Annotated in this window: 52 protein-coding genes (1 of these 52 cut by a window edge); 24 read left to right on the forward strand and 28 right to left on the reverse strand. The window is 73.5% G+C overall.

Going from position 1 to position 55,505, the window contains the following annotated elements:
- Positions 1–209 precede the first annotated feature (209 nt).
- A complete protein-coding gene (locus tag ACZ67Q_RS13555) occupies positions 210–1,199 on the forward strand; it encodes an SDR family NAD(P)-dependent oxidoreductase (RefSeq protein ID WP_471180637.1) in 990 nt (329 codons plus the stop codon).
- Here ACZ67Q_RS13555 and ACZ67Q_RS13560 read toward each other — a convergent pair.
- Positions 1,188–2,021: an alpha/beta fold hydrolase gene (locus tag ACZ67Q_RS13560; RefSeq protein ID WP_471180640.1), complete on the reverse strand. Its 834-nt coding sequence runs from the start codon at positions 2,019–2,021 to the stop codon at positions 1,188–1,190. The genes ACZ67Q_RS13555 and ACZ67Q_RS13560 overlap by 12 nt on opposite strands.
- Before the next feature lie 163 nt (positions 2,022–2,184).
- Here ACZ67Q_RS13560 and ACZ67Q_RS13565 point away from each other — a divergent pair, with 163 nt between their 5' ends.
- On the forward strand, positions 2,185–3,213 hold the full coding sequence (locus tag ACZ67Q_RS13565) for an SDR family oxidoreductase (RefSeq protein ID WP_471180642.1): 1,029 nt from the start codon (positions 2,185–2,187) through the stop codon (positions 3,211–3,213).
- A 129-nt stretch (positions 3,214–3,342) separates the two neighbouring features.
- On the opposite strand, the gene ACZ67Q_RS13570 is transcribed toward ACZ67Q_RS13565, so the two are convergent.
- From ACZ67Q_RS13570 to ACZ67Q_RS13580, 3 genes are all read right to left on the reverse strand, one after another.
- Positions 3,343–3,603 carry a hypothetical protein gene (locus ACZ67Q_RS13570; protein ID WP_471180645.1) on the reverse strand — a complete coding sequence of 87 codons (261 nt, stop codon included), beginning with the start codon at positions 3,601–3,603 and terminating at the stop codon, positions 3,343–3,345.
- 104 nt (positions 3,604–3,707) lie between these two features.
- Entirely contained in the window at positions 3,708–4,997 is a 1,290-nt protein-coding gene (locus ACZ67Q_RS13575; RefSeq protein ID WP_471180647.1) for an ROK family protein, read from the reverse strand.
- 117 nt (positions 4,998–5,114) lie between these two features.
- Positions 5,115–8,303, reverse strand: coding sequence for a cytochrome P450 (locus ACZ67Q_RS13580; RefSeq protein ID WP_471180649.1), 3,189 nt, complete (start codon positions 8,301–8,303; stop codon positions 5,115–5,117).
- Between the two features lie 141 nt (positions 8,304–8,444).
- Between ACZ67Q_RS13580 and ACZ67Q_RS13585 the strand changes: the two genes are divergently transcribed.
- Positions 8,445–9,086, forward strand: a complete 642-nt coding sequence (locus ACZ67Q_RS13585) for a PAS domain S-box protein (RefSeq protein WP_471180652.1) — start codon at positions 8,445–8,447, stop codon at positions 9,084–9,086.
- On the opposite strand, the gene ACZ67Q_RS13590 is transcribed toward ACZ67Q_RS13585, so the two are convergent.
- Positions 9,020–10,033 (reverse strand): DUF3626 domain-containing protein, encoded by a 1,014-nt coding sequence (locus ACZ67Q_RS13590; RefSeq protein ID WP_471180654.1) that lies wholly within the window; start codon positions 10,031–10,033, stop codon positions 9,020–9,022. The two genes, ACZ67Q_RS13585 and ACZ67Q_RS13590, sit on opposite strands and share 67 nt — an antisense overlap.
- A gap of 75 nt (positions 10,034–10,108) precedes the next feature.
- On the opposite strand from ACZ67Q_RS13590, the gene ACZ67Q_RS13595 reads away from it, so the two are divergent.
- From ACZ67Q_RS13595 to ACZ67Q_RS13610, 4 genes are all read left to right on the forward strand, one after another.
- Complete coding sequence (locus ACZ67Q_RS13595) at positions 10,109–10,603, forward strand: FBP domain-containing protein (protein ID WP_471180656.1); 495 nt, start codon at positions 10,109–10,111, stop codon at positions 10,601–10,603.
- Positions 10,604–10,834: 231 nt separating this feature from the next.
- Positions 10,835–12,154, forward strand: coding sequence for an FUSC family protein (locus tag ACZ67Q_RS13600; RefSeq protein ID WP_471180658.1), 1,320 nt, complete (start codon positions 10,835–10,837; stop codon positions 12,152–12,154).
- Between the two features lie 50 nt (positions 12,155–12,204).
- Positions 12,205–13,257, forward strand: coding sequence for a hypothetical protein (locus ACZ67Q_RS13605; RefSeq protein WP_471180661.1), 1,053 nt, complete (start codon positions 12,205–12,207; stop codon positions 13,255–13,257).
- A gap of 161 nt (positions 13,258–13,418) precedes the next feature.
- Positions 13,419–14,630 (forward strand): lactonase family protein, encoded by a 1,212-nt coding sequence (locus ACZ67Q_RS13610; protein ID WP_471180664.1) that lies wholly within the window; start codon positions 13,419–13,421, stop codon positions 14,628–14,630.
- Here ACZ67Q_RS13610 and ACZ67Q_RS13615 read toward each other — a convergent pair.
- Positions 14,598–15,323: a DUF2470 domain-containing protein gene (locus ACZ67Q_RS13615; RefSeq protein WP_471180667.1), complete on the reverse strand. Its 726-nt coding sequence runs from the start codon at positions 15,321–15,323 to the stop codon at positions 14,598–14,600. The two genes, ACZ67Q_RS13610 and ACZ67Q_RS13615, sit on opposite strands and share 33 nt — an antisense overlap.
- A gap of 84 nt (positions 15,324–15,407) precedes the next feature.
- Complete coding sequence (locus ACZ67Q_RS13620) at positions 15,408–16,016, reverse strand: TetR/AcrR family transcriptional regulator (RefSeq protein WP_471180669.1); 609 nt, start codon at positions 16,014–16,016, stop codon at positions 15,408–15,410.
- Between the two features lie 108 nt (positions 16,017–16,124).
- On the opposite strand from ACZ67Q_RS13620, the gene ACZ67Q_RS13625 reads away from it, so the two are divergent.
- A complete protein-coding gene (locus ACZ67Q_RS13625; protein ID WP_471180672.1) occupies positions 16,125–17,660 on the forward strand; it encodes a cytochrome P450 in 1,536 nt (511 codons plus the stop codon).
- 6 nt (positions 17,661–17,666) lie between these two features.
- On the opposite strand, the gene ACZ67Q_RS13630 is transcribed toward ACZ67Q_RS13625, so the two are convergent.
- From ACZ67Q_RS13630 to ACZ67Q_RS13670, 9 genes are all read right to left on the reverse strand, one after another.
- On the reverse strand, positions 17,667–18,569 hold the full coding sequence (locus ACZ67Q_RS13630; RefSeq protein WP_471180675.1) for a sigma-70 family RNA polymerase sigma factor: 903 nt from the start codon (positions 18,567–18,569) through the stop codon (positions 17,667–17,669).
- A 35-nt stretch (positions 18,570–18,604) separates the two neighbouring features.
- Positions 18,605–19,345 carry a PIG-L deacetylase family protein gene (locus ACZ67Q_RS13635; RefSeq protein WP_471180677.1) on the reverse strand — a complete coding sequence of 247 codons (741 nt, stop codon included), beginning with the start codon at positions 19,343–19,345 and terminating at the stop codon, positions 18,605–18,607.
- 68 nt (positions 19,346–19,413) lie between these two features.
- Complete coding sequence (locus ACZ67Q_RS13640; RefSeq protein WP_471180680.1) at positions 19,414–20,715, reverse strand: alpha/beta fold hydrolase; 1,302 nt, start codon at positions 20,713–20,715, stop codon at positions 19,414–19,416.
- A gap of 109 nt (positions 20,716–20,824) precedes the next feature.
- A complete protein-coding gene (locus ACZ67Q_RS13645) occupies positions 20,825–21,847 on the reverse strand; it encodes a LacI family DNA-binding transcriptional regulator (protein WP_471180682.1) in 1,023 nt (340 codons plus the stop codon).
- Positions 21,848–21,899: 52 nt separating this feature from the next.
- On the reverse strand, positions 21,900–22,220 hold the full coding sequence (locus ACZ67Q_RS13650) for an L-rhamnose mutarotase (RefSeq protein ID WP_471180685.1): 321 nt from the start codon (positions 22,218–22,220) through the stop codon (positions 21,900–21,902).
- Between the two features lie 23 nt (positions 22,221–22,243).
- The gene (rhaS, locus tag ACZ67Q_RS13655; RefSeq protein ID WP_471180688.1) at positions 22,244–23,326 is read right to left on the reverse strand and encodes a rhamnose ABC transporter substrate-binding protein; all 1,083 of its coding nucleotides are present in this window, start codon (positions 23,324–23,326) and stop codon (positions 22,244–22,246) included.
- A 124-nt stretch (positions 23,327–23,450) separates the two neighbouring features.
- Positions 23,451–24,440 carry an ABC transporter permease gene (locus ACZ67Q_RS13660; RefSeq protein ID WP_471180691.1) on the reverse strand — a complete coding sequence of 330 codons (990 nt, stop codon included), beginning with the start codon at positions 24,438–24,440 and terminating at the stop codon, positions 23,451–23,453.
- Positions 24,433–25,506: an ABC transporter permease gene (locus ACZ67Q_RS13665; RefSeq protein WP_471180694.1), complete on the reverse strand. Its 1,074-nt coding sequence runs from the start codon at positions 25,504–25,506 to the stop codon at positions 24,433–24,435. The genes ACZ67Q_RS13660 and ACZ67Q_RS13665 overlap by 8 nt, the downstream gene beginning before the upstream one ends.
- Before the next feature lie 99 nt (positions 25,507–25,605).
- The gene (locus ACZ67Q_RS13670) at positions 25,606–27,123 is read right to left on the reverse strand and encodes a sugar ABC transporter ATP-binding protein (protein ID WP_471180696.1); all 1,518 of its coding nucleotides are present in this window, start codon (positions 27,121–27,123) and stop codon (positions 25,606–25,608) included.
- A 289-nt stretch (positions 27,124–27,412) separates the two neighbouring features.
- Here ACZ67Q_RS13670 and rhaI point away from each other — a divergent pair, with 289 nt between their 5' ends.
- The 8 genes from rhaI (at position 27,413) to ACZ67Q_RS13710 (ending at position 37,516) form a co-directional block, all read left to right on the forward strand.
- On the forward strand, positions 27,413–28,573 hold the full coding sequence (gene rhaI, locus ACZ67Q_RS13675) for an L-rhamnose isomerase (protein ID WP_471180699.1): 1,161 nt from the start codon (positions 27,413–27,415) through the stop codon (positions 28,571–28,573).
- Positions 28,574–28,689: 116 nt separating this feature from the next.
- Positions 28,690–30,729 (forward strand): bifunctional aldolase/short-chain dehydrogenase, encoded by a 2,040-nt coding sequence (locus ACZ67Q_RS13680; protein WP_471180702.1) that lies wholly within the window; start codon positions 28,690–28,692, stop codon positions 30,727–30,729.
- Positions 30,726–32,174, forward strand: a complete 1,449-nt coding sequence (locus ACZ67Q_RS13685; RefSeq protein WP_471180704.1) for a rhamnulokinase — start codon at positions 30,726–30,728, stop codon at positions 32,172–32,174. The genes ACZ67Q_RS13680 and ACZ67Q_RS13685 overlap by 4 nt, the downstream gene beginning before the upstream one ends.
- Before the next feature lie 73 nt (positions 32,175–32,247).
- On the forward strand, positions 32,248–33,003 hold the full coding sequence (locus ACZ67Q_RS13690) for a (Fe-S)-binding protein (protein WP_471180707.1): 756 nt from the start codon (positions 32,248–32,250) through the stop codon (positions 33,001–33,003).
- Positions 33,000–34,502, forward strand: a complete 1,503-nt coding sequence (locus tag ACZ67Q_RS13695; protein ID WP_471180710.1) for a lactate utilization protein B — start codon at positions 33,000–33,002, stop codon at positions 34,500–34,502. The genes ACZ67Q_RS13690 and ACZ67Q_RS13695 overlap by 4 nt, the downstream gene beginning before the upstream one ends.
- Before the next feature lie 5 nt (positions 34,503–34,507).
- The gene (locus tag ACZ67Q_RS13700; RefSeq protein ID WP_471181095.1) at positions 34,508–35,149 is read left to right on the forward strand and encodes a LutC/YkgG family protein; all 642 of its coding nucleotides are present in this window, start codon (positions 34,508–34,510) and stop codon (positions 35,147–35,149) included.
- Positions 35,150–35,294: 145 nt separating this feature from the next.
- The gene (locus ACZ67Q_RS13705; RefSeq protein WP_471180713.1) at positions 35,295–36,152 is read left to right on the forward strand and encodes an AAA family ATPase; all 858 of its coding nucleotides are present in this window, start codon (positions 35,295–35,297) and stop codon (positions 36,150–36,152) included.
- Entirely contained in the window at positions 36,149–37,516 is a 1,368-nt protein-coding gene (locus ACZ67Q_RS13710) for a vWA domain-containing protein (protein WP_471180715.1), read from the forward strand. The genes ACZ67Q_RS13705 and ACZ67Q_RS13710 overlap by 4 nt, the downstream gene beginning before the upstream one ends.
- A 22-nt stretch (positions 37,517–37,538) precedes the next feature.
- On the opposite strand, the gene ACZ67Q_RS13715 is transcribed toward ACZ67Q_RS13710, so the two are convergent.
- From ACZ67Q_RS13715 to ACZ67Q_RS13735, 5 genes are all read right to left on the reverse strand, one after another.
- Complete coding sequence (locus ACZ67Q_RS13715) at positions 37,539–37,895, reverse strand: cupin domain-containing protein (RefSeq protein ID WP_471180717.1); 357 nt, start codon at positions 37,893–37,895, stop codon at positions 37,539–37,541.
- A 157-nt stretch (positions 37,896–38,052) separates the two neighbouring features.
- Positions 38,053–39,024, reverse strand: coding sequence for a threo-3-hydroxy-L-aspartate ammonia-lyase (locus tag ACZ67Q_RS13720; protein ID WP_471180719.1), 972 nt, complete (start codon positions 39,022–39,024; stop codon positions 38,053–38,055).
- 100 nt (positions 39,025–39,124) lie between these two features.
- Positions 39,125–39,799: a helix-turn-helix transcriptional regulator gene (locus ACZ67Q_RS13725; protein ID WP_471180722.1), complete on the reverse strand. Its 675-nt coding sequence runs from the start codon at positions 39,797–39,799 to the stop codon at positions 39,125–39,127.
- 88 nt (positions 39,800–39,887) lie between these two features.
- Entirely contained in the window at positions 39,888–40,313 is a 426-nt protein-coding gene (locus ACZ67Q_RS13730; protein WP_471180724.1) for a CBS domain-containing protein, read from the reverse strand.
- Positions 40,314–40,461: 148 nt separating this feature from the next.
- Positions 40,462–40,914 (reverse strand): flavodoxin family protein, encoded by a 453-nt coding sequence (locus ACZ67Q_RS13735; protein WP_471180727.1) that lies wholly within the window; start codon positions 40,912–40,914, stop codon positions 40,462–40,464.
- Between the two features lie 92 nt (positions 40,915–41,006).
- On the opposite strand from ACZ67Q_RS13735, the gene ACZ67Q_RS13740 reads away from it, so the two are divergent.
- Both ACZ67Q_RS13740 and ACZ67Q_RS13745 read left to right on the forward strand, forming a co-directional pair.
- Positions 41,007–41,459, forward strand: a complete 453-nt coding sequence (locus tag ACZ67Q_RS13740) for a YbhB/YbcL family Raf kinase inhibitor-like protein (protein ID WP_471180730.1) — start codon at positions 41,007–41,009, stop codon at positions 41,457–41,459.
- A 31-nt stretch (positions 41,460–41,490) separates the two neighbouring features.
- Positions 41,491–42,369 carry an SDR family oxidoreductase gene (locus tag ACZ67Q_RS13745; RefSeq protein ID WP_471180732.1) on the forward strand — a complete coding sequence of 293 codons (879 nt, stop codon included), beginning with the start codon at positions 41,491–41,493 and terminating at the stop codon, positions 42,367–42,369.
- Between the two features lie 69 nt (positions 42,370–42,438).
- Here the strand turns inward: ACZ67Q_RS13745 and ACZ67Q_RS13750 are convergent, their stop codons facing one another.
- Together ACZ67Q_RS13750 and ACZ67Q_RS13755 are read right to left on the reverse strand one after the other, a co-directional pair.
- The gene (locus ACZ67Q_RS13750) at positions 42,439–43,107 is read right to left on the reverse strand and encodes a dienelactone hydrolase family protein (RefSeq protein WP_471180735.1); all 669 of its coding nucleotides are present in this window, start codon (positions 43,105–43,107) and stop codon (positions 42,439–42,441) included.
- A 117-nt stretch (positions 43,108–43,224) separates the two neighbouring features.
- Complete coding sequence (locus tag ACZ67Q_RS13755; protein WP_471180738.1) at positions 43,225–44,127, reverse strand: LysR family transcriptional regulator; 903 nt, start codon at positions 44,125–44,127, stop codon at positions 43,225–43,227.
- A gap of 143 nt (positions 44,128–44,270) precedes the next feature.
- Between ACZ67Q_RS13755 and ACZ67Q_RS13760 the strand changes: the two genes are divergently transcribed.
- Complete coding sequence (locus ACZ67Q_RS13760) at positions 44,271–44,966, forward strand: type 1 glutamine amidotransferase domain-containing protein (RefSeq protein WP_471180741.1); 696 nt, start codon at positions 44,271–44,273, stop codon at positions 44,964–44,966.
- A 295-nt stretch (positions 44,967–45,261) separates the two neighbouring features.
- The gene (locus ACZ67Q_RS13765) at positions 45,262–45,840 is read left to right on the forward strand and encodes a DUF6069 family protein (protein WP_471180744.1); all 579 of its coding nucleotides are present in this window, start codon (positions 45,262–45,264) and stop codon (positions 45,838–45,840) included.
- An 84-nt stretch (positions 45,841–45,924) separates the two neighbouring features.
- Here ACZ67Q_RS13765 and ACZ67Q_RS13770 read toward each other — a convergent pair whose 3' ends face one another.
- Positions 45,925–46,767: an alpha/beta fold hydrolase gene (locus tag ACZ67Q_RS13770; RefSeq protein ID WP_471180746.1), complete on the reverse strand. Its 843-nt coding sequence runs from the start codon at positions 46,765–46,767 to the stop codon at positions 45,925–45,927.
- A 176-nt stretch (positions 46,768–46,943) separates the two neighbouring features.
- Between ACZ67Q_RS13770 and paaK the strand changes: the two genes are divergently transcribed.
- A complete protein-coding gene (paaK, locus tag ACZ67Q_RS13775; RefSeq protein WP_471180749.1) occupies positions 46,944–48,242 on the forward strand; it encodes a phenylacetate--CoA ligase PaaK in 1,299 nt (432 codons plus the stop codon).
- A 9-nt stretch (positions 48,243–48,251) separates the two neighbouring features.
- Here the strand turns inward: paaK and ACZ67Q_RS13780 are convergent, their stop codons facing one another.
- Positions 48,252–49,409: an FAD-dependent monooxygenase gene (locus ACZ67Q_RS13780; RefSeq protein WP_471180751.1), complete on the reverse strand. Its 1,158-nt coding sequence runs from the start codon at positions 49,407–49,409 to the stop codon at positions 48,252–48,254.
- A 111-nt stretch (positions 49,410–49,520) separates the two neighbouring features.
- Between ACZ67Q_RS13780 and ACZ67Q_RS13785 the strand changes: the two genes are divergently transcribed.
- The gene (locus ACZ67Q_RS13785) at positions 49,521–50,078 is read left to right on the forward strand and encodes a TetR/AcrR family transcriptional regulator (protein WP_471180754.1); all 558 of its coding nucleotides are present in this window, start codon (positions 49,521–49,523) and stop codon (positions 50,076–50,078) included.
- 6 nt (positions 50,079–50,084) lie between these two features.
- Here the strand turns inward: ACZ67Q_RS13785 and ACZ67Q_RS13790 are convergent, their stop codons facing one another.
- Positions 50,085–51,584 (reverse strand): acyl-CoA synthetase, encoded by a 1,500-nt coding sequence (locus ACZ67Q_RS13790; protein ID WP_471180756.1) that lies wholly within the window; start codon positions 51,582–51,584, stop codon positions 50,085–50,087.
- A gap of 192 nt (positions 51,585–51,776) precedes the next feature.
- Here ACZ67Q_RS13790 and ACZ67Q_RS13795 point away from each other — a divergent pair, with 192 nt between their 5' ends.
- Entirely contained in the window at positions 51,777–54,179 is a 2,403-nt protein-coding gene (locus tag ACZ67Q_RS13795; RefSeq protein WP_471180759.1) for a penicillin acylase family protein, read from the forward strand.
- A gap of 54 nt (positions 54,180–54,233) precedes the next feature.
- Here the strand turns inward: ACZ67Q_RS13795 and ACZ67Q_RS13800 are convergent, their stop codons facing one another.
- Together ACZ67Q_RS13800 and ACZ67Q_RS13805 are read right to left on the reverse strand one after the other, a co-directional pair.
- Positions 54,234–54,653 carry a hypothetical protein gene (locus ACZ67Q_RS13800; RefSeq protein ID WP_471180761.1) on the reverse strand — a complete coding sequence of 140 codons (420 nt, stop codon included), beginning with the start codon at positions 54,651–54,653 and terminating at the stop codon, positions 54,234–54,236.
- A gap of 19 nt (positions 54,654–54,672) precedes the next feature.
- Positions 54,673–55,206 carry a DUF2231 domain-containing protein gene (locus ACZ67Q_RS13805; protein WP_471180764.1) on the reverse strand — a complete coding sequence of 178 codons (534 nt, stop codon included), beginning with the start codon at positions 55,204–55,206 and terminating at the stop codon, positions 54,673–54,675.
- A gap of 105 nt (positions 55,207–55,311) precedes the next feature.
- On the opposite strand from ACZ67Q_RS13805, the gene ACZ67Q_RS13810 reads away from it, so the two are divergent.
- Positions 55,312–55,505: the start of a helix-turn-helix transcriptional regulator gene (locus ACZ67Q_RS13810; RefSeq protein WP_471180767.1), read on the forward strand. It continues 553 nt past the right edge of the window; 194 of the gene's 747 nt are visible here — the first part of the coding sequence; it begins with the start codon at positions 55,312–55,314; its stop codon lies beyond the right edge, outside the window.

Consider the following 55,505-nt stretch of genomic DNA (forward strand, 5'->3'; position numbering starts at 1 on the left):
CCAGGAGCGGCGCCGGGCGTGTAGCCACCCCGGCCCCCGGTCTCGGAGTGCGCGCCAGGCATTCTTCTGGCCCCCGGCCTCGGGAGTCGCGCCGGGCATTTTCCCGGCCCCCCGGCCGCCGAAATCCCGCCGGGCATTTTCCCGCCCAACCCCCGGCCTCGGGAGTGGCGCTTGACTTCGAGTGCGCTCCAATTCATAGCGTGCCGGGCATGAGCGACAGCGTCATCACCGCACAGCACAAGATCGGGTCCGGTTTCGGCGCCCGGTCCACCGCCGACGACGTCCTGGCCGGCCTCGACCTGACCGGCAGGCTCGCCCTCGTCACCGGGGGCTACTCGGGCCTCGGGCTGGAGACCACCCGCGCCCTCGCCAAGGCCGGCGCCCGGGTCGTGGTGCCCGCCCGGCGCCCCGCCGCGGCGCAGGAGAACCTGGCCGGCATCGACGGCGTCGAGGTCGACGACCTGGACCTCGGCGATCTGGACAGCGTGCGCGCCTTCGCCGAGCGTTTCCTCGCCTCGGGCCGCCGCATCGACTACGTCATCGACAACGCGGGCATCATGGCCTGCCCCGAGACCCGGGTCGGGCCGGGCTGGGAGGCGCAGTTCGCCACCAACCACCTCGGGCACTTCGCGCTGGTCAACCGGCTGTGGCCGGCGATCGAGCCGGGCGGCGCCCGCGTCGTGTCGGTCTCCTCGCGGGCCCATCACTTCTCCGGTGTCCGCTGGGACGACCCGCACTGGCAGCAGGGTTACGACAAGTGGCAGGCCTACGGCCAGGCCAAGACGGCCAACGTGCTGTTCGCCGTCCACCTCGACCGGCTCGGCCGGGACCGGGGCGTGCGGGCCTTCTCCCTGCACCCCGGCGGCATCCTCACCCCGCTACAGCGGCACCTCCCCAAGGAGGAGATGATCGAGCGCGGCTGGATGGACGAGAACGGCACCGTGCTCAACCCGGAGGGCTTCAAGACCCCCGAGCAGGGCGCGGCCACCCAGGTGTGGGCGGCCACCTCACCGCAGCTCGACGGCATGGGCGGCGTCTACCTGGAGGACTGCGACATCGCCGAGCCGGCCGTCGAGGGCGGCACCACCGGCGTCAAGGCCTGGGCCACCGACCCGGAGCAGGCGGCCCGCCTGTGGGAGTTCTCGGCCGGACTGACGGGCGTGAACGCCTTCGCGGGCCGGCCCGGCTCAGCGGGCTGAAGCGAAGTCCCGCAGGTCCGAGGTGAGTTGCCCTGCATGGGTGGCGAACAGGCCGTGCCCGCCGTTGTCGTACACCTTCAGCGTGGCGTCGGGCGCCAGCTCGGCCGTCCGGCGGCCGGTGAGCTCCAGGGGCGCCGAGGTGTCGTGCGTGCCGTGGATCACCAGGACCGGCAGGTCCAGCTTGGTGATCTCCGGCGCCACGTTCAGCCCGGCGATCAGCTCGCGCAGCGCGGTCCCGGCGCGGGGTGTGGAGACGTGGCAGGCGCGGACCATGGACTGCACGTACGCGTCGGACAGCTCGTTGCCCGGCAGGTCGCGGGCGAAGAAGGAGTCCGCGCCGTCCGCGAAGAACGCCGAGCGGTCCCGTCGCACGGTGTCGTTGAACGCCCGCATCGCCTCGGGTTCCAGGCCCTCGGGGAGGTCGGCGCACCGCACGAGGCCGGGGGCCACACCGGACACCAGGGCGAGCCGGTCCACCCGCGCCGTGCCGTGCCGGGTCAGGCAGCGCACGGCCTCCACGGTCCCGACGGAGTGGGCGACGAGGGTGACGCCGCGCAGGTCGAGGTGGTCGAGCAGGCCCTGTACATCGTCGGCGAGGCTGTCCAGGTCGAAGCCGCCCCACACGTCGTCCGAGCGGCCGTGCCCGCGCCGGTCCAGACCGACGCACCGGAACCCCTCCTCCGCGAGCGGGATCGTCTGCGCCTCCCACATCTGCGTACCGAAGTAGGCGCTGTTGACGAAGACGAGCACGGGTCCGTCGGCCGGTCCGTGGTCGACGAAGTGCAGCCGGGTGCCGTCGACGGGGCTGGCGAAGTACGGCATGGGACGTCCTCCTGCGATCCGGTGGGCGGGTACGTCCCTCATCGTCGCGGCAGCCCGGGGCGTGGGTCGATTACCCGGGAGGTCATGGCCGTCGCCCGGTTGCGTGTGCGGCCGGGCGGCGGGTACCCGGGCCGTCCAGCCGCCGCGCAGAAGGGAGCCGAAGGTGAGCAGCACCTCGGGCAGCAGGATCGTCGTCACGGGCGCCACCGGCAATGTCGGCACCAGCGTGGTGCGGCTGTTGTCGGAGGATCCCCAGGTCGGATCGGTACTGGGCCTGGCCCGCCGGGTGCCGGACTGGTCCCCGCCGAAGACCGAGTGGTCGGCCGTCGACCTGGCTTCGGAGCGGGCAGGGCTCGCGGAGCGCTTCGCGGACGCGGACGCGGTGATCCATCTGGCGTGGGCGTTCCAGCCGACGCACGATCCGGCGACCACCTGGCGGACGAACGTGCTCGGCAGCATCCGGGTGTTCGACGCGGTGGCGGCCGCCGGGGTGCCCGCGCTGGTGCACGCCTCCTCCGTCGGCGCCTATTCGCCAGGACCGAAGGACCACGCGGTCGACGAGTCCTGGCCCACGCACGGCTGGCCCGACGCCGCGTACTGCCGGGAGAAGGCGTATCTGGAGCGGGCGCTGGACATCTTCGAGCGGGAGCATCCCGAGACGCGGGTGGTGCGGATGCGCCCAGCGTTCCTGTTCAAGCGGGAGTCGGCGAGCGAGCAGCGCCGGATCTTCGGCGGCCGCTTCCTGCCCGGACCGCTGGCCCGCCCCGAGCTGCTGCCCTTCCTGCCGGACATCCCGGGGCTGAGGGTCCAGGCCCTGCACACCGACGACGCGGCCCGCGCCTACCAGCTCGCGGTCGCCTCGGACGCACGCGGCGCCTTCAACCTGGCCGCCGAGCCCCCGCTCGACGCGCGGGTGCTGGGCGAACTGCTGGGCGCGCGTCCGGTGCGGCTGCCGCGCACGGCGGCACGCTCGGCGATCGCCGCCGCGTGGGGCCTGCATCTGCTGCCGGCCTCCCCGCACCTCTTCGACGCGGTGCTCCGGCTGCCCCTCATGGACTGCACCCGCGCCCGCGTCGAACTGGGCTGGCTGCCGGAACGCTCGGCGACGGATGTGATCCAGGAGTTCCTGGAGGGCCTGCAGCAGGGCGCGGGCGCCAAGACGGCCCCGATGGCGGGCCGGAAGGTGGGCTGAGGCCGGAAGGCGGGGCGGGGGGCCGGGCGCAGGCAGCGTCACCTGTGGGGACACGCCACGGGCCCGGGCCCGGCCCCCCTTGGCCGGGTTCGGCCCGCCCTCGGCCCGGCGGCTCGTCCGGGAGCGCTGTCAGCCCGACGGCTCGTCCGGGAGCGGCTCGTCCTGGTGGACGCCCCGAGGCTGCGATGCGCCCTCGCGGCCCGTGCCCGCCTCGTCGGTGTCGGGCACGTCGTCGGCTCCGCCGTCGTCCTCGGCGCCTCGGCCGGAGGGCCTGGCGGCAGGGGTGGGAACCTCCCAGGGGTCCTCCCCGGCGTCGGCCTGCTGGTCGGGCAGGTCACGCGGGACCGGGTCGCCGTTCTCTCCGGGCGCCTCGGCACGATGTTCGGCCACGACATGCTCCTTTCCGCTCGTCCGGCCCCCGCGAGTACCGTGCCGGGGGCCCGCGAAACCCGCTTGACGATCAAGGAAGCCGCAGCCCTGCCGGACGCGCCGGGTCAGCGCGGCACCCGGTCCTCCAGCGCCGTGCGCCAGGCCGGCTCCGGGCTCTGCGCGGCCGGCTCGGGGCGGCGGCCGCCGCGGCCGAAGAAGTCGGCCAGCGGGAGGATCGCCGCGCCGACCGTCACCGCGTCGGGGCCGAGCCGGCCCAGTTCGATCGCGACCTTCTCGGCCGGGTGCCGCAGTGAGTACGCGGTGGCGTGGCGGCGCACCGCGGGCAGGAAACGGGCCCCGAGCTGGAGGCCGGCCCAGCCGCCGATGAGGATCCGCTCCGGCTGGAAGAGGTTGATCAGGTCGGACAGGCCTGCGCCGAGGTACTCGGCGGTCTCCTCCAGCACGGCCAGCGCGACGGGGTCGGGCGCGGTGCCCTCGGGCGGATAGGCCGCGGCGAGCATGGCGGTCAGGTCCGCCTCCTCGTCGCCGCCCAGCGGGGGCCTGCCGCCCTCCTCCGCCCAGCGGGCGAGCAGCGACTCGGCCCCGGCGTACGCCTCGAGGCAGCCGAGGGCACCGCACCGGCAGCGCCGTCCCCGCACCCGTACGGTCAGGTGTCCCCACTCCACGGCGCGCCCGTGTTCCACGTCCGGGGTGACCAGGCAGGCGCCGACACCCGAGCCGAAGAGCACGACGACGGCGTTGCGGGCGCCGCGCCCGCCGCCGAACCACATCTCGGCCTGGCCGAGCGTCTTCGCACCGTTGTCGATGAAGTACGGCACGGTGTCCGGCAGCGGGGAGCCCGCGCGCAGCAACGCCTCCAGCGGGGCGGCGTCCCAGCCGATGGTCTGGCCGTGCACGACGGCCCCCCGCTCGGGGGTGTGCTCCACGATGCCGGGTACGCCGATGCCGACGCCGAGCAGCGCGTGCGCGCCGGTGCCGGAGGCGGTGAGCACCTCGGCGATGCCGTCGCGGATGTGGCCGACGATCGCCTCGACCGCGTATCCCCGCCGCTCCAGTGGTCGTTCGGCGCGGGCCAGTTCGGTGAGGGTGAGGTCGAACAGCTCCACCCGCACCCGGGTCTCGCCGACGTCGACGCCGATCATGTGACCGCTGCCGGGGGCGACGCGCAGCAGGGTGCGCGGGCGCCCGCCGTCGGAGTCGACGCTGCCGGCCTCCTCCAGCAGGCCGTCGGCGATCAGATCGGCGACGACGTTGCTGATCGAGCCGGAGCTCAGCCCGGTGGCCGGGCCGAGCTCGAAGCGGCTGAGCGGCCCGTCGAAGTACAGGCGCTGGAGTACGGCCGTACGGTTGGCCCGCCTCAGATCGCGCACTGTGCGCCCGTTCCGCCCCGCCATGTGGCTCCTTCCGCCCCTGCCGACCTGCACCCTATCGCCGTTCGGGGCGGGATGACACTTTCCCCACCCCTTAGTTCATGAAGAAAGGTAAGCCGGTCGCCAGGACGGAGCGCCATGTCACCCGGCCGCGTACACGTCCTCGACGTACCGCCCGGCGGAGACCAGGCCGTCGAGCCACCGCTGCGCCGCGGCCTCGTCGGCGCCCGGAGTGCGGCCCCGGTACAGGGTACGGAACGCCTCGCGCACGCCCGGAGCCATGCGCGCCCCGTCGCCGCAGACGTGGACGCGGGCACCGGCGGCCAGCAGCCGGCCGACCTCCTCGGCCTCGGCAGCGATGCGGTGCTGGACGAACAGCTGTCCGTCGACCGGGGCCGCGCTGAAGGCGGGGCGCAAGGACACCGCGCCGGCGGCCTCGGCGGCGCGCAGCTCCTCTGCGTGCAGGAAGTCGGCGTCGGGCGCGTCGCAACCGAAGTAGAGGAGTGCGGGCGGCAGTTCGGCGCCCGCGGCCAGGGCCGCCGCGCGGTCGGCGATCACGCCGCGGAAGGGGGCGAGGCCGGTGCCGGCGGCGACCAGGACGACCGGGTCGGCGTGGTCCACCCGGAAGGCCTCCCGGCACCGCTGCACGCGCGCGTACACCGTGTCCCCGGGTCGTACGGCGGCGAGATGCCCGGAGCCGGTGCCGGTGTAGTCGCCTTTGCCCGAGCGGGCCGGGGCCTGGAGCACGGAGACCATCAGGTCGGCGTGGCGCGGGTCGGCGGCGGGGGACGAGGAGATCGAGTAGTGGCGCGGACGCAGCGGGGTGAGCAGGTCGAGCAGCGCCGGCCAGTCGAGGGCCCCGCGCAGGGCCGGGTGGTCCTCGAACAGCTCGATCAGGGTGCGGGGGTCGTCGGCGGGGAGGGCAGCGAGCGCGGCACGCTCGGGCGGGCAGGGGTTGGCCGCGGCCAGGGCGGCGATCCGGTCGGGGCGGGGCCGCTCCTGCAACTCGACGTGGTGGGTGAGCAGTTCGCGCACCGTCACCGGCCGGTCGACGGCGAGCCCGTCGCGCCGGCGGCGGGCCGGGCGGATGTCCAGGACCGTCCCGAGGTCGACGCCGAGGGCCGCGGCGGCGCGCTCGACGAGACGGGGCGGGTGGGCGGGCAGCACCGTGAGGTGGTCGGCGGTGCGGTAGGTGACACCGTCGGGCAGCGCGAGGCGGACGAACCGCTTGCGGCGCGGGTGCCCGGGTGCGGTCAGGTCGTACGCCTCGGTCACGGTCATCGGCACCAGTGCGTGCCGCTCGGCGAGCGCGTCGAGGGGGCCGCCGCCGAGGGTCCGCACCTCGTACGCCGTGGCCGGTTCGTCGCCCTGCGCGGGGGCCGCGTCGGGGTCGCCGTACCGCTCCAGCAGGGCGGCGCGCAGCCGTACGGTGAAGTCACGGACGGTGCCGGTGAGGTCGCCGGAGGCGTCGGCGGCGGCGCGGTCGGTGAGCCGGGCGGCGCCGAGGGCGGCGAGGCGTTCGTCGATGCGGGTGGGCACGTGCTGGTAGGTGGCGGCCCAGGTGCGGTCGCCGACGCCGAGGACGGCGTAGGTGACGCCGGTCAGGTCGGGTTCGCCGTCCAGCCAGGCGGTGAAGGCCGTGGCGTCGTCGGTGGGGCGCCCGTTGTAGGAGGCGGCGGTGATGATCACGGGCCGGTCCGTGGGCAGTCCGTTCGGGTACGCGTCCAGCGCCGCGACCTCCGTCGCGCAGCCCAGCTCCGCGGCCTCGTCGGCGAGTTGGGCGGCGAAGGCGCGGCAGGTGCCGTAGTTGCTGCCGTGCAGCAGCAGGGCGCCGGTGCCTGGGCGGACCCGGGCGGGGAGGGTGTCGGGGGCGACCGTCTGCGCCGCCTGGGCGGTGACGGCGCCCGGCAGCGGCGGGTGGACGCGGTCGGCGGCGGTGCGCGGGGTCAGGGTGAGCGTGAAACCCTCGGGCTTGAGGGTGAGGGTCTCCTTGACGTCGAGCCGGTAGCCGGCGTGGTCGTGCAGCCGGTAGCGGTGGACCAGCATGGCGAGCAGCATGGTCGCCTCGTGCAGGGCGAACTGCCGCCCGATGCAGGCGCGTTCGCCGGTGCCGAAGGGCTTGTAGGCGTGCACGGGGCGGGCCGCCTCGGCTTCGGGCGCGAAGCGGGAGGGGTCGAAGAGGTCGGGGTTGTCGCCCCATACGGGCTGCCGGTGCAGCATAGGCGTGAGCACGGTGACGGCCTGTCCGGCGCGCAGCGGGACGCGCCCGCCGAGCAGGGTGTCCTTAAGGGCGTGCCGGCTGAAGGCGGCGGCGGTCGGCCACAGCCTGAGCGCCTCGCTGAGCACCTGCCGGGTGCAGGGCAGCCGCCCCACGTCCTCGTACGTGGGCTCCGGGTCGGCGGTGTCGCCCCACAGGGCGTCGACCTCCCGTCGTACGAGGTTGAGGGCGGTGGGGTCCTTGGCCAGGTGGTGCAGCGCGAACGACATCGCGCCGGAGGTCGTCTCGTGGCCGGCGATCAGGAAGGTGATGACCTGGTTGCGGATGTTGGCGGCGTCCAGCGTGGTGCCGTCGGCGGGGTGCTGGGCGGTGAGCATCAGCCCGAGCAGGTCGGTGGCGTCCTGGGCGCCCGCACCGCCCTGCGTGCCGGTGCGGGAGGCGATGACGTCGTCGACGACCTGGGCGAGGTAGGCGGCGTCGTCCCGGAAGGCGGCGTCGGCGGCGGAATGGTCCTCGCCCGGGGTGCGGGCCAGGCGGGTCATGCTCCAGTGCAGGCAGCGGACCATCGACTCGACGAAGGGGTGCGGCCGGTCGCCCTCGAAGGAGCCGAAGTCGTAGCCGAAACCGGCCAGTCCGATCGTGTCCAGGGTCATCCGCGTCATGTCGTCGGCGACGTCGACCGGCCGTCCCTCGGCGGCGGCGCGGTCCCAGGCGGCGACCAGCCGGCGCGCCACCTTCAGCATGACCGGGTGGTAGGTGCGCATCGACCCGAGCGCGAAGGCCGGCATGAGGATGTCGTGCGCCTTGGCCCAGTTGGGTTCGTCGTTGTACGCGGTGAACAGGCCATCGGCGGCGAACTCACGGACGTTCTCCAGCGCGGGGCTCACGTGCTTGGCGAACCGCTGCTCGTCGGCGAGGTCGGTGACGAGGTCGACGTCGGCGACGAACAGGGTGTCCCGTCCGTGCAGCCGGCGCACCAGCACCGGTCCGTGTTCCCGCATCAGGTCCATGACCTGCTGGATCGGGGTGAGGCCGGGGCCGGTGGCGGTGATGTCGACGACGGGGACGCCGGGGAGGGCGGCGGTCCTGGAATGCGCTGCGGTGGGGGGCATGGCGCGACAACTGCCTTTCGCGGTAAGGACGTGCTGCGCTCCAGCCTGGTCGACGGGCCCCGTCCGCCCGTGCGCGGCGACTACATGATTGTGTAGTGGGCGGATGCGGGTCGCCCTTGCGCCGAGTGGCTGGAGGTGCTGGTGGACTGGGGTCGGCAGGAGGCCGTGGTGTGGCGCAACCGCGCGCTGACGCTCTTCGACCGGGTGGCGGTGCCGGTCGCGGTGTGCGATGTGTACGGCGCGCTGCTGCTGGCCAATCCGGCGATGGCCGCGGAGTGCGGCACGACGCCGGGGCGGCTGCGCGGCCGGCAGGTGCTGGAGCTGTTCCGTCCGCTGGAGGAGGCGCAGGTCGAGCGGATCGCGCAGGCGCTGCGGCTGCGTCACCGCTCCCGCTACCAGGTCTCCGTGCGCTGGCCGGCGCCGGGCGGGGCCGAGCGGCTAGGGGAGCTGACGGCCGACCCCGTGAGCGACACGGCCGACGACACGCCCGCGCTGCTGGTGATGCTGCGGGTGCTCGGCGACCGCACGCCACGGGACCGGCCGGCCGCGCGGGTCACCCCGGTCGAGGCCCGTATCCTCGCGCTGCTGGCGGAGGGCGCCACCACGGCCCGTGCGGCGCGGGAGACGGGCCTGACGGCGGACGGCGTGACCTATCACCTGCGGCGGCTGTCGGCCCGCTGGGGCGCGGCGAACCGCACGGAACTGGTGGCCCGCGCCTACGCCTTAGGCGTACTGGCGGCCGGAGTGTGGCCGCCGACGCCGGCGGTGCCGTCCGCCGAGTAGGCGGTGCCCGTGGCCGGAGTGTGGCCGCCGACGCCGGCCCCGCCGTCCTCCGAGCAGACGGTGCCCGCGCCCTCGGAGGCGCCGAAGGAACAGGCGGTGCCCGCGCCCTCGGGGGCGCCGAAGCGGGCGAGGGTGTGCCAGACCATCTTCAGGTCCTGCAACGCGTAGCGCCCCGTGCGGGCCGCGTCACCGAGGACGCGCGGGTCGACCACGCCGTCCCGCGCGACACGGGCGCCGAGTTCGGCGTACTCGGCGCCCCGGTAGTCGGCGTGGCGGCGCAGCCCGTCCACGGTGAGCCGGTAGCCGGGGTGCCACTCGACGGGGCAGGGCAGCAGCCGGGCGGCCGTCTCCACGGGCGTGCCGCGGTAGCAGGCGTCCAGGACGAGGGCCTCGACGTCCCGGGCGAGGAGGACACCGCCGTGCACCTGGGCCTCGATGTAGTCGTTCAGGGGGTCCTGGTCGTCGGCCTCGGCGAGGGCGATCAGGTGCGTGCCGGCGGCGACGCCGAAGTCGGTGGGCTCGGCCGCGCTGTCGGGGTAGCAGAAGGTGGCGCGGGCGAGCGCGGCCCGGGTGAGCCGGAAGTGCGCGGAGCCGAAGCGGGGTGCGGCGCCGACGACCTGGCGGCGGAAGTCCAGCGCGCCGTACACGGGCCGCTCGTGCGGGTCGGCGTCGTCGTAGGCGCCGCCGAAGATGCGGCTCTCCCATCGGAAGCGGTCACCGCCGCGGTGCGCGGTGAGGCCGCCGTTGCTGGTGCCGGTGACGAACTGCGAGTGGTAGGCGCCGTCCCGGGCCAGCGCCCGCAGGATGGGTGCGCCGTGGACGAGCCGGTCGGGGTGGAAGTTCAGGGTGATGCGGAGGTCCGCGGGGACGGCGGGCCCGGCCGAGCGGGCCGCGACGTACCGCAGCGCCGTCCGCGCCCGCGGGGTGGTGTTCTCGGGGAAATCCATTGGCGTCTTCTCCTCGCCCCTGCCTAACCTAGGTGAAAACCTAGGGCCCCTAGGATCCGATACCAGGAAGCAGTCATGAGATCACTCACCGAGCGGGACATCCGCAACTCGTTTATCAACTGCTCGAAGGGCGAGGCGAAGCGTCTGGCGGTGCCCCGGGATCTCGACGCGCGGCCCTGGGACGACCTCGACTTCCTCGGCTGGCGTGATCCGGGCGCGCCCGACCGCGCCCATCTGGTCACCGAGCGGGACGGAGAACTGGTCGGCGTCGCGTTCCGCTTCACACCCGCCCGGCGCGCCCTCATGCAGCGCAGCCTGTGCGCCCTGTGCCTGACCTCGCATCCGCGCGGTGGTGTGTCGCTGATGACCGCGCGCAAGACCGGCGCGGCGGGGCGGGAGGGAAACTCGGTGGGGCTCTATATGTGCACCGACCTCGCCTGCTCCCTCTACGTCCGTGGCAAGAAAGTGCCGGAGAGCGGCACCCGGTTCGAGGAGAGTCTTACCGTGGAGGAGCAGATCGCCCGGACGACGGCGAACCTGTTCGCCTTCCTGGACAAGATCCGCGCCTGACCGGCCGGCCACAGGTTCGCGCAGGTCGCCGCGGATACCGCCGACCCCCTGGGCCGCTCGGGTCGCCGCCGGCAGCGCGGTGAGGCGAGCCGCCCTTCCCTTCCCTCCTTCGCGCGTGCGGCCCGCAATCACCTCCGGGGAGGTCCGGCCCGGCTGTCACGGTGGGCCGTAGGCGTTCGGTTTCGGCCATGAGGCGTTCGAGGTCGGAGGGGAACGGGAACAGGCCAAGGGATGCGAGATGTACGTGAGTGGACGCCGGACCTCGTGCGACTGAGGCAGTGGCTCGCGCGGCTGTGGCAGTGGCGGCGGGACCCCGCGGTCGTACAGGCACTGCGGTCGGCGGCCGCGGCGACGGTCGCCTACGTCGTCGCGGTCCGGCTGAGCCCCGAACCGGCCCCGCTGACCGCACCGCTGACCGCGCTGCTGGTCGTCCAGGTCACCCTGTACGCGACGCTCACCAACGGCATCCGCCGGGTCAACGCCGTGGTGGCCGGCGTGCTGGTCGCGATCGCGTTCAGCCTCCTGGTGGGCCTGACCTGGTGGAGTCTCGCGCTGGTGATCGTGGCCGCGCTGGCCGTCGGCCACCTGGTGCGCGTCGAGGAGTACGTCCAGGAGGTCGCGATCAGCGCCATGCTGATCCTCGGCGTGACCACGCACGGCGCGACCGCGTGGGCGCGGGTCCTGGAGACACTGATCGGCGCGGTGGTCGGCATGGGGTTCAACCTGCTGCTCGCCCCGCCGGTCTGGGTGGACGAGGCGGGTGAGTCCATCGACGACCTGGCGCGGCGGGTCCGGCAGATGATGCTGCGCGTCGGCGAGCAGGCCGCCGGGCGCCCGTCCTACGAGCTGGCGGCGGCCCGGCTGCACGAGGCGCGCCGGCTGGACCACGCCATCGCCGAGGTGGACGCTGCGCTGCGGCAGGCCGAGGACAGCCTGCGGTTCAACCCGCGGGTGCGCGAGGGACTGCTGCACCGGGTGGTGCTGCGCACCGGCCTGGACACCCTGGAGATCTGCACGGTCGTGCTGCGGGTGCTCGCGCGCACGCTGACCGACCTGGCCAAGGAGCGGGATCCGGAGCCGCTGTTCCCACAGGACGTGGGGGCGGCGATCGAGGAGCTGCTCTCCGAGATCGCCGACGCGGTGGTCAGTTTCGCGGTGCTGGTCACGACGCACACCAGCCTCAGCGCCGAGTCGGCCGAGGAACGGCTGACCACCCAGCTGCGGCAGGCCGCGGCCACCCGGGACAAGGTGGCCGAGCTGCTGCTCAAGGAGGTCCAGCACGAGCCACGGAACTGGCAGCTGAGCGGCGCCGTGCTGACCGAGGTCAACCGCATGCTCGACGAGCTGGACACCGAGCACCGCTCGCGCCGGCTGCTGGAGGAGCTGGACCGGCACACCCGTGAGCAGCGCGAACGGTTGCCGTGGGTGGTGTGGCTGCGGGAGCGCCTCGGGCTGCCGCGCCGGCTGCGGCGGGGCGGCCGGCGGCTCCGGGCCCGGATTCCGGAGCGGCTGCGGTGGAACCGCGGGGCGGGGATCCGGCGTTCTCCGTGACGGCACCGCGTGCGCGGTGTCCGAAAAGGCACCACTGAGGGAGCGTGCGGATGAACGGTGGCGTGCGGATCGACGGGAACACCCTTCGGTTGCCGGGCGGCGTGGCGGTGCGGTTCATCCGCACGCTGCGGCTGCCCGAGTCGGGCACCCACGCGCTGCCGCCGGGGCTCGGCGAGTTCCCGGTGCGCCGGGTCGCCGACTACCCGGACACCGTGCCCGAGGCGTGGCGGGCGCGCGGGGGCGTGATGCTGCCGGTGTATCTGCGCGAGGCGATGTGGCTGTCGTTCGCGGGCAGCAGCGAGCCGGCCGCCCTCCAGATCGGGGCGGGCAAGGTGTGCGCGGTCTCCGGCAGGGCGTGGACCGGGCGGCTGTCGCGCGACCCGCAGAACTACGTCGTCCTGCCCCGCCAGCCCTGGCTGGACGGCATCAACTCCGGCCGGGGCACCGTGCGGCAGTTCGTCGCGGTGCCGCTCGGCCTCGGCGCGACCGTCGAGGGGCAGGTCACCGGCGAGGAGGTGTGGGGCGGCGTGCAGTTGCAGTCGTTCCCGCTCGGTGCGCCGGCGCTCGAGCGGTGGCGGGAGGAGCAGCGGCGCCTCGCGCAGACGATGGCCCGGACCATGACCGGGGGCTACGGCGCGCCCCCGCCGGGCGGCGCCCTGCCCGCCATGGCGCCCGCGCCGGGTGCCGCGCCCGCCGCCCCGGGCGCCGCGCCGCGCGCCGCCGCGGCGATGGGGCTGGGCGTGGGCGGCTCCATGCGCCAGGAGGTCTACCGCGATGACCGCCCGCTGTCCGACTGGGCGGCCGAGCCCGCCGGGCGGGTCTTCGTGCACCTGGTGACCCCGCCGGAGTGGCGCCGCATCACGGGCGAGGCCCCGCCGCCCTCGCCCGTCGACCGGGCGGCGTACACCCGGGCGGGCCTGCCCTGGTACGACTACTACGACGCCGACGCCGACGATCTGGCTCCCGCGGACCCGCTGCAGTCGGTCAAGCCGGTCGGCGACTGGCTCGGCGACGACCACGACCCGTGGCAGACCCCGGCCCCGCACCAGATCCACCCGCTGAAGGACGCCCCGGGCAAGCCGGTGACGGACGGCGACTGGTAGCAGGCGCGACGGGTGTCGCCGGGGGCCTGAGCCGGGCGGATCGCAGCAGAGCGCCGGACGGCCGCGGCGCACCTCCTGCAACAGGTGTTGCACGCGTCGGGCCCGTCTTGCGAGGGTGGCTGTCACGACCGGCGAGGCGGACGACACCGTGAGGTGCGGGCATGGGCAGGGACGGGCAAGGGGCGCGCGGGGCCGGCTGGAGCCGGCGTGGCGTCGTGGGCGCACTCGGCGGCACCGCCGCCTGTGTGGCGCTCGCCGCGTGCGGCGCGGACCGGCCGTCCGGCGGTCCCACCACCTCGCGGACGGCGGCCGGGCCCTCCCGGCGGGCCGACCGGTCGGCGTCCGGGCCGCGCCCGCTCTATATCGGCACCTACACGTCCGCGCCGGGCGGCGGCGCGGGCATCGGCGTGGCCGTGTACGACCCCGGCACGGGCCGGATCACCGGGCAGGGCGCGCTGACCGGCGTGCCGGACCCGTCGTATCTGGCGGTGCATCCGGACGGCCGGACGCTGTACGCGGTGGACGAGCGGGAGGACGGCGCGGTGACCGCGATCCGGCGGGCCGACGGCACGGTGCTGGGCAGCCGGAGCACCGGGGGCGCTGCGCCCTGTCATCTGTCGGTGCATCCGAGCGGGCGATGGCTGCTGAGCGCCGCCTACGGCTCGGGGAGCGTGGCGGTGCATCCGATCGACGCCTCGGGCGCACTGGGCGAGCGGGCGGACCTCGTCACGCACACCCGCCCGGCGCCGGGCCCCGGACAGCAGGGACCGCACGCGCACCAGGTCCTCACGAGCCCCGACGGCGGTCACGTCCTCGCCGTCGACCTGGGCACGGACACCGTGTACAGCTACCGCCTCGATCCGCGCACCGGACGGCTCACCGAGGTCGCGCGGGCCTCCGCTCCTCCCGGCACCGGCCCACGCCATCTGACCTTCCATCCCGGCGGCCGCCACGCCTACCTGGCCGGCGAGGTCGGCAACACGGTGATGGTGTGCGACTACGAACCGAAGAGCGGCCGGCTCCGTATCGGCGCGCCGCAGTCCTCGGGCGCGGAGTCCGGCACCAACTACCCGGCGCAGTTCGCCGTCACCGAGGACGGCCGGTACGCCTTTCTCGCCAACCGGGGACACAACAGCGTGGCGCGGTACGCGGTGGAGGCGGCCGGCGCCCGGCTGAGGCTGCTGGGCACGACCGACGTCGGGGGCGACTTCCCGCGGCAGATCGCCCTCTCCCCCGACGGCCGGCTGCTGTTCGCGGCGAACCAGAAGTCGGGCACGGTCAGCGTCTTCCATGTGGACGGCCGCACCGGTGACCTGCGCCCGGCCGGTCAGCCGTTCCCGTCACCGGTCGCCGTCTGCGCGCTGCCGCTGTAGGGCGCGCGGGCAGCCGGAGCCGCTCGCCTGGGCGAGCAGGTGGTGCATGCGCTCGGTGAGCTGTCCGACGTCGTCGGCGGGTGCATGGAAGGGCAGGCGTACGTCGCCGTGGGTGCGGGCCCGTTCGATGCGCAGCGTCAGTCCGTGCCGGTCGACGGCGAGCGGACGGACCCGGACGGCGCCGTGCAGGCTGCCGGGGTCGACCAGACGGGTGAGGCGTTCGACGGCGTCGGGGTGGGCGTCGGCGAGGTGGGTGAGCAGCTGTTCCTCGGCGCCGGTCAGCGGGTCGGGTGCGGCGGCGGTGAAGTCGTCCACGTCGACGACGGCGGCGCCGGAGGGGCGGCGCAGGACCACGCGGGTGGGATGGAAGGCGAGCCGGTCGTCCTCGGGGGTGAGCCGGCCGGCGAGCCACAGCCGGGCGCGGATGCGGTGCCGGACGGGTACGGGGGCGACGTCGGTGAACTCCAGCACGGCGGAGGGCTCACCGCGCGGTGCGCAGATCGCGGCGGTGAGCAGCGCGCTGTCGTCGGGCAGGCGCAGCAGCACCCGCCCGTCGTCGCTCACGCCGTGCGCGCCCACGAGCTCCTCGCGGCCGCCCTCGGCGGTCACCGCGCAGGACCAGGCGGCGGCGAGCACGGACCGTGCCCGCTCGGCCGCTCCGGGCACGGCGGCCCACGTCTGGCTGTCACCCATGCCTGAACCCCTCTCTTAGGTAAGCCTCACCTAACTTATCGGAGATCGGGGCGTGCGCCAACCAAGCCCCCGCACCGATGGCGTTCAGCCCGCGAGAACTCCGAGCAGCGCCCGCGCACAAAGGTCCCGCACCTGCTCCCGGCCCAGGTCCGCGCCGCGCAGCCATTCCAGACAGACCGCCGTCGTGAACGCCAGCCAGCCCCTTACGGCGAGGCGGACGTCGGGACGCTGCCCGAAGAGGGGGCCGAACTCGGGGTCGCCCGCCAGGGCGGCGAGGATCTGCCGTTCCTGCGCGGCCAGCGCCCGCCGGTAGACGCGCCGCACGGTCTGGTCACCGGCCGCGTCGGCGCGATGGAAGGCGCGGTAGCCGTGCGCGTGCGCCCGCACGTGCTCCAGGTAGGCGTCGAGGACGACGGTGAGCTGCTCGCGCACCGGCACGCCGGGCACCGCGGCCGTCATCCGCAGCATGCGCCCGCTCTCCCGCTCCACGACCGCGGCGAAGAAGTCCCGTTTCGTCGGGAAGTAGTGGTACAGCAGGCCGCGCGAGACACCGGCGATCTCCGCGACCTGCTCGATCCACACCTCGTCGTAGGGGCTCTCCGAGAACAGCCGGGCGCCCACCGTGAGCAGTTGCTCACGGCGCTCCTCGGTGCTGAGCCGACGGCGGGTGCGCTGCCCCTGGTTCGCGGCCATGCCCGCACTTTACTTGACGTGGATTCAACAACGGGACGAGACTGAAACGCGTTATTGAACCGACGTACAACACTGCTCAACATGCCGCAGGATCAAGGGAGATCGCGCATGGCCGACGCCAGGGCGGACCACGGACGTCAGACCAGGGGGTTCCGCAGCGCCGAGCTGGGCTGGCCCGAGCTGCACCGCATTCCGCACCCACCGCACCGGCTGCCCCTGCTCGGTGACGTCCTCGGCGCGAACCGGACCACTCCCGTGCAGGACTCGGTGCGGCTCGGCCGCCGGCTCGGCCCGATCTTCCGGCGGCGGGCCTTCGGCAAGGAGTTCGTGCTCGTGTGGGGCGGCGCCCTCGTCAAGGACCTCTCCGACGAGTCCCGCTTCGCCAAGCACGTGGGCCTCGGCATCGCCAATCTGCGCCCGGTCGTCGGGGACGCGCTGTTCACGGCGTACAACGACGAGCCCAACTGGCAGCTCGCGCACGACGTGCTGGCGCCGGGCTTCAGCAGGGAGGCGATGGCGGCCTACCACCCGATGATGCTGGACGTCGCCGCGCGGCTGACCGAGCACTGGGACCGGGCCGCCGCAGCGGGCCACGGCGTCGACGTGCCCGGCGACATGACCAAGCTGACCCTGGAGACCATCTCCCGCACCGGCTTCGGCCACGACTTCGGCTCCTTCGAGCGGCCCCGGCTGCACCCCTTCGTGACCGCCATGGTCGGCACTCTCAGCTACGCCCAGCGGCTCAACACCGTGCCCGCGCCCGTGGCCCCGCTCCTGCTGCGGGGCGCGACCCGGCGCAACACTGCCGACATGGCGTATCTGAACCGGACCGTCGACGAGGTGGTGCGCGCCCGGCGCGCCACGGGCGGCGGCGACGGCGACCTGCTCGACCGGATGCTGGAGACCGCTCATCCGGAGACCGGGGAGCGGCTGTCCGCGCTGAACGTGCGGCGGCAGGTCATCACCTTCCTGGTCGCCGGGCACGAGACCACCTCCGGCGCGCTCTCCTTCGCCCTGTACTACCTCGCCCGGCACCCCGAGGTCGCCGCCCGCGCCCGTGCCGAGGTCGAGCGGGTGTGGGGTGGGGCGGAGGTGCCGGCCTACGAGCAGGTGGCCAAGCTGCGGTACGTGCGCCGGGTGCTCGACGAGTCGCTACGGCTGTGGCCGACGGCGCCCGCCTTCGCCCGGGAGGCGCGCGAGGACACCGTGCTCGCCGGGGACCACCCCATGCGGCGCGGTGCCTGGGCGCTGGTGCTGACGCCGATGCTGCACCGCGACCCCGAGGTGTGGGGTGCGAACGCAGAGCGGTTCGACCCGGACCGCTTCGACGCCGCGGCCGTACGGGCCCGGCCCGGGCACGTCTTCAAGCCGTTCGGCACCGGGGCGCGCGCCTGCATCGGCCGCCAGTTCGCGCTGCACGAGGCCACCCTGGTCCTCGGGCTTCTGCTGCGCCGCTACTCCTTCCTGCCCGACCCCGGCTACCGGCTGCGGGTGGCCGAACGGCTCACCCTGATGCCGGAGGGGCTGCGGCTGCGGCTGGAGCGCCGGGCGCCCGCCGGGGGCCCGGCCCCGCGCGCGGGCGGCGACGAGCGTGCGGACGAGCCGCAGCCACCTCGCTGTCCCGCCCACGGGGCCGGGAGCTGAGCCGGGTCAGCCGGCGAAGGCCTCGAGGTCCAGCCGCTCCAGCCGCTCGGGGTCGGAGAGGATGTACATGCCCGTGATGCGGCCGTCGGCGACGGTGAGGCCCATGACCGAAGCAGGACCCCCCTCCGGCATGTTGACGAACCCGAGCGCGCCGTTGACCAGCACCATCCGCGCGGACGGCGCGAACCGGGAGAACAGCAGCGCCTGCTCGGCCACCGACTTCGCGCCCTGGAGCACCTTGGAGGAGCCCGCGCCCCGCACCAGTGCCCCGGCGTCGACGCGCAGGACGACCTCCGGGTGGAGCACGCCGACCAGCGCCTCGAAGTCGCCGGCACGCGAGGCGGCGAGGAAGGCCTCCAGGACCTGCTTCTGCCGCCCGAGGTCCGGCTCGGCGGCCGGCTCGGCGCCGCGCACCCGGCGCCGGGCGCGGCTGGCGAGCTGCCTGGTGGCGGCCGGGGTGCGGTCCACGATCGGCGCGATGTCGTCGAAGGGCACGGCGAACATGTCGTGCAGCACGAACGCGAGCCGTTCGTCCGGCTCGAGGTTCTCCAGGACGACCAGGAGGGCGAGGCCGACCGAGTCGGCGTGCAGGATCTCCTGCTCCGGGTCGAGCCGGGCGAGCGGCCGCAGTTCGGGGTCCGGGACGTAGGTGTCGAACCGGTCGTCGATCGACTCCTCGCGGCGCGCGTTGCGCGAGCGCAGCAGATCGAGGCAGACCCGGCCGGTCACCGTGGTCAGCCAGCCGCCGAGGTTGCCGATGGCGTCGGTGTCGGTGCGGCTGAGCTTCAGCCAGGTCTCCTGCACCGCGTCCTCCGCCTCGGCCAGCGAGCCGAGCATGCGGTAGGCCACGGACCGCAGATGCCCGCGGTGTTCCTCGAAGCGGTCGGCCAGTGCCTGGCTGGTGTCCATGGGTGCCTCTCCCCCGGGTGTCGTCGGCTGCCGCGTCATCTGCTGAACAGTTCGAAGGCCACGGCCGGACGCCCACCGAAGCGCTCCGCCACCGCCTCGGCGTTCGCCATGAGGAAGCCGCGGGCGTACTTCTGCGGGTCCTCGTCGGTCAACGCCTCGATGTACGTGTGGTGTTCCAGCAGCGAGCGCACCGCGCGCTCCAGGCCCGGCGATGCGTCCACGGCGTGGGTGGGCGAGGCCGAGCCGGCGACCGCGACCCAGCGCACGCCGTTCCAGGGTTCGAGTCCCTGCTCGGTCAGTTCGGGGAAGATCCAGCGGTTGCCCGCGTCGGCGGCGGCGTCGAGCGTGGCCCGGCCGACCGCCACGTGATCGGGGGTGTTCCAGGCGACGCCGCCCCACGTGTCCCGGTGGTTGAGGGTGATGACCAGTTCGGGCCGGTGGCGGCGGATCGCGGCGGCGATGTCCCGGCGCAGCGCGGGACCGTACTCGATCACCCCGTCGTGGTGGTCGAGGAACTCCACGCTCGACACGCCGACGACCGCCGCGCTCGCCCGCTGCTCCCGTTCGCGCAGCGGGCCGCACACGGCGGGCTCCAGCGTGTCGATGCCGGCCTCGCCCCGGCTCGCCAGGACGTACGCGACCTCACGGCCGGCGTCGGTCCAGGCGGCGACGGCCGCCGAGCAGCCGTACTCGAGATCGTCCGGGTGGGCCACCACGGCCAGGGCCCGCTGCCAGTCCTCGGGCAGGGGCTGCAACGCTGTCGTCGGCTCGGTCATGGGCGCAGACTAACCCCTGCCGGTGACAGCGGTCCGGCCTTTGTGGATCTTGCGGGGGGGGTGGGACCTCACACCTCGTCGCGGGCGAGGGCCAGCAACCGGTCCAGGACGCGCGGGCCGCCCACGCGCACCCCGTCGTGCTCGAACTCGTCGGTCACCCAGGTGCGCAGACCGCGGATCGCGCGGGCGGTCGCGAGGGAGTGGTCCGCGTCGACGTACATGTCGTCGTGGTAGACGGCCGCGGCGACCGGCACCTCGTTGCCCGCCAGGCGCTCACGGTCGTACAGGGGCGTCCAGTCGGTGCGGGCGGCGAGCAGTTCGGCGGTCTCCTTCAGCGGGCGCAGCGCCGGGTCGCAGTCGAACATCCAGGGGTGGACGGTCTCGCCGGTGAACAGCAGCGGTCCGTCGCCCGCGAGCGCCTTCACCGCGTCGAACTGCGGGAACTCGGCGCGGACCCGTTCGGCGGCCCAGGCGGTGGGGCGGGCGTCCTGGCCGTAGATCGACTCGTGCACGAGGGCGTACAGCGGGTGCGGGCCGTACGACAACAGCCCGCGCACCTCTTCCTGGAAGGCGTCCGACAGCTGCCGGCCGCCCGGGGTGGGGACGAACGCGTCCTCCAGCAGGTAGTGCAGGCGGTGGCTGCCGTCGCCGGTGCCCAGGTGGATGCCGAGGGACTGGAAGGCCTCGACGGTGAGCCGGTACCCGCCGGGCAGGACCACGTCGTTGCCGAGAAGGTGCTCGGCGATACGGCGGGCCCGCTCGACGTCCTGCGGGTAGCGGGCGTAGTGCGCGGCGACCTTGCGTTCGATGCGCGGGTAGGCGGCCCGGTAGACGTCGTCGGCGTGGGCGTCGAGGGACGGCAGCCCGCCGGTGATCAGCGCGGTGGCCAGGCCCTCGGGGGCGGTGGACAGGTAGTGGACGGTGCAGAACCCGCCGAAACTCTGCCCGAGCACCGTCCAGGGGGCGCCGCCGGTGACCTGCGGGCGGATGGCCTCGCAGTCGCGGACGATGGAGTCGGCGCGGAAGTGCGTGAGGTAGTCGGCCTGCGCGGCCGGGCCGCCGCGCAGCGGCAGGGTCTGGCGGTTGGCGGGTGTGGAGGCGCCGGTGCCGCGCTGGTCCAGCAGCAGCACACGGAACTCGCGCAGCGCGCGGTCCAGCCAGCCCGTGCGGCCGGTGAAGCGCTGTGCGCCGAAGCCGGGGCCGCCCTGGAGGTAGACCAGCCACGGCAGGTCCTGGCGGGCCTTGTCGCTCGCGACCACCTCGCGGGCGTACAGCTCGATGGTCTCCCCCGAAGGGTCGGCGTGGTCGAGCGGCACGGTGAAGCGGCGGTCGGTGAGATGGACGCCGGGCTGGCGGTAGCGGTCGGTCAACGCGTCTCCCCGGTGCGGGCGGTGGGTGCGGACGGCTCCCAGTCCAGCACACGCCGGGCCGCCGTGCGCCGCCGGGGCGACGACGGTTGCCACGGCGCTGACCGGTGGATCAGCGGCCCGGCAGGCTGGAGCGGCGCACCACCAGCTCCGGCTGGAGCACCACGCGGCGGTGCTCGTGCGGCTGCTTGCCGCGCTCCTCCGTCTCCTCCAGCAGCAGCTCGGCGGCGAGCGCGCCGATGGTGACGGCGGGCTGACGCACCGAGGTGAGCGGGACGGCCGCGGCGGCGGCGAACTCGATGTCGTCGTAGCCGACGATCGCGAGGTCGTCGGGGACGCCGACCCCGGCGGCGTACATGGCCTGGAGCACGCCGAGAGCGAGCAGGTCGTTGGCGCAGAACACGGCCGTGGGCCGGTCGGCGAGGCCGAGCAGGCGGGCACCGGCGTCCCGGCCGGCGGCGACGTCGAGGCGCTCGGTGGGGATCTCGCGCAGCGCTTCGGGGCCGAGTCCCGCCTCGGCGAGGGCGCTCAGGGCGCCGGTGCGGCGGTCGCGGACCTGGTTCAGTCCGGGCGGGCCGCTGACGTAGGCGATCGAGCGGTGCCCGGCGTCCACCAGGTGCCGCACCGCCAGGGCGCCGCCGGCGACGTCGTCGACGGACACCGAGCACTCGGCGGCGCCCTCGGCGACCCGGTCGACCAGCACGAACGGGATGCCGTGCCGGCGGAAGGCGCCGATGTTGCGGCCGGAGGCGTCGGTGGGGGTGAGCAGCACGCCTCGCACGCGCTGTTCGGCGAAGAGGGAGAGGTACTCGGCCTCCTCACCGGCGCTCTGCGCGCTGTTGCACACCATCACGCCGAGCCCTGCCTCGCGCGCGGCCCGCTCGGCGCCGCGCGCGACGTCCACGAAGAACGGGTTGCCCATGTCCAGTACGAGCAGCCCCATGATCCGGCTGCGGCCCGCGCGCAGCTGGCGCGCGGACTCGCTGCGGACGTAGCCGAGCCGCTCGATCGCGGACAGTACCCGCGCCCGGGTCTCATGGGCGACCGTGTCCGGCCGGTTGATCACGTTCGACACCGTGCCGACGGACACTCCGGCGGCGCGGGCGACGTCCTTGATACCCACCGACTGGGCCATCGGGCAGGGACCTCCTGGGGTTCTGGAGCGGCGGGGAGAGCTTCACACTACGTCACGCGAGGTGAAAGACCTCGGTGAGCGGTTTCATCGCCTCGTCGGGACGGGAACCGCCGAGCGACTCGAAGAAGGGCCCCATCTCGGCCTGCCAGCGGGCGTTTACCTCGGTGACCTCCATCCCGGCCCTGGCGGCCTCGAAGTCCTCCGTCTCCAGATAGCCGACCAGCAGGCCGTCGTCGCGCAGGAAGAGCGAGTAATTGTGCCAGCCGGTGGCCGAGAGGGCCGCGCGCATCTCCGGCCACACGGCGGCATGCCGCTCCCGGTACTCGGCGATCCGCTCCTCGCGGACCTTCAGCAGGAAGCAGACGCGCTGCATCGGTGAGTGCCCCCCCTCGTGGATCAGAAGTCGAACCGGTCGATGTTCTTGGCGTCGAACACGGTCGGCTTGCCGAGGCTGATCACGCCGTCCTCGCCGATCGTGTACGTCGTGGAGCCGGCCTTGAACGTCTCGCCCTCCTTGCCGGTGATCTGGCCGGACGCCAGCGCGACGGCGGTACGGGCGGCGAGGTCGCCGAGCTCGGCCGGGTCCCACAGCTCGAACGCGTCGACGGTGCCGTTCTTGACGTACTTGCGCATGTCGTTGGGGGTGCCGAGGCCGGTCAGCTTGACCTTGCCCTTGTACTTGGAGCCGGACAGGTACTGGGCGGCCGCCTTGATGCCGACGGTGGTCGGGGAGATGATCCCCTTCAGGTCCGGGTGCTCCTGGAGCAGGCCCTGGGTCTGCTGGAAGGACTGCTGCGGGTCGTCGTTGCCGTAGGCGATCTTGACGAGCTTGACGTCCTTGTACTTGGGGTCCTTCAGCTCGTCCTTCATGTAGCCGATCCAGGTGTTCTGGTTCGTCGCGGTCTGCGCGGCGGACAGGATCGCGATCTCGCCCTTGTAGCCGATCTGCTGGGCGAGGAGCTGCACCTCGGTGCGGCCGAGGTCCTCGGCGGATGCCTGCGAGACGAAGGCGTTGCGGCAGTCGGTCTTGGTGTCGGAGTCGTAGGTGACGACCTTGATGCCGTTGCGCATGGCCTGCTTCAACGCGGTGCACAGGGCGCCGGGGTCCTGCGCCGACACGGCCATGGCGTTCACCTGCTGCTGGGTGAGCGTGTTGACGTAGGAGACCTGCCCGGAGGTGTCGGTGGCGCTCGACGGACCGACCTCCTTGTACGTGCTGCCCAGTTCGGTGAGCGCCTTCTGGCCGCCGTTGTCGGCGCTGGTGAAGTAGGGGTTGTTGACCTGCTTCGGCAGGAATCCGACGGTCAGCCCCTTCTTGGTGGCGGCATGGGGGTCGGCCTTGCCGGCGGCGGCCCCGGACCCGGAGCCCTCGTTCTGAACGTCGTTCTTCGTGGTGCCACCGCAGGCGGTGGCGGCGAGGGAGAGGGTGGTGAGAGCGGCGAGGGCAACACAGGTACGGCGGAGGGATTGCTTGCGCATGGCATGGGTCCTTAGAAAGGAGGGGGAGCTGAACGCGCCCCTTCAGGGGCGCGGGGCTGAATCGATGTGCGGCTCCGCAGCGCGGGCGGGACCAGCCACAACCGGCCCGCAACCGCAAGACGGCCTAACCGGCGGAGCGAGCCGCGGAGCGAGCCGCCGCCCGCGCAACGGCGACCTGACGCGCGACGCGGGGCCCGAGCACGGAAACCACGAGCAACACCCCGGTCACGACGATCTGCGACTGCGCAGAGACGTTGAGCAGACTCATCACGTTCTGCAACGCACCCAGCAGGAACACCCCGGCGATCGCGCCGCCCAGCGTGCCCTTGCCGCCGTCGAAGTCGATGCCGCCGAGCAACACGGCGGCGACGACGGACAGTTCGAGACCCGTGGCATTGTCATAGCGCGCACTCGCATAGTGCAGGGCCCAGAAGATCCCGGTCAGCGAGGCCATGAACCCGGTCGCGACGAACAGCAGCAGCTTGGACCTCCTGACCCGGATGCCCGCGAACCGCGCCGCCTCCTCGCTCGCGCCGATCGCGAACAGCGACCGCCCGAACGGGGTGGCGTGCAAGACGACTACGGCGACGACGAGCAGCGCGAGAAAGGGCAGGAAGGCCTGCGGCAGGAAGCTGTCCCCGATCCGGCCGGCGGCGAAGTCCAGGTACTGGGACGGGAAGTCGGTCACCGCGTTCGAGCCGAGCACGATCTGCGCGATGCCCCGGTAGAGGGCGAGCGTGCCGATGGTGACGGCGAGCGAGGGCAGGCCGAGGCGGGTCACGAGCAGGCCGTTGACCAGGCCGCAGACCACCCCGAGCAGGAGGCAGAGCGGGATGATCGTCTCGATGGCCATGCCCTCGTTCCACAGTCGGCCCATCACCGCGCCGGACAGCCCGGCGGTGGAGGCGACCGACAGGTCGATCTCACCGGAGACGACGAGCAGGGTCATCGGCAGGGCGATGAGGGCGATCGGCAGGGTGTTGCCGATGAGGAAGGACAGGTTCAGCGCGTTGCCGAAGCCGTCCACGAGGGAGAACGACAGCAGGAGCAGGACGATCAGCAGGACACCGACCACCGTGTCCCAGCGGACGGCACGGGTCAGGGACTCAGGCATGGCGGGTGTCCCCCTTCTGCGGGAGCGGCTTCACATGGGCCGACTTCTTCTTCAGGGCGGCGGCCACCCGCAGGGCGACGATCCGGTCGACCGCGATGGCGAGCAGCAGCAGCGCGCCGTTGATGGCGAGCACCCATACGCTGCTGACGCCCAGCGCGGGCAGCACGCTGTTGACGGAGGTCAGCAGCAGCGCGCCCAGCGCGGCGCCGTAGACGCTGCCGGAGCCGCCGGTGAAGACGACGCCGCCGACCACCACCGCGCTGACGACGGTGAGTTCGTAGCCGCTGCCGGTGCCGGAGTCGACGTTGCCGAACCGGGCGAGGTACATGGCACCGGCGAGTCCGGCGAGCGCACCGCAGAAGGTGTACGCGGCGAGGATGCGCTTGCGCACCGGGATGCCGGCGAGCCGCGCGGCCTCCGGATTGGAGCCGAGCGCGTACAGCTCGCGTCCGCTGCCGTAGTGCTTGAGGTAGTAGGCCGTCGCGACGAGCACGACGAGAGCGATCAGCGCCAGGTACGGGACGGCGGAGAAGCCGCCGGAGCCGAAGTCCACGAAGGAGCCGGGCAGGTCGGCCGCCGTGATCTGGCGGGAGCCGACCCAGATGGAGTCGACGCCGCGGATGATGTAGAGCGTGCCGAGGGTCACGACCAGGGCGGGCACCTGGCCGAGGCTGACGAGCAGGCCGTTGAGCAGCCCGAAGCCGATGCCGAGCAGGACGGCGAGGACGATCGCCACGACGGGGTTGCCGCCGCCCTGGAGGTGGGTGCCCGCGGCGAAGGCGCTGATGCCGAGGGTGGAGCCGACGGACAGGTCGACGTTGCGGGTGATGACGACGAGGGACTGGCCGGTGGCGACCAGCACCAGGATCGTCGCGTTCAGCAGCAGGTCCTTGATGCCCTGTTCGGACAGGAACTGGCTGTTGCCGGCCTGGGTGACGGCGATCATCACCAGGAAGACGACCAGGATGGCGAGTTCGCGCATCTTGAAGACGCGGTCGACGAGGCGGGTGCCGCCGGACTTGGGCACGTCGGCGACGGGGGCGTGGTCGGGAGCGGTCACGGTCATGCGGCCCTCCTGACGGAGACGGAGGGGGTCATGCGACGGAGCCCCCTGACACGAGCGGTGGCCGTCATGCGGCGGCCCTCCTGACACGAGCGGTGGCCGTCATGCGGCGGCCCTCCCGGTGGCGGCGGCCATCACGGTTTCCTCGGTGGCTTCGGAGCGAGGGATCTCGGCGGCCAGCCGGCCCTCGTGCATCACGAGCACGCGGTCGGCCATGCCGAGGATCTCGGGCAGGTCGGAGGAGATCATCAGGACGGCGACGCCGTCGGCGGCGAGCTGGGACAGCAGCCGGTGCACCTCGGCCTTGGTGCCGACGTCGATGCCGCGGGTCGGCTCGTCGACGATGAGCACCCGGGGGCTGGTGGCCAGCCACTTGGCGAGGACGACCTTCTGCTGGTTGCCGCCGGAGAGGGTGGAGACGGCGTCCGCGATCCGGGCGTACTTCACATGGAGCTTGACCGCCCAGTCGAGGGAGCGGCTGCGTTCGGCGCCGCGGTCCATGAGGCCGGCCTTCACGGTGGTGCGCAGGCCGGTGAGGCCGATGTTGCGTTCGATGGACATGTCCATCACCAGGCCCTGGGCCCGCCGGTCCTCGGGCACGAGCGCGAGTCCGGCGGCCATCGCGGTGGAGGGCGCGCCGTTGGTGAGCCTGCGGCCGTCGACCTCGACCTCGCCCGCGTCCCAGCGGTCGATGCCGAAGACGGCCCGGGCGACCTCGGTGCGGCCGGCGCCGACCAGACCGGCGAGGCCGACGATCTCACCGCCGCGCACCTCGAAGGAGATGTCGGTGAACACGCCCTCCCGGGTCAACCGCCTGACGCTCAGGGCGACTTCGCCGGGCCGGACGTCCTGCTTGGGGTACAGCTCGTCGAGGTCGCGGCCGACCATGCGGCGCACCAGGTCGTCCTCGGTCATGCCGTCCAGCGGCTCGCTGGCGATCCAGGCGCCGTCGCGCAGGGTGGTGACCTTCCGGCAGATCTGGAAGATCTCCTCCAGCCGGTGGGAGATGAACAGCACCGCGGCGCCCTGCTCGCTCAGGGTGCGGACGACCCCGAAGAGGCGGGCCACCTCGCTGCCGGTGAGGGCGGCGGTCGGCTCGTCCATGATCAGTACGCGGGCGTCGAAGGAGAGCGCCTTGGCGATCTCGACGATCTGCTGGTCGGCGATGGACAGGCCGCGCGCCGGGCGGTCGGGGTCGAGGTCGACGCCGAGGCGCTGCATCAGGGCGAGCGTGGCGGCATGGGTGGCCTTGTGGTCGATGCGGCCGAGTGCCTTCCTGGGCCGGCGGCCCATGAAGATGTTCTCGGCGATCGACAGGTCGGGGAAGAGCGTGGGCTCCTGGTAGATCACGGCGATCCCCGCGTCGCGGGCGTCGCCGGGGCCGTGGAAGGTGACGGGACGGCCGTCGAGCAGCACCTGGCCGGCGTCCGGTCGGTGCACCCCGGCGAGCGTCTTGATCAGGGTCGACTTCCCGGCGCCGTTCTCCCCGGCGAGGGCGTGCACCTCGCCGGGGAACAGCTCCAGACGGACGTCCCGCAGGGCCCGTACGGCGCCGAAGGACTTCGAGACGTCCTTGAGCGCCAGCACCGGGACCGGCCCCGAGTCGGGCGGGTGGGTCATGAGGGCTCCTCGGCGACGCCGGCGGGTCGGACCTTCGCGGCGCCGTGAAAGGTTTCAACTGGATTGCCGGGACCGTAGGCAGCGTCACTCGTCTGCGTCAATGGGTTCGTATCGAAAAACTTTCGACGCCAGAAGGTCACGCCCAGGTTACGACGAAGAGGGCTCGACCGGGGTCTTGACACGCCTCCAGGGGGCTCATAGCTTCGCCTCCTGAATCGTTTCACCGATGGCGTAGCGCGTTGCCGTCGCATCGATCCCCTGATTCACCGATGCCACCAGGAGTCCGGAAGTGACCGACCTCGCCGCGGTGAAGGCCGCGCTCAAGACCCAGGCCGTCGAGACGCCGTCATGGGCGTACGGGAACTCCGGGACCCGCTTCAAGGTGTTCGCCCAGGCGGGCGTACCCCGTGACCCGTACGAGAAGCTGGACGACGCGGCGCAGGTGCACGCCGTGACGGGTGTCGCGCCGACGGTGGCACTGCACATCCCCTGGGACAGGGTCGACGACTACGCGGCGCTGGCCAAGCACGCCGAGGAGCGCGGGCTGAAGCTGGGCGCGATCAACTCCAACACCTTCCAGGACGACGACTACAAGCTCGGCAGCATCTGCCACCCGGACGCGGCGGTGCGCCGCAAGGCCGTGGACCATCTGCTGGAGTGCGTCGACATCATGGACGCGACGGGCTCCGCCGATCTCAAGCTGTGGTTCGCGGACGGCACGAACTATCCGGGGCAGGACGACATCCGCGCCCGGCAGGACCGGCTCGCCGAGGGGCTGGCCGAGGTGTACGAGCGGCTGGGCGAGGGGCAGCGGATGCTGCTGGAGTACAAGCTGTTCGAGCCGGCCTTCTACACGACGGATGTGCCGGACTGGGGGACGGCCTACGCGCACTGTCTTCGGCTGGGCGAGAAGGCCCAGGTAGTCGTGGACACGGGGCATCACGCGCCCGGCACCAACATCGAGTTCATCGTCGCCACGCTGCTGCGGGAGGGCAAGCTCGGCGGGTTCGACTTCAACTCGCGGTTCTACGCGGACGACGACCTGATGGTGGGGGCGGCCGATCCTTTCCAGCTGTTCCGGATCATGTTCGAGGTCGTGCGCGGGGGCGGGCTCACCTCCGAGGTGGCGTTCATGCTCGACCAGTGCCACAACATCGAGGCGAAGATCCCGGCGATCGTCCGTTCGGTGATGAATGTGCAGGAGGCGACGGCGAAGGCGCTGCTCGTCGATCGGTCGGCGTTGGCCGAGGCTCAGGCCTCGGGTGACGTGCTCGGTGCCAACGCCGTGCTGATGGATGCGTTCAACACCGATGTGCGGCCGTTGCTCCGGGAGGTGCGGGAGGAGATGGGGTTGGATCCCTCGCCCCTCGCTGCGTATGCCCGTTCCGGGTGGGCCGAGAAGATCGAGGCTGAGCGGGTCGGTGGGGAGCAGGCCGGGTGGGGGGCGTGAGGCGCCTGCCGGGTTGTTGTTCGTCGCGGAGTGCGGGGCCGTTTGTGGCTGGTCGCGCCGTTCCCCGCGTCCCCAGGAAAGTCCACTCCCCCTTCTCGAGAAGCTGAGGAATCTCCATGTCCACCCACCCCGAAGCCGCCGCTCTCCTCGCCCGTTCGCATCGGCTCGGCTCCGATCCGCGTAACACCAACTACGCCGGCGGCAACGCCTCCGCCAAGGGCACCGCCACCGATCCCGTCACCGGTGGGGACGTGGAGCTGATGTGGGTGAAGGGGTCGGGAGGCGACCTCGGCACGCTCACCGAGAGCGGGCTGGCCGTGTTGCGGCTCGATCGGTTGCGGGCGCTCGTCGGCGTGTATCCCGGTGTGGAGCGTGAGGACGAGATGGTCGCCGCATTCGACTACTGCCTGCACGGCAAGGGCGGGGCCGCCCCGTCCATCGACACCGCCATGCACGGCCTCGTCGACGCCCCGCACGTCGATCATCTGCACCCGGACTCCGGCATCGCGCTGGCGTGTGCCGCCGACGGGGAGAAGCTGACCGCCGAGTGTTTCGGCGACACCGTGGTCTGGGTGCCGTGGCGGCGGCCCGGGTTCCAGCTGGGGCTGGACATCGCGGCGATCAAGGAGGCCCATCCGCAGGCCATCGGCTGCGTCCTCGGTGGGCACGGGATCACCGCCTGGGGTGACACCTCCGAGGAGTGCGAGCGCAACTCGCTGCACATCATCCGCACCGCGGAGAAGTTCCTCGCCGAGCGGGGCAAGGAGGAACCCTTCGGGCCCGTGATCGAGGGTTACCAGCCGCTGGACGAGGCCCGGCGGCGGGAGCGGGCGGCGGCGCTGGCGCCGTATGTGCGGGCCGTCGCCTCGCAGGACCGGGCGCAGGTCGGGCACTTCGACGACTCCGAGGTGGTCCTCGACTTCCTGTCGAGGGCAGAGCATCCGCGGCTGGCGGCGCTGGGAACCTCGTGCCCGGACCACTTCCTGCGGACCAAGGTGCGGCCGCTGGTGCTGGATCTGCCGCCGACCGCGCCGCTTCAGGAGGCGGTCGGCCGGCTGAAGGAACTGCACACCGCCTACCGCGAGGAGTACGCCGCCTACTACGAGCGGCACGCGACGCCCGACTCCCCCGCGATGCGCGGCGCCGACCCGGCGATCGTGCTGGTGCCGGGCGTGGGCATGTTCTCCTTCGGCAAGGACAAGCAGACCGCGCGGGTGGCCGGCGAGTTCTACGTCAACGCCGTCAACGTGATGCGCGGGGCCGAGGCCGTCTCGGCGTACGCGCCGATCGAGGAGTCGGAGAAGTTCCGCATCGAGTACTGGGCGCTGGAGGAGGCCAAGCTCCGGCGGATGCCGAAGCCCAAGGCGCTGGCGACCCGGGTGGCGCTGGTGACCGGCGCCGGCAGCGGCATCGGGAAGGCGATCGCCCACCGGCTGGTGGCGGAGGGGGCGTGTGTCGTCGTCGCCGACCTGGACGGGGAGAACGCCGCCAAGGTCGCCGAGGAACTGGGCGGGCCGGACAGGGCCGTCGCGGTGACCGTGGACGTCACGGACGAGGAGCAGATCGCCGCCTCCTTCCGTGAGGCCGTCCTCGCCTTCGGCGGGGTCGACCTGGTGGTGAACAACGCCGGGATCTCCATCTCCAAGCCGCTGCTGGAGACGACCGCGAAGGACTGGGACCTGCAGCACGGCATCATGGCGCGCGGTTCCTTCCTCGTCTCGCGGGAGGCCGCCCGGGTGATGATCGCGCAGGAACTCGGCGGTGACATCGTCTACATCGCGTCCAAGAACGCCGTCTTCGCCGGGCCGAACAACATCGCCTACTCCGCCACCAAGGCCGACCAGGCCCACCAGGTACGGCTGCTGGCCGCCGAGCTGGGCGAGCACGGGATCCGGGTCAACGGCGTCAACCCGGACGGCGTGGTGCGCGGCTCGGGCATCTTCGCGGGCGGCTGGGGCGCCCAGCGGGCGGCCGTGTACGGGGTGGAGGAGGAGAAGCTGGGCGAGTTCTACGCGCAGCGGACCCTCCTCAAGCGGGAGGTGCTGCCCGAGCACGTCGCGAACGCCGTCTTCGCGCTCACCGGTGGCGACCTGACCCACACCACCGGCCTGCACGTCCCGGTCGACGCCGGCGTCGCCGCCGCCTTCCTGCGATGAGCGGGCGCGTGAAGGCGTACGCCGCGGTCGATCTCGGCGCCTCCAGCGGACGGGTGATGACCGGACGGGTCGGCCCGGACTCGCTGGAGCTGACCGAGGCGCACCGCTTCCCCAACCGGCCCGTGCACACGCCCGAGGGGCTGCGCTGGGACATCCTGGCGCTGTACGCCGGGGTGCTGGACGGGCTGCGGGCGGCCGGCCGGGTGGACTCCGTCGGCATCGACAGCTGGGCCGTCGACCACGGTCTGCTGGATGCCGACGGGGCGCTGCTCGGCAACCCGGTGCACTACCGCGACCCGCGCACCGAGGGCGTCGCGGAGAAGGTGTGGGCGACGGTTCCGGCGGCCGAGCTGTACGCGGCGACCGGCATCCAGTACGCGCCCTTCAACACGCTCTACCAGCTGACGGCGGCAGTCGGCACCGCCCAGTTCGCGCTCGCCGAGCGGCTGTTGCTCATCCCCGACCTGCTGACGTACTGGCTGACCGGGGAGCAGGGCACCGAGCTGACCAACGCCTCCACCACCCAGCTGATCGATCCCCGGACGCGGTCGTGGGCGTACGGCATCGCCGAACGGCTCGGGATCGACCTGGGGCTGTTCGCGCCGCTGCGGGAGCCCGGTGATCCGGCGGGCGGCTTGCGGGACGAGGTGCTGCGGGAGACGGGGCTCGGCGGGCCGGTGCCGGTGACGGCGGTCGGCTCGCACGACACGGCGTCGGCGGTGGCGGCGGTCCCGGCGACGGGCGAGCGGTTCGCGTACATCTGCACCGGCACCTGGTCGCTGGCCGGTCTGGAGCTGGACGCGCCGGTACTGACCGAGGAGAGCCGGGCCGCCAACTTCACCAACGAGCTGGGCCTGGACGGCACGGTCCGCCACCTGCGCAACATCATGGGGCTGTGGCTGCTCCAGGAGTGCCAGCGGGCCTGGGGCGAGCGGGATCTGGGCGCGCTGCTGCGGGAGGCGGCCGCGGCGCCGGCGCTGCGGTCGGTGGTCGACGCCGGGGACGCGGCGTTCCTGGCGCCGGGCCGGATGCCGGAGCGGATCGCCGAGGCGTGCCGGGCGTCCGGTCAGCCCGTGCCGGGCACGCCGGGTGAGATCACGCGCTGCATCCTGGACTCCCTGGCGCTCGCCCACCGGCGGGCGGTTCAGGACGCGCAGCGGCTCGCCGGGCATCCGGTGGACGTGGTGCACGTGGTCGGCGGGGGCACCCGCAACGCGCTGCTGTGCCAGCTGACCGCCGACGCCTGCGGTCTGCCGGTGGTGGCGGGTCCGACGGAGGCGGCCGCGCTCGGCAACGTGCTGGTGCAGGCCCGGGCGCACGGCCTGGTCGGCGATCTGACCGACATGCGGCGTCTGCTGGTGCGCACCCAGCCGCTGACGCGGTACGAGCCGCGCGGCGGCACAGGGCGGTGGCGGGCGGCCGAGGCCCGGCTCGCCGCAGCGTGAGCCGGGCCTCCCCCGGCCCCTGGCGAGCCGATTACCCTGCACTCGTCCGATGATCGATTCCCGAGGAGCCGCGATGCGTGTCGCCCTGTTCCTGACCTGCGTCAACGACACGCTCTATCCGGACACCGGCCGGGCCGTGGTGCGGCTGCTGCACAGGCTGGGCGTCGACGTGGACTTCCCCGCCGCGCAGACCTGCTGCGGGCAGGCCCACTACAACACCGGCTACCGGCACGAGGCGGAGCCGCTGGCCCGGCGCTACGCCGAGGTCTTCCGCGACTACGACGCCATCGTGACGCCGTCGGGGTCGTGCGGGGCGATGGTGCGGGAGCTGTATCCGCGCATGGGTGAGCGGGCCCGGGCCGAGGGGCGCGGGGACGCGCTGGCCGAGGCGGTGGCGCCGGTCGTGCCGAAGACGTACGAGCTGACGGAGTTCCTGGTGGACGTGCTCGGCGTGACGGACGTCGGCGCCTGGTATCCGCACACCGTCACCTACCACCCGACCTGCCACGGACTGCGCTCACTGGGGCTGGGCGACCGGCCGCGGCGGCTGCTGGAGGCCGTCGAGGGGCTGGAGTTGGTGGAGTTGCCGGGCGCCGAGGAGTGCTGCGGGTTCGGCGGCACGTTCGCGGTGAAGAACCCCGACGTCTCGGCGGCGATGGGCGCGGACAAGGTGCGTCACGCCGAGTCGACGGGTGCGCAGGTGCTGTGCGCCGCCGACAACTCCTGCCTGATGCACATCGGCGGGACCATGGCCCGGCTGAAGGTGGGCATGCGGCCGGTGCACATCGCGGAGATCCTGGCGAGCACGGAGGAGGAGCCGGCGGTATGAGCGGGACGTATCTGGGGATGCCTGCGTTTCCCCCGCCCACGCCCCCGGCGTTCCCGGTGGCGGCGCACGAGGCGGTGAACGACCGGACGCTGCGCGGCAATCTGCGGCACGCCACCCACACCATCCGCGCCAAGCGGGCCAAGGCGGTCGCCGAGGTCTCCGACTGGGCGGCGCTGCGGGAGGCCGGCAGCCGGATCAAGGACCACACGCTGCGCCACCTCGAGCGCTACCTCGTGCAGTTGGAGGAGTCGGTGACCGCGGCGGGCGGTGTGGTGCACTGGGCGGCCGATGCCGAGGAGGCCAACCGGATCGTCACCGAACTGGTCAGGGCGACCGGTGAGTCGGAGGTCGTCAAGGTCAAGTCGATGGCCACGCAGGAGATCGGACTGAACGAGGCGCTCGAGGCGGAGGGCATCCGCGCCTACGAGACCGATCTCGCCGAACTGATCGTTCAGTTGGGTCACGACCGGCCCTCCCACATCCTGGTCCCGGCGATCCACCGCAACCGGGGCGAGATCCGGGACATCTTCCGCTCGGAGATGGCCGGCTGGGGCCGTCCCGCTCCCGAGGGCCTCACCGACACGCCCGCCGAACTCGCCGAGGCGGCGCGGCTGCATCTGCGGGAGAAGTTCCTGCGGGCCAAGGTCGGTATCTCCGGCGCCAACTTCATGGTCGCCGAGACGGGCACGCTGGTCGTCGTGGAGTCCGAGGGCAACGGGCGGATGTGCCTGACCCTGCCCGAGACGCTGATCTCGGTCGTCGGCATCGAGAAGATCGTGCCGACCTGGCGGGACCTGGAGGTGTTCCTGCAGACCCTCCCCCGCTCCTCCACTGCCGAGCGCATGAACCCGTACACGTCGACGTGGACGGGAACGGCGGACGGCGACGGTCCGCGGACGTTCCATCTGGTGCTGCTCGACAACGGCCGCACCGACACCCTCGCCGACCAGGTCGGACGCCAGGCCCTGCGCTGCATCCGCTGCTCGGCGTGCCTCAACGTCTGCCCGGTGTACGAGCGGGCGGGCGGACACGCCTACGGGTCGGTCTACCCCGGCCCGATCGGCGCGATCCTCAGCCCCCAACTCCGGGGCACGGGCAGCGAGATCGACGCCTCGCTGCCGTACGCGTCGTCGCTGTGCGGGGCGTGCTACGAGGTGTGCCCGGTCGCGATCGACATCCCCGAGGTGCTGGTGCATCTGCGGGAACGCGTCGTCGAGGGCGGACCTGCGGTGCGCGGCGGCAACAAGGTCGTGCTCAGGCCCGCCAAGGGGCACGCCGCCGAGCGCGCCGCGATGCGGGCGGCACGCTGGGCGTTCACCCATCCCGGCGCGCTGGGTGCCGGACAGCGGCTGGCCTCGCGCACCCGCCGCTTCCATCCCCGCACGCTGCCGGGGCCCGGCCGGGCGTGGACGGGCAGCCGGGAGTTGCCGGCGGTGCCGGCGGAGCCGTTCCGGGACTGGTGGCAGCGCACGCGCGGCGGGAAGGACGGAGCCAAGTGAGCCGAGTGAGCAGCAGGGAGCGGATCCTGGGCCGGGTGCGGCGGGCCCTCGCGGACGTGCCGGCGGACGACCTTGCCTACGAGCAGGCGGTGCCCCGGGACTATCTGCGCGAGCACGGCGAGCGGACCGTCGAGCAGACGGTGGAGCTGCTGGCGGAGAACCTGGCGGACTACCGGGCCGTCGTGCACCGGTGCGCCTTTGGGGAGGTGCCGGGGCTGGTGGCACGGCTGCTGGCCGCGCGCGGGGTGGAGTCGGTGCTGGTGCCGCCGGGGCTGGACGAGAGCTGGCTCGCCGACTGCTCGGTGACCCGGGTGGACGACCGCGCCGCGAGCACGCCCCACGAGCTCGACACGGTGGACAGCGTGGTCACCGGCTGCGCGGTGGCGATCGCCGAGACCGGCACCATCGTCCTCGACGGCTCCCCCGGCCAGGGCCGGCGCCGGATCACCCTGATCCCCGACCACCACATCTGTGTCGTCCGCGTGCCGGAGCAGGTCGTCTCCTCGGTGCCGCAGGCGCTCGAACGCCTCGACCCGGCCCGGCCGCTGACCTGGATCTCCGGCCCGTCGGCGACGAGCGACATCGAGCTCGACCGCGTGGAGGGCGTCCACGGGCCGCGCACGCTGGAGGTCGTGCTCGTGGGCTAGCCATCCGGGCCGTCCCCAGGTCGTCCCACGGCCGTTCCCCGGCCGTCCCCGGGGCCGTTCCCGGGCGGGCCGTGACAGGCAGGTGAACAAGCGCTTAGATAGGTGCCGTACGCGACCAGTCCCCGCCGCACCGCCGGAGGCGCAGTTGTTCACGTCCGTCGACGATGTCTCCGCCCGCCTCGCCGAGACCGGTTACCTCGCCTCACCGGCCGTGGCCACGACCGTCTTCCTCGCCGCGCGGCTGGGCAAGCCGCTGCTGGTGGAGGGCCCCGCCGGGGTCGGCAAGACGGAGCTGGCCAAGGCCGTCGCCGAGGTCGCGGGGGCGCGGCTGGTGCGGTTGCAGTGCTACGAGGGCGTCGACGAGTCCCGGGCGCTGTACGAGTGGAATCACGCCAAGCAGCTGCTGCGGATCAGCGCCGGCCGCGACGAGACGTGGGACGAGACGCGGACCGACATCTTCAGCGAGGAGTTCCTTCTCTCCCGGCCGCTGCTCACCGCGATCCGCGGCGAGGAGCAGAAGGTGCTGCTGATCGACGAGATGGACAAGGCCGATGTCGAGGTGGAGGGGCTGCTGCTGGAGGTGCTCAGCGACTTCCAGGTGACGGTGCCGGAGCTGGGCACGATCAGCGCGACCCGCCGGCCCTTCGTGGTGGTCACCTCCAACGCCTCCCGCGAGCTGTCGGAGGCGCTGCGCCGCCGCTGTCTGTTCCTGCACATCGGCTTCCCCGAGCAGGAGCTGGAGCGCCGCATCGTCCGGCTGAAGGTGCCGGACCTCGACACGGCGCTGGCCGAGTCGGTGGTACGGGTCGTCGGTGCGCTGCGGGCGATGGACCTGCGCAAGGTGCCGTCGGTCGCGGAGACCATCGACTGGGCGCGCACCTTGCTGGCCCTCGGCGCGGACAGCCTCGGCGAGGCCGTGGTCCGGGACACCCTCGGTGTGCTGCTCAAGCACCAGGACGACGTGCTGAAGGCGGCGGCGAAGCTGGACCTGGACGCCGTATGACGCCGCCGGGCGAGCAGGGCGACCTCGCGGCGCGGCTGACCGGGTTCGTCGCCGCGCTGCGGGCGCACGGAGTGCGGATCGGAACCGGGGAGAGCGTCGACGCGGCGCTGGCCGTCCAGGCGCTGGGGCTGGCCGACCGGGAGCTGCTGAGGGAGGGGCTGGCCGCCACGCTGCTGCACGGCGCGGGTCAGCGGCAGGTGTTCGACCCGGTCTTCGACCTGTACTTCCCGCGCGCCGTCGGCGGACCCGGGCAGGAGCCGGCCGGGCGCGAGGACCTGCGGGAGCGGCTCGCGGCGGCTCTGGCGGCGGGCGACACCGAGGCCATGGGCCGGCTGGCCGTGGAGGCCGTCGACGCGCTGGGCGGATACGGGAGTTCGCCCGGCTCGGACGGCTTCTCCTCCTACCAGACCCTGGATCGGCTGCGGCCGCAGACGCTGCTCGCGCCCGTGCGGGAGCAGGTGCGGGGGCGGGGCGGGGGCGGCGGTTTCGCCGGCCGGCTGCTGGAGGACGAGATCCGCCGTCGTATCGACGCGTTCCGCGCGCTGGTGGCGGCGGAGGCGCGGCGGCGGGTGGCGGAGCGGCGCGGGCGGGACGAGATCGCCCGGCGGGCGGTGGCCCCTACGGTGGACCGCGTCGACTTCCTGTACGCGGGCCGGGAACAACTGGCCGAGCTGCGGCGGACGGTGCAGCCGCTGGCGCGCAAGCTGGCCACCCGGCTCGCCGCGCGGCGCCGGCGGGCGGCGCGCGGCACGATCGATCTACGGCGCACCCTGCGTGGTTCGTTGTCGACGGGCGGGGTGCCGATGCGGCCGGTGCTGCGCCGGCGCCGGCCCGCCCGCCCGGAACTGGTGCTGCTGTGCGACGTGTCGGGGTCGGTGTCCGGGTTCTCGGACTTCACGATGCTGCTGGTGCAGGCGCTGCACGACCAGTTCAGCAAGGTGCGGGTGTTCGCGTTCGTCAACCGGGTCGACGAGGTGACCGGGCTGCTGGTGCGCGGCGCCGCCGACGCCGAGGGTCTCGGCGGGCGCATCCGTGCCGAGGCCACGCTGACCGGCTGGCACGGCAGCAGCGACTACGGGCTGGCGCTCGGCGAGTTCGCGGAGCGGTACGGCGCCGCCGTGGGCCCGCGGACGACGGTGTTCGTGCTGGGTGACGCCCGCACCAACATGAGCGACCCGAACCTGCCGGCGCTGCGGCAGATCGCCGGGCAGGCCCGCCGGGTGTACTGGCTGAACCCCGAGCCGCTCGCCCAGTGGGGCACCGGCGACTCGGCCGCACCGGATTACGCGGAGGTCGTCGAGATGCACGAGTGCCGCACCGTGCGGCAGTTGAGCGCGCTGGTGGGACGTCTGCTCCCGGTGTGACGCCCCACCGTGCGGCGTGGCGTCACTTCTTGGCGTACTCCTTGGCCATCTGGCCCTCGAAGTCGTAGGCGACGCACTGTTCGTCGCCCACCACCCAGGCGTCGTGTCCGGGCGAGCACACGAAGACGTCACCCGGACCGAGCTCGGTCTCGGTGCCGTCGTCCATGCGGATGCACATCCGGCCCTGGACGACGTAGCCGTTGTGATGCACCTGGCAGCTGTCGGTACCTGCGATCGGGCCCACGGACTCGGACCAGCGCCAGCCGGGCTCGAACGTCGCCACGGCGAAATCGCACCCGGTCAGATGGACGGCTTCGAGGTGCCCCTTGGGGAAATCGCGCCGCTCGTCCGGTTTGTCGAGCGTCTTGGCCTCCAACATGACGCTCCTCCCTTCCCGCCGCCTCCCGGCGGCCGGAGCCGGTCTCGTCCCCCTGCGGACGCAGGCGTGAGCGGCGGGGCCGGACCCCGTGGAACCATCGTCCGCCCGCGCGCGTGCGACCGCCATTCGGGTGAACGGCCCCTGCAGGTCGGGCCGCTCAGCTCTCTCCCCGGACGATGCGGGAGAAGCGGTCGGCGTCGACGTTGCCGCCGGACAGGATCAGCCCGACCCGCCGGGGCGGGGTTCCCGCACGACCGGCCAGCAGGGCGGCGAGCGGGGTGGCGCCGCTGGGCTCCAGGACGATCTTGAGCCGTTCGAAGGCGAACACCATCGCCTGCCGGATCTCGTCGTCGGTGACGAGGGCGATGTCGTCCACGAGCCGCCGGTTGACGGAGAAGGTCAGCTCACCGGGCGTGGGCAGGGCCTGGCCGTCGGCGAGGGTGCGCGGCACCGGGATCTCGATGCGCCGGCCGGCCGCCAGCGACCGTTTGGTGTCGTCGCCGGCCTCCGGCTCCACGCCGATCATGCGGATGCCCGGGCGCAGGGCGGTGGCGGCGGTGGCGCTCCCGGCCATCAGTCCGCCGCCGCCGACCGGCACCAGCAGGGCGTCGAGCTCCCCGGCCTCCTCGAGGAGTTCGAGGGCGGCGGTGCCCTGCCCGGCCATGACGTGCGGATGCTCGTACGGCGGGATGAGCGTCAGGCCGCGCTCGGCGGCCAGCGCCTCGGCGAGAGCGACCCGGTCGCCGGCGTAGCGGTCGTACGTCACGATCTCGGCGCCGTACCCTTCCGTCGCCGCCCGTTTGGACGGCGGCGCGTCCGCGGGCATGACGATGACCGCGGTGGTGCCGAGTTCGCGGGCGGCGAGGGCGACGGCCTGGGCGTGGTTGCCGGAGGAGTAGGCGGCGATGCCCCGCTCCAGCTGGTCGGGGGTGAGCCGGGAGGCGGCGTTGTAGGCGCCGCGGAACTTGAAGGCGCCCACCCGCTGGAAGTTCTCGCACTTGAGGAAGACCTCGGCGCCGACGCGCTCGTCGAGGGTGCGCGAGCGCAGGACGGGGGTGCGGTGGGCGACGCCCTTGATCCGCTCGGCGGCGTCACGGACGTCGTCCAGGGTGATCGGAGCGCGGGTCATGGGGCGGTCTCCCTCGAAGGTCGGCTGCTCTGGGCGTACGGCTGGTGTGGCGCGCGGGCCCGGGATCCGGGCCGGGGTGCCTCGGGGACCTGCACGGGGGTCACGGGCGATCCGTTCCGGCGGCCGTGCGGGACCGGGCGAGGTAGCTGTAGGCCGAGGCGCGGGAGATGCCGAGGCGGCCGGCGACCTGCTCGACCGCGCGCCGCACGGCGAAGACGCCCTGGTCGTCCAGGCTGCGGAACAGCGCGAGGCGACGGGTGCGGTCCAGGCCGGCCCAGGTCTGGTCCTGGCGGCGCAGATGGGCGTCGACGATCGCGTCGACGACGGAGTCGATGTCGTCGCCGAAGGTGGTGACCGGCGGCTCGGGCGCGCCGCCCGCGACCCCGGCGAGCGCCCCGAGCAGGGCCTGCGCCCGGTCGACGGCGGTGACGTCGAGGTTGACGCACAGGGCGCCGAAGACGGCGCCGGCGGAGTCGCGCAGCACGATCGTGGACGACTTGACGCGCGTGCCGTCGGCGGTGCGGGTGACGTAGTTCAGGTCGTCGCCGGCCTCGTCGCCGCGGGCCAGCACCCGCATGCCGATCTCGCTCATCGCGCCGCCGACCGCCCGTCCGGTCACCGATCCGGCCACGGCGACGACCGACTTCTCCGGCTCCCGGTAGTCGTGCAGCACGACTTCGCACACCGGGCCGAAGGTGGCCGCGATCCCGTGCACCACCGGCACGAGGGCGGCGAGGATCGCGTCGCGTTCGGCCTCCCGGGCGGTTGGGGTCACCCCTGCTCCTTGGATTGCGGGTCCAATGATTGGACTCACAATCCAAGCAGAGGGCGTACGGCACGGCAAGCCCCCGATGTGCCCAGCCTCAGTGGTTGGGCGTCGCCGCGCTGATCTCGGCCAGGGCCGTCGTGGAGTCCTCCAGCGTGGCCAGGTCACCGAGGCTGACCATGCCGACCGGGCAGCCACCGTGTTCGACGACCGGCAGACGCCGTACGGCGTGCTCGCGCATGAGCTTGATCGCATGGTCGGTGGTGTCGGTGGGCGCCACGGTCACCATGGGCGGCCGACTGCACACCTTCCCGACGGCCGTGGTGTGCGGGTCGCAGCCGTCGGCGACGGCACGGATCACGATGTCTCGGTCGGTGAGGACGCCGAACAGGTCGCAGTCGTAGGCGACCAGGACGTCACCCACATCCTGCTCGCGCATCACCCGGGCGGCCCGCTCCAGGGTGGTCATCGGTTCGACCGCGACCGCGCCGGGGTGCATCACGTCGCGAATGAGCCGGCTCATGGGGTACCTCCCCTGTCCGCGGAACGCTGCCTGCCTGCCGCGTAGCCCGAACGGGCGACGGCAAACGGGACGGCCGGAGGGGTCGCAGGAGGATTCCCCCCCAGGTGGGCCTACGCCGCCGAGACGGCGGCGGGTCATGGGCCGGGGGTCACTCCATGAGGCCGGCCGCCAGGGTGGCCCCCAGGTTCCAGCACGCCTCGATGTCGGCCTTGGAGGGCTCGCCGGTCACCGTCACCGGCTCGGCGGCACGGCGCCAGCCGAGGCCGGTCGTGATCGCGTCGAGGGCGCGCAGCGCACCCGTCACGTCGTTGCCGCCGTGCACCCACGCGCCGAAGGGCCGGCCGCGCGTGGCGTCCAGGCACGGGTAGTAGACCTGGTCGAAGAAGTGTTTCAGGGCCCCGGAGATGTAGCCGAGGTTGGCCGGGGTGCCCAGCAGACAGGCGTCGGCCTGCAGCACGTCGGAGGCGGTCGCGGCGAGCGCCGGTCGCCGTACGACCCGTACGCCCTCGATCTCCGGGGCGCTCGCTCCGGAGACGACGGCCTCGAGGAGCGCCTGGCAGTTCGGGGACGGCGTGTGATGGACGATCAGCAAGGTGGCCACGGCCCCCCACCCTGCCGGGACGGCCCCGCCGGACGCAACCCGCGCACCCCCGGCCCCCGCATGCACGAGGGTCCCACGGGTACTCCGGGCGCATGGCCGGTATCGAACTGAGAAGCAGCGCGTTCAACGACCACGCCGTCATCCCGCGCCGCTACGCCCTGGAAGGCGAGGACGTCTCCCCTCCGCTGGCCTGGTCCGGTGTGCCGGACGGCACGGCGGAACTGGTGCTGCTGTGTGAGGACCCGGACGCTCCGTCGGGCACCTTCGTGCACTGGGTCGTCGTCGGTGTCGACCCGGGCAGCACGGGTGCGGAGACGGGGAGCGGCCCGCCCGGCGGCACCGAACTCGTCAACGGCTACGGCAGGCGCGGCTGGGGCGGCCCTCATCCGCCGCCCGGCGACGACGCGCACCGGTACTTCTTCCGCCTGTACGCCCTCGGCGAGCCGTGCGCCCTGCCCGACGCGCCCTCGGCCGAACAGGTGCACGAGGCGGTCGAGAAGCAGCAGCTCGCGAGCGGCACCCTGGTGGGCCTCTACCAGCGGTGATCGGCGTGAGGAACGTCAAGAAAGGCGAATCGTGAACGAACCCCAGCACCCCGCGGAGCAGCACCCGCAGCCCGACTTCCCCGCCCAGGACCAGCCGCACCCCGGCTGGACCGGCCCCATGGACCCGCCGCCCGACCACGGTGAGGAGTCCTACCGGGGCAGCGGACGGCTGACGGGCCGCAAGGCCGTGATCACCGGCGGCGACTCCGGCATCGGCCGGGCGGTCGCCCTCGCGTTCGCCCGCGAGGGTGCCGACGTGCTGTTCACCCATCTCGACAGCGAGAAGGACGAGGCGGCCGAGACCGCCCGTCTGGTGGAGGAGGCGGGCCGCCGGGCCGTCGCGGTGTCGGCGGACATCCGTGAGGAGGACACCTGCCGGGCGCTGGTCGACCGGGCAGTGGAGGAGTTCGGCAGGATCGACGTCCTGGTGAACAACGCCGCCTACCAGATGTCCCAGCCGGACGGCATCGAGGCGATCTCCACCGAGCAGTTCGACCGGGTCATGCGCACCAACCTGTACGGCATGTTCTGGCTGACGAAGTTCGCCGTGCCGCACATCCCGGAGGGCGGCAGCGTCATCAACAGCGCCTCGGTGCAGGCGTACAAGCCGAGCCCGCATCTGCTGGACTACGCGATGACCAAGGGCGCGATCGTCACCTTCACGCAGGGGCTCGCGCAGATGCTGATCGACCGGGGCATCCGGGTCAACGCCGTGGCGCCGGGGCCGGTGTGGACGCCGCTGATCCCGGCGACGCTGCCGGACACGGCCGAGTTCGGCAAGCAGGCGCCGATCGGGCGGCCGGCTCAGCCCGCCGAGATGGCGCCCGCGTATGTGTTCCTCGCCTCGCAGGAGGCGTCGTACATCACGGCGGAGATCGTCAACGCCACGGGCGGTACGCCGCTGCCGTGAGGCCCGCTGCCGCCGGCCGTCCCGGGACGCCGCTGCCTGCCCCGTCAGCCGTCCGGGACGCCGCTGTCCTCAGCCGTGCCGGACGCGCCCGGCGGCGTCCAGTTGGTCGGTGCACCACCGCCGGGCCGTGTCGGCGACCTCCTCGAGGGTGCCGGGTTCCTCGAAGAGATGGGTGGCGCCGGGAACGACGTGCAGCGTGTGCGGGCCGGCCAGCTCGCGCGCCGCGGCCTCGTTGAGCCGCAGCACCTCCGTGTCCCGGCCGCCGACCAGCAGCAGGACCGGCGCGCGTACGGCACTGAGCGCGTCGCCCGCAAGATCCGGGCGGCCGCCGCGGGAGATGACCGTCAGGACCCGCTCGGGCCGCCGCGCCGCCGCGACCAGTGCCGCCGCGGCGCCCGTGCTGGCGCCGAACAGCGCGACGGGCAGCTCGCCGGTGGCCCCTTCCCGGCCCAGCCAGTCGAGGGTGGCCGCGAGCCGCGCGCCGAGCAGAGAGATGTCGAAGCGGTGCTCGGCGGTGATCCGGTCGCGCTCGTCCTCCTCCTCGGTGAGCAGGTCGACGAGCAGAGTCGCCAGGGCGGCCTCGCGCAGCCGCTCGGCGACCATCCGGTTGCGCGGGCTGTGGCGCGAGCTGCCGCTGCCGTGCGCGAACAGCACCACGGCCCGGGCGCCGTCCGGCACCACGAGGTCCCCGGTCAGCCGTGCGCCGCCGGCGGGCACCCGGACGGTACGGGAGGTCATGGCCACTCCTCCCCTCGGAGGGGACGCCTGCGCCTGCCCCAGTACCCCGGGACGGGGATGGTCAGACACCGCGGCCACCTCCAGGCAGGCGCGTGTCGGACACCCCCGCTCCGGTGCCTACCAGTCGCGCCCCGCCCGCAGCAGCGCCTCGCGTACCCGGTTGACGTCCGGGTTGTCGCCGGCGCCGGGACGCTGGACCAGGAAGCCGGTGTTGATGGGCGGGTCGTCGGGTTCGTGCAGCGCAACGAGGGTGCCGCGGGCCAGCTGGTCCAGGCACAGGTAGCGGGGCAGCACGGTGAACCCGGCGCCCGCCTCCACGGCTGCGAGCACCCCGCGCAGATCCGGCACCGTGACGGCCGCCGGGCACGACAGCCGGCGGCCGAAGACATGGCGCCAGTACCGGCGGGCGATCGGCAGGTCCTCGGCGTAACTGACGAGCGGGACGGGGTGCAGCGCGGCGGGGCCCTCGACGGCGAGCCGCTCCTTGAGGGCGTCGGCCCAGACGGGGGCCGCGACGAGTACGAACTCCTCGTCCGTCAGCGGCACGGCGGTCAGGGCGCGGCCGCGCGGGCGGGCGGTGGCGATGACCAGGTCGTGGCGGCCTGCGCGCAGTTCGTCGAGCAGCGGGTCGGTCAGGCCGGGGGTCACGCGCAGCCGTACGCCGTCGCCCACCAGCGGTGCCAGCGCGGGCAGGGCGCGGGTGCACAGCAGCTCGGCGGGCCCGGCGAGGTGCACCGGCGCGCGGCGGTCACCCGCGGCCGGGTCGGGGCCTGCCACGGCCGCCAGCTCGTCCAACGGCGTGGCGATCCTGGCGGCGAGCTCGTCGGCGACGGCGGTCGGCACGACGCCGCGCGGCCCGCGTTCGAACAGCTCGCGCCCGGTCTGCCGCTCCAGTGCGCGCATCTGCGTGGTGACCGTGGGCTGGGACAGGCCCAGCAGCTGGGCGGCGCCCGTGAAGGAGCCGGAGCGGTACACGGCGAGGAAGGTACGCAGCTGGTTGAGGTCGAGCTGGTCGGTCACCCGTCGAGGGTACGGTGCCGGAGGCCGGATGAGCCATAGGTAAACCAATGGCAGCTATGGAGATGTTCATTGGAATCCTATGGCTGCTCGCCCTACGGTCGACCGTGACAGTCACCCCTCACGGACCTCGTGGAAGAGACACCATGTCGAAGATCCTCTTTGTGATGACCGGTGCCGACCGGCTGACGCTCGCCGACGGCACTCCGCACCCGACGGGCTTCTGGGCGGAGGAGGCGGTCGCCCCTTACGAGGCGTTCAAGGCCGCCGGCCACGAGATCGTCGTCGCCACGCCCGGCGGTGTGGTGCCGCCGGTGGACAAGGCCAGCCTCGCGGCCGAGGTCAACGGCGGCCAGGAGAACGCCGACCGGATCGCCGCCGCGCTGGACGCGATGGACGAGCTGCGCCGGCCGGTGCGACTGGAGGACGTGACCCTCGGTGACTACGCCGCCGTCTTCTACCCCGGCGGCCACGGTCCCATGGAGGACCTGGCGGTCGACGCCGACTCCGGCCGGCTGCTGACCGAGGCGCTGGCCGCCGGCACGCCGCTCGGCGTGGTGTGCCACGGACCGGCCGCGCTGCTGGCGGCCCGGTCGGCGGACGGCGGCAACGCCTTCGCCGGTTACCGGGTGGCCGCCTTCACCAACACCGAGGAGATCCAGGGTGGCCTCGCCGACCAGGTGAAGTGGCTGCTGCAGGACCGGCTCACGGAGGCGGGCGTGCTGGTGGAGCCGGCCGAGCCGTGGGCGCCGCACGTCGTGACCGACCGCACCCTGGTCACCGGCCAGAACCCGGCCTCCTCCGCGCCGCTCGCGGCCGAGCTGCTGAAGCGGCTGGGCTGAACCGGACACCGCCGCCGGGGTGATGCCGCCGGGCTGGGCCGGCCACCCCGGAAGCGGCTGGGCTTCGCCCCGTCACGCCGAGGCGCCTTGGGCCAGCCCCGTCATGCCAAAGCGCCTTGGGCCGAGCCCGTCACCGCCGAAGCGCCCGGGCTCGGGCGGTCGCCGCGGAGACGGCTCGGCTGCGCCCGTCCGGGTGAACCGTGACCTGCCGGACCGCCCCGACATGCGGCCGGGGCGCCGGGGCTCTTGACTGAGGGCAGCGAAGGCCCGGCAGCAGCACGGCAGGAGGTCACGCATGGAGGCAGCCGACCCGCCCGAGAACACCCCACGGGCGGCCGAGGACTCCCCGCAGGCGGCCCAGGCGACCCACGCCACCACTGCCTCGCCCGCGGCTCCCTCTCCCCCGCGGACGACTCCCTCCGTCAGCGCTTCTCCCCCGGCCGCGCGGCGAGCGGCCGGGCTGAACGCCGGGCGGCTGTGGGCCGGCGGGGTGATGGCGGCCGGCGTCGCCGGGCTCGCCGCCGTCGCGGCGCTGCTGGTGGTGCGCGGGGTGCTGGGGGTGGCGCTGTTCGTGCCCCGGGGCGACGACGTGATGGAGAGCGCCTCGACGGGAATGCTCGCGGCCGGTGCGGCGGTGGCCGCCCTCGTCGCGACCGGCCTGGTCCACGTCCTCGTGCTGACCGTCGCGCGCCCCGGCCGCCTGTTCACCTGGCTGGTCACGGCGGGCACGGCGGCCGCCGTGCTGCTGCCGTTCACGACGGCCTCGAGCACCGGCGCCCACATCGGCACCGCCGCGGTGAACCTGGCCGTCGGCGCCACGATCGGCTCCCTGCTGTCGGCGGTGGGGCGAGGAGCGGTACGCCGCGGGTGGTGACCGCCGCTCGGTCCGCCCCGCGAGCGCCCGTCGGCCCCGGCGAGAGCCGGTCTGCTCCCAGCCCCCGTCAGCCCCGCCGAGCGCCTACGGCGCCGTGTCGAGGAACGCCGTCACGCGTCGTACGAACCACTCCGGGTCGTCGAGCCAGGGGTAGTGCCCGGCGCCGGGCTGTACGGCGACCTCGGCGTGCGGGAAGGACTCGGCGGCCTGCCGGGCCAGCGCCGGGGTGGGGCCACCGTCCAGTTCCCCGGCGAGGAACAGCACCGGGGCGCTCAGCGCGGACAGCGCGGCCCGGGTCGCGGGCGGGTCGAAGGCTTCCGGGTCGAAGTAGCGGTCGGCCGCGCCGTCGTTGGTCTGCGCTTCCTCCGACTCCGCGTGCGCCCGGGCGGCGTCGTCCCAGCGGCCGTAGAAGAAGAACGCGACGTCGGCGTCGTACTCCCGCTCCCCCGCCAGCCACGCGCGCAGCGCGGCGAAGGCCTTCTCGAAACCCGGGCGGCCCTGCCGCAGCCGGGCCGCGGTCAGCCGGTCCTGCGCGCTCGCCCGCAGCCCCAGCGGGCGCAGGGCGGTGGTGATCAGCGCGAGCCGCGTCAGCCGGTGCGGGTGGCGGGCCGCGTACAGGGCGGCGAGGCTGCCGCCCGCCGAGTGCCCGAGGAGGTCCATCCGGTCCAGGCCGAGGTGGATCCGCAGCGCCTCGACGTCGTCCACCAGCCGGTCGCAGCGGTACGTCGCCGGGTCGGCCGGTGCGGCCGAGTCGCCGGTGCCGCGCAGGTCCAGCAGGACCAGACGGCGGTGCCGGGCAAGCCCGCCCAGGTCCCCCAGGTAGGCGGAGGCCCGCATGGGCCCGCCCGGCACGACGACCAGCGGGTCGCCCGTACCGCGCTCCCGGTAGGCCAGTTCGGTTCCGTCGGCGGCGGTGAAGGTCGGCATGATCGGAAGTCTCGGCCGCCGCGTTCATGACGGGCAAGGGGATTTCCCGGGTCCGCCGCGAAAAAGTGCGCCTCTCCCTCTTGCCTGCCCCGCGGTCGCCTGAATTACTGATCCCCAGCACCTCGACCGAATGATCGGTCGTCCGGATTGGCATGGTTGGTGAGGGAGAAGTCCCGATGGCGGATGCGACGGCGGACCTGCTGGACTCGGGGGAACGGCTCGACCGGGACGCCCTGCGCGCGCTGCAGCTCGAGCGGCTGCGGTCGTCGCTGCGGCACGCGTACACGAACGTGCCGTTCTATCGTGAGGCCTTCGACAAGGCGGGCGTGCACCCGGAGGACTGCCGCACGCTGGAGGACCTCGCGAGGTTCCCGTTCACCGTCAAGGCCGACCTGCGGGAGAACTACCCGTTCGGACTGTTCGCCGTCCCGCGCGACCGCATCCGCCGGCTGCACGCCTCCAGCGGCACCACGGGCCGCCCCACGGTCGTCGGCTACACCGACGGCGACCTGTCACTGTGGGCGGACATGGTGGCCCGCTCGATCCGCGCGGCGGGCGGCCGCCCCGGCGACACGGTGCACATCGCCTACGGCTACGGCCTGTTCACCGGCGGCCTGGGCGCCCACTACGGCGCCGAGCGCCTCGGTTGTACGGTCGTCCCCGCGTCCGGCGGCATGACCGCCCGTCAGGTGCAGCTGATCCAGGACCTCGCGCCGCGGATCATCATGGTGACGCCGTCGTACATGCTCACCCTGCTCGACGAGTTCGAGCGGCAGGGCGTCGACCCGCGCTCCACGTCGCTGGAGGTCGGGATCTTCGGCGCCGAGCCGTGGACGGAGGAGATGCGCCGTGAGATCGAGGAGCGGTTCGGCATCGACGCCGTCGACATCTACGGGCTGTCGGAGGTGATCGGCCCGGGGGTCGCGCAGGAGTGCGTGGAGACCAAGGACGGCCTGCACATCTGGGAGGACCACTTCTACCCGGAGGTCGTCGACCCGATCACGGGCGAGGTGCTGCCGGACGGCGAGGAGGGCGAGCTGGTCTTCACCTCACTCACCAAGGAGGCCATGCCGATCGTCCGCTACCGCACCCGCGACCTGACCCGGCTGCTGCCGGGCACGGCCCGCGCGTTCCGGAGGATGCAGAAGATCACCGGCCGCAGCGACGACATGGTGATCCTGCGCGGCGTGAACCTCTTCCCGACCCAGATCGAGGAGATCGTGCTGCGCACCCCGGGGGTCGCGCCGCACTTCCAGCTGCGGCTGACCCGGGAGGGCCGCATGGACGCCCTCACCGTCCGCGCCGAGGCCCGCCCCGACGCCGCTCCCGAGGCCCGTGAGGCCGCCGCCCGGTCGATCGCGGCGGCCGTCAAGGACGGCGTCGGGGTCTCGGTCGGGGTGGAGATCGTCGACCCGGAGTCCCTGGAGCGCTCGGTCGGCAAGATCCGCCGGATCGTCGACCTGCGCCCGCGCTGAGACGCGCCCTCAGCCGAGCACGGGCGGCGTCCAGTCCGCGTGCCGCAGCAGGCCGCGCAGCATCACGGCGGGCGGAGTGAGCCGTACCGCGGTGTTGCGCAGGCCGACGGCCAGCGGGTGGGTGAGCTGGTGTCCCATGCGGCCGGCCTGACGCGCGGCGCGGGCGACACCGGCGCTGCGCGGACGGCGCTCGGCGTCGTAGCGGGCCAGGGCCGCCTCGACGGACGGTTCGGCGCCGAGCGCGGCGGCCAGCACCACCGCGTCCTCCAGGGCCTGGCAGGCGCCCTGGCCGAGGTTGGTGGTCATGGCGTGGGCGGCGTCGCCGAGCAGCGCCACCCGGCCGGAGGTGAACGTGGGCAGGGGCGTGGCCAGTTCGTGGATGTCGTGATGCAGGACGTCCTCGGGGCGGGTGGCCGCCAGAAGGGCCGGGATCGGGTCGTGCCAGCCGGCGAACCGCTCGCGTACGGCGGCCAGCGCGTCGGCGTACCGGGTGCCCGGCGGCGCGCCCAGCACCGCGAACCACTCCGCGCGGCCGTCCGCCAGGGCGAGATGGCCGAACTCCGCGCCCGGGCCCCAGGTCAGGGAGAAGTCGGTGGGCACGGCGAGCGGCCCGTCGGTCAGGGCCCGCAGGACGGTGGAGCCGCTGTGCACCGGCCCCGGATGAGCGGGCAGGAGCTGCGCGCGCAGCCGGCTGTTGACACCGTCGGCGGCCACCACGAGGTCGGCCTCCAGGGCGCCGTCCGCGAGCAGCACCCGCGGCCGGGCGGGGTCGGTGCGATCGATACCGGTGGCCTGTGTGCCGACGTGCAGCCGGTCGGCGGGCAGCGTCTCGCGCAGCAGCCGGTGCAGGTCGGCCCGGGTGATGCCGTGGATCGGGTCCCCCACGGCGCGGGCCAGCGCGGCGCCGTCCAGCCGGGTCAGCCAGCGGCCGTCGGGGGTCCGGGTGCCGCCGGTGTGCACAGGCCGCGCGGCCGCCCGCACCGCCGCGCCGGCGCCGAGCGCGTCCAGCGCGCGCAGCCCGTTGGCGTGCAGGGAGATGCCGGCGCCGACGTCCGCGAGGACCGGCGCGCGTTCCACGACGGTCACCTCCCAGCCGGTCCGGCGCAGTCCGATCGCGGCCGCCAGGCCGCCGATGCCTCCTCCCACGACCACCGCACTTGCGCGCATGCCGCCCCCTTTCCTCGTCTTCCTCGCCGACGCGCCTCTACATCTGTAGAAGACGGCAGCAGCGTACGCCCGCCCTCTACAGCTGTAGAAACCGGGGTGTAGAAAGGACCGGTGACCACCGACCGACGTACCGTGCTCGCCGACGCGGCCATCGACGTCCTGTCCGACGCCGGGATACGCGGGCTGACCCATCGCGCCGTGGACCGGGCGGCCGGCCTGCCGTCCGGCACGACGTCGGCCTACTTCCGCACTCGGCAGGCGTTGCTGACCGCGCTGGTCAGACGGCTGGTGGCGCTCGACCAGGCGGAGTTGCAGGCGGCCGGGGCTGCGACACCGGCGCCGCGGACGGCGGACGACCTGGTCGCCGGGATCGCCGCGCTCACCGAGCGCCGGCTCACCGGCGAGGGGCGGCGCCGCTCCCTCGCGCGCTACGCGTGCGCGCTGGAGAGCGTGCGGCACCCGGAGCTGAAGGAGATCCTGCGGCCGCGCGAGAACGCGGGCCGCGACCTCGTGCGCGCCTTCGTTGCGGCGCACGGGCACGCGGACGCCGAGGAACGCACGCTGACCTTGCTGACCTGCGTGGACGGGCTGGTCTTCGACCGGCTGGTGAGCGGCGGCGCGGTGTGCGCCGAGGAGATCCGGCGGCTGGTGGACGCGGCCCTGCGCTGAACCTGTTCACCCCTCCTTGAGCCGGTCCCGCAGCTCCCTTTTGAGGATCTTCCCGCTGGCGTTGCGCGGCAGCGCGTCGACGAAGACGACCCGCTTGGGCGCCTTGAACGCGGCGAGCTTCTCCCGGGCGTGGGCGATGAGTTCGGCCTCCGTCACCTCGCCGCGCGGGACGACGACCGCGGTGACCGCCTCGATCCAGCGCTCGTCGGGCAGCCCCACCACCGCGGCCTCGGCGACGGCCTCGTGCGTGTACAGGGCGTCCTCGACCTGGCGTGAGGCGACCAGTACGCCACCGGAGTTGATGACGTCCTTGACCCGGTCGACGATCGTGAAGTAACCGTCGGCGTCGCGCACCGCGAGGTCGCCGGAGTGGAACCAGCCGTCGCGGAAGGCCTCGGCGCTCTCCTCGGGCTTGTCCCAGTAGCCCTCGCACAACTGCGGGGAGCGGTAGACGATTTCACCGGGTGTGCCGGCCGGCACGTCCTTGCCGTCCTCGTCGACCACCCGCGCGTCCACGAACAGCACGGGCCGCCCGCAGGAGTCCATGCGCCCCTCGTGCTCGTCGGGCCCGAGCACGGTCGCCAGCGGGCCGATCTCGCTCTGCCCGAAGCAGTTGTAGAAGGCGAGGTGGGGCAGCCGCCCGCGCAGCCGCTCCAGCACGGGCACCGGCATGATCGAGGCCCCGTAGTAGGCCTTGCGCAGCCCGTCGAGGTCCCGGGTGGTGAAGTCGGGGCGGTTCGCCAGCGCGATCCACACCGTGGGCGGCGCGAAGAGGCTGTCGCAGCGGCCCGTCTCGACGAGGTCGAACAGCCGCTCCGCGTCCGGGGCGTCGAGGATCACGTTGGTGGCGCCGACGGCGAGGTAGGGCAGCAGGAAGACGTGCATCTGCGCCGAGTGGTACAGCGGCAGGGAGTGCACCGGGCGGTCCCCGGCGCTCAGGTCGAGGGCGGTGATGGCGCTCAGGTACTCGTGGACCAGCGCGCGGTGGGTCATCATCGCGCCCTTGGGCAGCGCGGTGGTGCCGGAGGTGTACAGCAGCTGGACCAGGTCCTCGCCGCGCGGCTCCGGCCCGTCGTACGGCGCGGCCGCGGGCAGCCGCTCGAGCAGCGCGTCGTCCGCGTCCCGCAACGGCAGGGTCGCCACGCCGTCCGGCAGGTGAGCGGCGAGACCCGGGTCGGTGAGCACCAGCGAACTGCCCGACTGGTGCACGAGGTAGGCCAGGTCGTCGCCGGTGAGGTGCTGGTTGACCGGCACGTGCACCAGGCCGGCGCGGGCGCAGGCGAGGAAGGCGATGAGATAGGCGTCGGAGTTGTGGCCGTAGGCCGCGACGCGGTCGCCCGGAGCGAGGCCCTCGCCCCGCAGCAGGGCGGCCGCGCGGGAGACGGCGTCGTCGAGTTCCTCGTACGTCCAGGAGCGCTCGCCGTAGGTGACGGCGACGCGCGCGGGGGTGCGGCGGGCGCTGCGGCGCAGCACGCCGTCGACGGTGCTGCCGTGTCCGGGCGTCATGCCTCATGATCCTCGGCGCACCTGCCGGGGCGGTCAAGACACGTGCGCGGTCCGGGGGATCCCCGGCCGGGGTCGCGCGGGCCCGTCACCACTCCCGCGGTGCGACGGAATCCTTCAACACGCCTGATGTCACGGCGACATACCGGCTGGTACGCTCGGCCGCTCCTTCCCCCGACGATGTTGGGAGGCACGATGCGCACCCGCCTGAGACGAGCCGCCGTCGCGGCCGCGGCCCTGCTCACCGCCGCGTCCGCGCTGCCGGCGACGGCCGCCGAGCGGCCCGCGGGCCAGGACCGTCCCGCGCACGGCGGTCTGTCCGCCGTCATCCGGTACACCGAGTACGGCATCCCGCACATCCTCGCCCGCTCCTACGCCGACCTCGGCTTCGGCACCGGCTGGGCACAGGCCGCCGACCAGGTCTGCACACTGGCCGACGGTTTCGTGACCGTGCGGGGCGAGCGCTCGCGGTACTTCGGCGCCGACGCCGCGACCGACGGCTCGCTGTCCTCGGCCGGCACCAACCTCTCCAGCGACCTGTACTTCCGCGGCGTACGGGATGCGGGCACGGTGGAGATGCTGCTGCGGCAGCCGGCGCCGGCCGGGCCCAGTCATGAGGTGAAGGAGCTGATGCGGGGCTTCGCCGCCGGGTACAACACCTGGCTGGCGCAGCACCGGATCACCGACCCGGCGTGCCGGGGCGCCTCGTGGGTGCGCCCGGTGACCACGCTGGACGTGGCCGCGCGCTCCTACGCGCTCGCCGTCCTCGGCGGTGAGGGCCGGGCGATCGACGGCATCACGGCCGCGCAGCCGCCGACGGCGGCACCCTCCGGCGCGCAGGTGCCCGACGCCGGGGACGCCGCGCGGGCCGCCCGGGCCCTGCTCGCCACCGACTCCGCGGACATGGGGTCCAACGCGGTCGCGTTCAGCGGCGCGGCCACCGCGAACGGCCGGGGCCTGCTGCTGGGCAACCCGCACTACCCCTGGCAGGGCGGCCGCCGCTTCTGGCAGTCCCAGCAGACCATCCCCGGTGTGCTGAACGTGGCCGGCGGCTCGCTGCTCGGCTCGCCGACGATCTCCATCGGCCACACCCCGTACGTCGCCTGGAGCCACACGGTCGCCACCGGAGTCACCCTCGACCTGCGCCAACTGACGCTGGACCCGGCCGACCCGACGGTCTACCTGGTCGACGGCAGGCCGGAACGCATGACGCGGCGGACCGTCACCGTCGCGGTGAACAACGGCGCACCCGTGACGCGCACGCAGTGGTGGACCCGGTACGGCCCGGTCACCGCGTCCCTCGGAACCTCGCTGCCGCTGCCCTGGACGGCCACGACGGCGTACGCCGTGGGCGACCCCAACGCGGTCAACCTGCGCGGCGCCGACACCGCCCTCGGCTTCAGCCGCGCCCGCTCCACCGACGACGTGCTGGCCTCGCTGCGCCGCACCCAGGGCCTGCCGTGGGTGAACACGATCGCCGCCGACTCCCGCGGCCACAGCCTGTACACCCAGTCGCAGGTGCTTCCGCGCGTCACCGACGACCTTGCGCGGCGCTGCCTGACGCCGCTGGGCCGGGCCACCTATCAGGCGTCCGGTCTGGCGGTCCTGGACGGCTCGCGCGGCGACTGCGCGCTCGGCAGCGACCCGGACGCCGTCCAGCCCGGTGTGTTCGGGCCCGCGCGGATGCCGGTGCTCAAGGACGCGCCGTACGCGGAGAACTCCAACGACAGCGCCTGGCTGGCCAACGCGGAGCGCCCGCTGACCGGTTACGAACGGATCTTCGGCACCGTCGGCACGGCGCGCACGCTGCGCACCCGGGGCGCGCTGCAGGACGTGGCGGCGATGGCGGCGCGCGGCCGGCTGACCGTGCGGGATCTGCAGGCGCAGCAGTTCGCGAACCGGGTGCCGGCCGGTGATCTCGCCGCCCCGGACGCGGCGAGGGCCTGCTCGGCGCTGCCGGGCGGCACGGCCACCGGCAGTGACGGCACGGCGGTCGACGTGCGGGAGGCGTGCGGGGTGCTGGCCGCCTGGGACCACACCGTGAACACCGCGAGCCGGGGCGCGCTGCTCTTCGACCGGCTGTGGCGCAGGCTGCCGTCCGCGCAGCTGTGGAAGGTGCCGTTCTCGCCGGCCGACCCCGTGGGTACGCCGAACACGCTGAACACGGACACTCCGGCGTTCGCCACGGCTCTCGCGGACGCGGTGGCCGAGCTGCGGGCGGCCGGCATCGCGCTGGACTCCCCGCTGGGCGATCACCAGTTCGTGGTGCGCGGCGGGCAGCGCATCCCGGTGCCCGGAGGGACGGAGTCGCTGGGCGTGTGGAACAAGGCCGAGCCGGTGTGGAACGCGGCCGGCGGCGGCTACACCGAGGTGGCCCACGGCTCCAGTTACCTCCAGGCCGTGGGCTTCGACGGCTCGAGCTGCCCGGTGGCCCGCACCCTGCTGACGTACTCCCAGTCCTCGAACCCTCGCTCGCCGCACTTCAGCGACCAGACGCGGCTGTTCTCGGCAGGGCAGTGGGTGACCTCCCGCTTCTGCGAGAGGGACATCCTCACCTCGCCGGGGCTGCGGGTGATCAGGGTCGCCGAGCAGGGGTGACGCGGCCGGCGCCCGGGGTCCGTCTCCCGGGCGCCGCGCGCCCCGTCCCCCGGCTCAGCTGCCGCCGACGCCCAGTGCCGACAGCAGCACCAGCACCAGGGTCGTGGCGCCGAGGACGCCGTGGGCGGCGACCACGGGGACCGGCAGGTGACGCTCAGGGGGCGCCGTCTCGCCCGACGTGCCCTGGTACACCGGCAGCCAGCGGCCGAACAGGGTGAAGCCGAGCAGGGCGACCGCGACGAGCAGGCCGAAGGAGATCCAGGCCAGGGCCTGCTTGTCGGCGGCCAGGTAGACGATCCACACCACCAGGCCGGCCGCGGCGAGCAGGAAGTGGCCGAAGACGACGGGCGCGGGCAGGCGGGTCGGCGCCGCCTGCTGCGCGGGGCGCAGGCCGCCGCGGGCGATCCAGCGGGCGAGCAGGACGGCACCGCCGAGAGCGGTGACGATCCAGGCGACGAGAGCGGCGATGTCCATGGGCGATCTCCAGGGTGCGTCAGGACGATGACGTGCTGCGGTAGCCGTCGGCCTGCGTGGCCTCGTCGGCGACCCGCACGCCGTAGCGGTAGGCGAGTTTTCCGCCGAGATACCCGGACAGGCCGAGGGCGGCGAGCGCGACGGCGGAGAGCGTCAGCTGCCCGGCGCCGACGCCCTCCTGCCCGGGGGTGCCGTCGCTGTGCCGCCAGGCCCAGCCGCCCGCGTAGGCGGCGGTGACGCAGAGGTTCAGCGTCATGTGGACCAGGGCCGTGCGGAAGGCCGGGGTGCGGGTGGGGATCGCGAAGAGGTCGAGGAAGCCGACGCAGGCCGCCGCCAGCGCGCCGATCACGCCGATGGCGATCAGCCACATCGATCCCTGCACCAGAAAAGCGGGCCGGTGGACCACGTGGGAGGCGATGTCGAAGACCAGGCTGCTCACCCAGGCGCCGATCGGCACCGTGACCAGGATCGGATGGAAGGGGTGACCGTACGGTCCCGCCAGCGCACCGCTGACCGGCTGCTTGGCCTGACGAAGATCAGTGTTCACGGTCATACCGGCACCTCACCTGTGAGTTATTTCACCAACGATTGTTGGTCTTATTCCGGGCACGGGTCAAGCCCGGCGTCAACCCGTGGCTCACGGAGTTACCGTGGGCGCGTGACGTTCGATCCCTCCGCCGCAGGCTCCCCGGCCCGGGCCACCACCGACTCCGTGGCCGCGCTCGCCGTGCTGGGCGACGAGTCACGGCGACGGCTGTTCGACTTCGTACGGCGGGCGCGGCGTCCGGTCACCCGGGAGGAGGCGTCGGCGGCGGTCGGGATCTCCCGCAAGCTGGCCGCGTTCCACCTGGA

The sequence above is a fragment of the Streptomyces sp. NPDC036813 genome (genome assembly GCF_055609245.1).

Bases quoted from the DNA above. Each gene is read 5' to 3' on its own strand.
- ACZ67Q_RS13555 (WP_471180637.1), top strand. From the start codon at position 210: ATGAGCGACAGCGTCATCACCGCACAGCACAAGATCGGGTCCGGTTTC.
- ACZ67Q_RS13560 (WP_471180640.1), bottom strand. From the start codon at position 2,021: ATGCCGTACTTCGCCAGCCCCGTCGACGGCACCCGGCTGCACTTCGTC.
- ACZ67Q_RS13575 (WP_471180647.1), bottom strand. From the start codon at position 4,997: ATGGCGGGGCGGAACGGGCGCACAGTGCGCGATCTGAGGCGGGCCAAC.
- ACZ67Q_RS13580 (WP_471180649.1), bottom strand. From the start codon at position 8,303: ATGCCCCCCACCGCAGCGCATTCCAGGACCGCCGCCCTCCCCGGCGTC.
- ACZ67Q_RS13590 (WP_471180654.1), bottom strand. From the start codon at position 10,033: ATGGATTTCCCCGAGAACACCACCCCGCGGGCGCGGACGGCGCTGCGG.
- ACZ67Q_RS13595 (WP_471180656.1), top strand. From the start codon at position 10,109: ATGAGATCACTCACCGAGCGGGACATCCGCAACTCGTTTATCAACTGC.
- ACZ67Q_RS13600 (WP_471180658.1), top strand. From the start codon at position 10,835: ATGCGAGATGTACGTGAGTGGACGCCGGACCTCGTGCGACTGAGGCAG.
- ACZ67Q_RS13605 (WP_471180661.1), top strand. From the start codon at position 12,205: ATGAACGGTGGCGTGCGGATCGACGGGAACACCCTTCGGTTGCCGGGC.
- ACZ67Q_RS13610 (WP_471180664.1), top strand. From the start codon at position 13,419: ATGGGCAGGGACGGGCAAGGGGCGCGCGGGGCCGGCTGGAGCCGGCGT.
- ACZ67Q_RS13615 (WP_471180667.1), bottom strand. From the start codon at position 15,323: ATGGGTGACAGCCAGACGTGGGCCGCCGTGCCCGGAGCGGCCGAGCGG.
- ACZ67Q_RS13620 (WP_471180669.1), bottom strand. From the start codon at position 16,016: ATGGCCGCGAACCAGGGGCAGCGCACCCGCCGTCGGCTCAGCACCGAG.
- ACZ67Q_RS13625 (WP_471180672.1), top strand. From the start codon at position 16,125: ATGGCCGACGCCAGGGCGGACCACGGACGTCAGACCAGGGGGTTCCGC.
- ACZ67Q_RS13630 (WP_471180675.1), bottom strand. From the start codon at position 18,569: ATGGACACCAGCCAGGCACTGGCCGACCGCTTCGAGGAACACCGCGGG.
- ACZ67Q_RS13635 (WP_471180677.1), bottom strand. From the start codon at position 19,345: ATGACCGAGCCGACGACAGCGTTGCAGCCCCTGCCCGAGGACTGGCAG.
- ACZ67Q_RS13645 (WP_471180682.1), bottom strand. From the start codon at position 21,847: ATGGCCCAGTCGGTGGGTATCAAGGACGTCGCCCGCGCCGCCGGAGTG.
- ACZ67Q_RS13650 (WP_471180685.1), bottom strand. From the start codon at position 22,220: ATGCAGCGCGTCTGCTTCCTGCTGAAGGTCCGCGAGGAGCGGATCGCC.
- rhaS (WP_471180688.1), bottom strand. From the start codon at position 23,326: ATGCGCAAGCAATCCCTCCGCCGTACCTGTGTTGCCCTCGCCGCTCTC.
- ACZ67Q_RS13660 (WP_471180691.1), bottom strand. From the start codon at position 24,440: ATGCCTGAGTCCCTGACCCGTGCCGTCCGCTGGGACACGGTGGTCGGT.
- ACZ67Q_RS13665 (WP_471180694.1), bottom strand. From the start codon at position 25,506: ATGACCGTGACCGCTCCCGACCACGCCCCCGTCGCCGACGTGCCCAAG.
- ACZ67Q_RS13670 (WP_471180696.1), bottom strand. From the start codon at position 27,123: ATGACCCACCCGCCCGACTCGGGGCCGGTCCCGGTGCTGGCGCTCAAG.
- ACZ67Q_RS13680 (WP_471180702.1), top strand. From the start codon at position 28,690: ATGTCCACCCACCCCGAAGCCGCCGCTCTCCTCGCCCGTTCGCATCGG.
- ACZ67Q_RS13685 (WP_471180704.1), top strand. From the start codon at position 30,726: ATGAGCGGGCGCGTGAAGGCGTACGCCGCGGTCGATCTCGGCGCCTCC.
- ACZ67Q_RS13690 (WP_471180707.1), top strand. From the start codon at position 32,248: ATGCGTGTCGCCCTGTTCCTGACCTGCGTCAACGACACGCTCTATCCG.
- ACZ67Q_RS13695 (WP_471180710.1), top strand. From the start codon at position 33,000: ATGAGCGGGACGTATCTGGGGATGCCTGCGTTTCCCCCGCCCACGCCC.
- ACZ67Q_RS13710 (WP_471180715.1), top strand. From the start codon at position 36,149: ATGACGCCGCCGGGCGAGCAGGGCGACCTCGCGGCGCGGCTGACCGGG.
- ACZ67Q_RS13715 (WP_471180717.1), bottom strand. From the start codon at position 37,895: ATGTTGGAGGCCAAGACGCTCGACAAACCGGACGAGCGGCGCGATTTC.
- ACZ67Q_RS13720 (WP_471180719.1), bottom strand. From the start codon at position 39,024: ATGACCCGCGCTCCGATCACCCTGGACGACGTCCGTGACGCCGCCGAG.
- ACZ67Q_RS13730 (WP_471180724.1), bottom strand. From the start codon at position 40,313: ATGAGCCGGCTCATTCGCGACGTGATGCACCCCGGCGCGGTCGCGGTC.
- ACZ67Q_RS13740 (WP_471180730.1), top strand. From the start codon at position 41,007: ATGGCCGGTATCGAACTGAGAAGCAGCGCGTTCAACGACCACGCCGTC.
- ACZ67Q_RS13750 (WP_471180735.1), bottom strand. From the start codon at position 43,107: ATGACCTCCCGTACCGTCCGGGTGCCCGCCGGCGGCGCACGGCTGACC.
- ACZ67Q_RS13760 (WP_471180741.1), top strand. From the start codon at position 44,271: ATGTCGAAGATCCTCTTTGTGATGACCGGTGCCGACCGGCTGACGCTC.
- ACZ67Q_RS13765 (WP_471180744.1), top strand. From the start codon at position 45,262: ATGGAGGCAGCCGACCCGCCCGAGAACACCCCACGGGCGGCCGAGGAC.
- ACZ67Q_RS13770 (WP_471180746.1), bottom strand. From the start codon at position 46,767: ATGCCGACCTTCACCGCCGCCGACGGAACCGAACTGGCCTACCGGGAG.
- paaK (WP_471180749.1), top strand. From the start codon at position 46,944: ATGGCGGATGCGACGGCGGACCTGCTGGACTCGGGGGAACGGCTCGAC.
- ACZ67Q_RS13780 (WP_471180751.1), bottom strand. From the start codon at position 49,409: ATGCGCGCAAGTGCGGTGGTCGTGGGAGGAGGCATCGGCGGCCTGGCG.
- ACZ67Q_RS13790 (WP_471180756.1), bottom strand. From the start codon at position 51,584: ATGACGCCCGGACACGGCAGCACCGTCGACGGCGTGCTGCGCCGCAGC.
- ACZ67Q_RS13795 (WP_471180759.1), top strand. From the start codon at position 51,777: ATGCGCACCCGCCTGAGACGAGCCGCCGTCGCGGCCGCGGCCCTGCTC.
- ACZ67Q_RS13800 (WP_471180761.1), bottom strand. From the start codon at position 54,653: ATGGACATCGCCGCTCTCGTCGCCTGGATCGTCACCGCTCTCGGCGGT.
- ACZ67Q_RS13805 (WP_471180764.1), bottom strand. From the start codon at position 55,206: ATGACCGTGAACACTGATCTTCGTCAGGCCAAGCAGCCGGTCAGCGGT.